Source organism: Ascidiimonas meishanensis, assembly GCF_037782385.1.
GTDB lineage: Bacteria > Bacteroidota > Bacteroidia > Flavobacteriales > Flavobacteriaceae > Ascidiimonas > Ascidiimonas meishanensis.
Genome location: NZ_JBBEXD010000018.1, coordinates 1 through 55,391, shown reverse-complemented (window position 1 = coordinate 55,391; position 55,391 = coordinate 1). Strand labels below are relative to the sequence as shown.

The window sequence follows — 55,391 nt, the reverse complement described above, 5'->3', positions numbered from 1 at the left end:
ATTGAATCCTTCAAGTAAAAAAACTTGCTCACTTTCACTAAGTAATGTTATTTGGTGAAGGGGTTGGGTACTGTCGTGGATTACCGAATCAACCAATGTCTTGAAATGAACAGCCATTCGTTCAATGGTCGATGCCTTGAACAAATCAGTACAGTATTCTATCCCGATAACCAAATTATCTCCAACCTCTGCAACATCAAAACTTAAATCAAATTTGGACGTGGTAATAGGTAATTTTATGAAATCTATATCCATGCCCTCCAGATTGATCTCTGTTACCTGATCGGTATTCTGAAAAGTCAACATCGTCTGAAATAAAGGAGCCTGACTACGATCACGAGAAGTTACCGCACGATCTACAATACGTTCAAAAGGAACATCTTGATAGGCATACGAATCTAAGGTTACTTTTTTAACCGAAGTGAGTAGGGCATCAAAAGAAGCGGTCTCATCTAAACGGGTACGGATGGCAATGGCATTAACAAAAAAGCCGATCAGTGAAGTGATCTCTGCTTGTTCGCGGTTGGCCGAGGCAATCCCTACACAGATATCATCCTGCCCGGTGTATTTGTATAGAAGTACATTGTAAAGACTTAAAAGGGTCATGAAAAGTGTACTCTCGTTCTTTTGAGAAAGCGACTTGAGCCCTTCTAATACTTCTCCGTCTAAACTGAAGTCATAACGCGCACCAGAGGTGCTCTGCAAAGCCGGACGTGCATAATCTGTAGGTAACTCCAAGGGCTCAATCCCTTCTAAATGCGAAGACCACCAACGGAGTTTCTCTTCTAGTACTTCTTCAGAAAGTTGGTTTCGCTGCCATAAACTGTAATCAGCATACTGTACAGGTAATGCGGGCAATTCAAAAGATTCTTCTCTGACATATGCATTATAATATAATTCCAGTTCATTTGCAAAAATTGGTACAGACCAACCGTCTGCAGCTATGTGATGCATGATCAACACCATAATATATTCCTGATTACCTGTAGCGATCAAGTTTATTCGCATAAGATAATCTGATTCTAAACCAAAGGGAATTGCAGATAACTCAAAAACATATTCTTTTAAGGCGTCTTCATCTTTAAAGATCCGGTTTTCATAACCTATTTCAAAGCGAGAGGCATCCATTACCTCTTGGTAAATATCACCGTTATTTTCATTGAACACCGTTCTTAAAGATTCATGTCTTTCAACCACTTTCTTAATTGCAGCTGTAAATGCGTGAATATTTAAACTTCCATGAATACGTAAGGCGTACGGGAAATGATAGTGTATGCTTCCTCCCAGATAGTCTATGAACCACAAACGTTCCTGAGCATAGGATAGTGGAATTAAATCAGGACGTTCTTTTTTGGTAATTATAGACACCTGAGATTTCTCTAGAATCTGTAAATGATCTGAAAGCAGGGCAATAGTTGGATTTTCAAAGATTGTCCTTACCGAAATCTCTACTCCAAATGTTCCTCTAATATCTGTAAGTAAACGAATTGCCTGTATTGAATTTCCGCCTAAATCGAAAAAATCATCGTAACGGCCTATTTTTTCAATTTGTAATAAAGTTCCAAAGAAATTTGCCAATTGCATTTCCATCTCTCCCGATGGAGCTATATAATCTTTAGATTCTTTTACTTCTATTTTATATGCATTTAATAACTTTTTATCTACTTTACCATTAGCAGTTAATGGTATTTCCTGTAATTGTGTAAATGCTGCGGGAACCATATATTTTGGTATTCTTCCCGCTAAATATGCCTTTAGTTCTTTTGAGAGGTTTTCTGAATCAGGCTGATCATTGCCAATGAATTCCGTTTTATTTTCAGCTTTTATTGCTCCTCCCAAACAACTATATACTAAATTCTCGTGATGAGATAGTTTTAATTGGTCAAATAATAATCTTTCATCAATCAAACCAACATTACATAAACCAATATTATATTTTGCAGCCTCATTAAAGAGCGATTGCATTACAAATCCTATCTGGATGATTTGAGTGGTATCAAAATCTTTAATTTTTTCTTTTTCAGGTCTATTTTTTTGAATTAGGAAAATACCGAATCCTGCTGAACGATATACAGCCTTATAATCAAGAGGATAAATAACAGGGTCTAACGATACTCTTTTAAATGCTTTATTAAAGCATTTAGACAGATTATCATACTCAAACCAATTTCCGTAGCCTTCTTCTAATGTATCTGGCTTGATATAAACCATTACATCTAAATTTTCTGGCATAAAATTCAATTCTGAAAATGTATCATTCAATAAATTCACCAAGCTTTCCTCTTTTACTTTATCATGGAGGAATTTTCGATATACCTGATTTTCAGCTAAGGAATTACTAAAAACAATCGTATCAAATTCTTTGTTTTTTGAAGTTTCAAAACTTAGAGAAAAATGTTGACATACTATATGGTCTTCAGAAAGTTCAAAACAATTTTTTAGTATCTCATCGCTTTTATTTGCCTCCAGCTCAAGAGATAAATTATTTGATACCTCAGTAAGCAATTGATACATATGTCCAGCTTCTCTGCAGCTAAATAAAGGCGCCAGCGTTCCATACATAGGTCTTATCGCTTTCAAGTCACTTATAAAGCTCATCTGAATTTCATCAGACAATACCTCTTTTTTTAATTGCTCTAAAGCATGTAGCTCGCGGTTGTAATAATAAGCACCTTCTTCAATACCTTCTATTTTATTTTTTGGTACTAGAATATAGCATTGAACAGGATAAAGACTCCCAGCAGAAGGATAGAAGTATTTTGGAAGTATCTCGCCTTTTACTTCATAGGCCTTGAGAGCACTTAATAAAGTGCCCAACGTTTCTTTTGTAAATCTGTCTGAATTTGATGTATTGGATATTTTACCAGAATCCTGATTAAAGGAAGAAGGAAGTATTACTGTATTTATTGGCTTGTCAATTTTTCGTAAGCCTTTGTTTTTAAGTTTAAACTCAATGCGTCTGGAGTTCTCTTTAAGTAAATCTTTTGTAATTAATGTCTTAATATCTAAATCATAGTAATTTTCTACGGTGAAAGCGTGTAGATACGAATTAGAGCCTTCATTTTGCAAAGCAACTACCGTACAATCTTTAATTTCTGGATGTTGTTGAAGATGTGTTTCAATCTCCCCTAATTCTATTCTGTAACCGTTGATCTTTACCTGATTATCAGCCCTGCCCATAAATTCTATAAAGCCTTCTGGCTTGAACCTGCCAAGATCACCAGTTCGGTATAAGCGCTCTCCTGTTTTGGGGTGAACTATAAAGCTTGCATTTGTTTTTTCCAGATCTTTAAAATACCCCATGGCTACTCCAATTCCTCCTATATAAATATCACCTATTACGTGATAGGGGCATGGTTCTAATGCTGTATTAAGCACATAACATGTTTGGTTTTTTAGTGGGTAACCGTAAGGAATACTCACCCAATCTAATGCTATCTTTTTTATGGGATAATAAATAGACCAAATAGAAACTTCAGTGGCTCCTCCAAGGCTTATGATATCAGCAGCCGGATTTAGCTTCTTTAACTTTTCAGGTAATGCAAGGGGAATCCAATCTCCACTCATCATGACAAGACGTAAAGAAGGAAGGTTTCCTATATTTTTATTTACTGCCTCTTCTGCCAAAAGAGAAACTAATGCAGGAACAGAATTCCATATTGTAATTTGTTCCTTATGGATCCAGCGTAACCATGCTTCCGGATCTCGTCTTTCTACCTCATTAGGAATTACCAGAGTGGCTCCTGCGGCAAGCGTTCCGAATATATCATATACAGACAAGTCAAAATTCAACGCTGAAATTCCAAATACCTTATCGGTGCTATTTACAGCAAACTTTTCATTGATATCCTGAATGGTATTAACGGCTCCGGTATGATCTATCATCACACCTTTTGGAAGTCCGGTAGATCCTGAAGTAAATATGGTATAAGCAAGTTTATCTAATTCATACGCTTTTTTATCGTAACAGATGGGTTCATTTATATCTACCTCCAATTCATCTACTACAAGTAGTTTGTGATTATCTATAAATTCTAATCTTTTTTTCGAGGCGGCATTCGTAAGGACAAGAGGAGCCGCTGTTGCCTCTAGTAAATATGCTATTCTTTCTTCGGGTAAATCAATATCAAGAGGAAGGTAAGCCACTTGAGCATGCAGAATTCCTAATACAGAAGCAACCTGCTCCCACCCTTTTTCTATTAAAACCGCAATTTGTGTTTCTGCTGGTACATTCAACAAAGTAATTTGCTTTGATATCTGTATTGCATAGGCACCGAGTTCTTTATAACTCATTCTGCGATTAGCAGCTATCAATGCTTCTTTATGAGGATATTTAGTTACACTTTGAAAGAATCCTCCGTGCAATGGAATTTTTTCAAAAGCCGCTTTGGTAGCATTGTAAGCTTCTAATATATGGGGTTGCTCTTGTGAGAGAAGAACGGGTAGTTCTTGATTCCATTTTAAAGGTTCGGTCGCAAGATTATTAAGCATGTCACAGAAACCTTCAAACATGGCTTCAATCATGCCGGGGTAGAATAACCCTTCTACAAAATCCCAATTAAAAATGAGATCGCCCTTCTCTTCAAAGATCTGATAATCTAACCATACTTGTGGTGTTTGAGAAATTCCATACACCCTTTCTCCCATCCATTCTAAGATACCATTAGTGTCAGAATCCTCATTTAAACCTAAAGAACTCGTAAAAACAATGGGCATTCTTGCAGCATTGGCACCTTCAATTTTACCAAGTTCTCTTTGTACTTCAATGCCATTGACCAATCTGTGTTCCATGTCGCTCCATAGCTGGGCTTGAATGGCGTTGCCTTGATCAACAAAGGTTTGAGATTTGGAGAAATCAACCGATAAAAGAATTAGCGTGGTAAAATCTCCCAATAGTTCGTTAACCTGTGCATGTAGCGGTAATCTGTTGAAGAGGGTGGTATTAATCGTGAATTTAGGTTTGGAACTCCATTTGCTAAGCACATAGGAATACAAAGTACATAAAACTATTGATGGTGTGATGCCATGTTCTTGCGCCTGTTTTTTAAGAGCCTCCCATTTCGCTTTGGGAAGCCTGTAATCTAACCTTCTGAATTGAGGAACTGAAATGGTAGAAGGATCGTTCATTAAGGGTAATGCTGGAGCAAGTGGAAAATCTTTCAATCGATTTTGCCAATACTTCATGGCATTCTCGTATTGGGAAGTTGTTTTAATCTGTTCTGCGGCCAGTACATAATCTCTAAATCCAACCTCTAATTCTGGAAGTTTTGTTTCTGGAGCTTCATATATCTTTTGCCATTCTTTGCTAAAGAGAACAATACTCCAAACATCTAAAATAAGAAGGTCAAGGCTTAAATGAATACAAAATTTATTGTCTGGAAGGCAAGTTACCGCTACTTCAAAAAGCGGCCATTCTTTGCCCGAATACACCTTATGAGACATTCTACCACGTATTTCATTGATGCTTTCAATGATCTGGTTATTGTCTGATTTGGTAAGATCTACCAACTGAATTTTGTAGGCAGGTACTTCTTCTATTATTTGTTGCTTCCCTTCTTCATTAATGACCATTCGCAGCATATCGTGGCGTTTAATAACTGCTCTCAAAGCCATTTCAAATCTTGCTGGATCCAATTCTTGCTGCATAAACTCCAAATACGTGTGGCAACCTATATTCCCAAGGTCGTACATATCGCTTCTACCTACCAGATACGCTTGCTGAATTTCATTTAATGGAAAGGGTTCATACTTATTTGAATGATCCATATTGATTTCAGGAAGCAAAACCTGTTTTTTAGGAGCAAATGTTTTTTCGTTTTTTGATAGATGTATTGCGAGCGACTGAATGGTAGGAAACTCCCAAAATAATTGATGAGAGAGTTCTGCATTTAAATAGTTTTCAAGTGTCTGCGTACATTGAATTATTTTTATAGAGTCTAAACCATATTTCCAGAAACTGGAATTATCTAACAGTTCTCCAGCAGGTATTTGTAGTACACCTGCAACCTCTTGTTTAATAAATGCTGCTATCTCTTTAGCTCTACCTTCTAATTGTAGATTTTTATCTTCAGAAACCTTTAAGCTATCTTGTAACCGCCCTACAATTCCTTTAAAGTTGTTGTTTTCATATCGTTTTTTACATAAAGTACGCTGTGTCTTTCCACTGGAAGTTTTTGGAATACTTGCTGGTTGTAGAAATAAAATATCGTACGCTTTTAATTCAAAAAGTTCATATACCTCTCTAGCAATTTTCTCATAAAGTGTTTTTGCATTATATGTTTTTAATGATGTTCTCTTTATTTCCTGAGCTATGATTAACTCTTCTTTACCTTCTTTATTAATACTAAAAACAGCTCCTGCATTCAAAACAAAATCATCTGATAGCTCTTGTACAACTGCCTCAATATCCTGTGGAAAATAATTTTCACCATTAAAAATCATCATTTCTTTGAGTCGGCCAGAGATATACAATTCTCCTTCGCTAAGAAATCCTATATCACCGGTTCTTAAATAACCCTCAGCAATATTTCCTGTTAAATCTGTACAGGAAGCATTAAAGGTTTTTTCGGTGAGCCTAGATTTGTTCCAGTACCCTTTAGCAACGCTTCCACCTTTAATCCATACCTCTCCTTCTTTTCTTTCTTCACATTCTTTTTTGGTATTGGGATCTACAATTATTACTTGCATATTTTCCAATACCTCTCCCCCGGTTACAAATACTTTCTCGCCCTTATTAAAAGGGTAAGATTCCTCTTTATTAAGTATAAAGGTGTGCTTGTTATTCTTATTGTTTTCACTAATCGCATTGTAGCATTCTTTATTTACGCTACTTACAATTAGAGTGGTTTCTGCCATTCCATAACAGGGCTTAATATAATTAGCTTTAAGACCTTTGGAGACGTATCTAGTAGCAAAATCTGCAAGTGTTTTTGCTTTAATAGGTTCTGCTCCACAGAAAAACACCTTACAACTACTCAAATCAATAACATCAAACTCCTCTTCACTTATATTGTTTATGCATAAGTCGTACGCAAAATTGGGAGCTCCGGTGATGGTTCCTTTATAAGTGGTGATTGCCTTTAACCAATTAACAGGTTTTTTTACAAAACTTACGGGAGCCATTGAAATCAGGGTGCCTCCTACATAGATAGTACTCAGAATATTTCCAATCAATCCCATATCATGAAACATAGGAAGCCATCCAACATGAACTGTATTTTCATTTAAGCCATGTAGATTTCTAATAAGTGTACAATTATGGGCGATATTGCCATGTGTAACCATCACACCTTTGGGCACTCCTGTAGATCCTGATGTGTATTGCAGAAAAGCAATATTATCTGCATATACTTCTGGAAACTGTGCTTGCGTATTTTCTTGTTTTAAAACGGCATCTGTAAGTAAAACCGGAACTTCTGCAAACTCTTCATTTGCATTCATCCATTTTGAAACTTTATTATATAAAGAAGGAATCGTAAGTATATACTTTGAATCGCTATCAATCAACACATTTTCTAACCTATCAAGACGCCTTCTACTGGATGGTGCATTTACAGGAACGGCAATAATACCTGCTTTTAAACAGGCGAGAAAACAGATAATAAATTCTATAGAGGAAGGGTATAAAAGAAGTGCTCTTTCTCCAACAGATAATTTTGTAGTTAAATAAAGAGCTAAGGCTTCTACTTTTGTATTAAGTTCTTGATAACTAATGTTTCCAATTTCTTCGGTATTGTCATTCAAAAACCTAATGGCTTTTTTGTCTTCATTACTGCGTAAACTTAGTTTTTCAAGTATACTTACTGCCTGCCAGTTGTTATCTGTGCTTATCATTTGAAGTATGTATTATAAGATTTAAACTATTACGGATATAGGAATGTTATATGGCGATAGTGCTTTTATAACTTTTACCGTTTGTTATATTTTTTAAGAAAATGTGCGGAAGTCCTTGATAAAAATTCCGGGTTTAGATAGAATTCATCCCAAGGACATAAGCCCTACTTATGATGTAAAAAAATAGTTGTAGGTATTAAGGAAAACGTATTTGATAGTTGGGAGAATGTTGTACTTGCCCTATTTGCAAAGGCAAGTACAAGATATATGTAGGTATTTTGAAAATTAACAGAGAATTCTATTATTATTCCTCTCTTAAGTAATCAATAGGATTAATATTAAAAACTTTTGACATTTGAAGTCCTATTGCTGTCATGGTGGCAAAAAATAAAACAAGAACAGGAATTAGAAAATACCATAGTTTTAAATCAATTCGGTATGAAAAACTTACCTGTAGTACCGAATCAAGAATAAAGTAACTAAGTGTAAGACCAACCACCAGGGCAACACAAATAATTTTAACCAAATCAAACGTGAGCGATTTAAATATTCTGACATTACCTGAGCTCAAGGCCTTTTTAATACCTATTTCCCGTTTTCTACGTTCTATATTGAAAGCGGTAAGCCCATATACGCCAAGGAAACATATAATTATTGCAATTATCGTTAGGTACAATGAAAGATCTGAAAGGCTCATTAAGAATTTAAACTTTTCTAACTGCATATCTTCAATATATCTATACTCAAAAGAATATTCCGGATTAAAAGAAGTAGATAAAGCCCTTATTTGAGCAAGGGCATTATTACTTGCCTTATTCGTTTTTACAATAATATTATTTACATCATTACTATAAATAAAAAGTAACGGTTCAATGCTTTTAAAAACAGGTATTAGATGTACATCTTTTACAACTCCTACAATATTCATCTTTTGTTTGTTGAACGTAATGGTTCTACCCACGGGTTCAGATAATCCCATTCTTTTAACCGCTTCTTCGTTTATAATGGCTTTGGTATATGGTTGGTCTGAAGTACGATTAAAATTACGGCCTTCACGAATTCCTATTTCAGTAGTTTTAAAAAAGTCTGCTCCAACCCTTCTAATATTAAAATAAACACTCTTTTCCATTGGTTTTCCTTCCCATTCTACCCCGTCATAAAGAGATTCGTTATAAAAACCATCGTAAATAGTAGATGCATTCACCACACCGGGTATGTTCTTCAACTCTGCTAAATAGGTATCTGTATTTTTTTGCAGTTCCCCTGAGGCTTCTATGGATAAGGTATTTTTAATATTATGTCCCAGATCTTTATTGAGTATAAAATCTATTTGTTTATTAAGTATTAAAACAAAAACAATAAGTACTATTGAAACAAAAAACTGAAACCAGACCAGCCCTTTTCTTACAAAAATATCTGTAAAAGAACCCTTTACACTTCCCCTAAGGGCATTTAGCAATTTAAATCTTGAAAGGTAAATAGCAGGATATCCGCCGGCTACTACAGTCACAAACAAAATCATGAAAACTATAAAAGCAATAAAGACAGGACTAAATTTTATTTCAAGCGGCAGCTCTACTAAATTACTAAAAGATGGCAATAAAATACTTACCAGAATTATGGAAAGCAAAACTGCTATTAAGGTAATAATAAATATCTCTGTTAAAAACTGAATGACTAATTGGGCTCTTGAAACTCCTACAGCTTTTTTTATTCCAATTTCTTTTATTCTACTTAATGCTTTCGCTGTAGCCATATTAGTATAATTAATACAAGCAATTATTAAAACACCAAAAGCCATTAATAAAATAATGCTAAAAACGGTTTCACTTGAACTTCCTCGATATTCACCGTTCTCAAAATTAGCTCCCAAAGACAAATCTGTGTATTTAACCGCAGATACTTTCTGTCTAATCTCGAGTCCGTTATTTTCACTGTTTATTCTTGTGATTTTGGTATTTATCTTACTAAGATCTGTATTTTGATTTACCAAAAAATAAGTTTTGAAAATGTTTTCAGTCCAATCATTTCGTATGGAAGGGTTTTGAGAAATGAATACTTTTAAGGGTATCACAAAATCAAAAATATCATACGTATTGGAAGGAAGTTCAAATACAGAAGAAACAGAAAAATCACCAATTCCTTTAATTTCTACAATCTTGCCTATTACATTATTCGTACTCCCAAATAAACGTTTGGCAAGATTAGCAGTAATCGCAATTGACTGTTCATCTTTTAAAGGGTTTTTTGCATCACCAGCTACGTTTTTATAAGTAAAAATATCAAAGAAATTCTCTCCTACATATTTTCCAAAGGTTTTTAGCTTTACTTCTTCAGAAGAAACAAAAAAAGAATAGTCTGAAGTAGCAGATACAATCTCTTTAATCTCGGGCAATTGACTTTCTACTGTTTGTGCAAGTGCATACGAAGAATAGAAATCATGCTGAAATTGCGCTCCGTTAAAATCATGTTTTACTAATTGATACAACGTTTCTTTATTCTCATGAAACTTATCGTAACTTTTTAAATAGTTTATATAGACATTTGCTAATATGAAACAAACCAGTCCGGCAGATAAACCAAGAATATTAATGATGATGCTTTTCTTATCCTTCAATGCTGTTCTGAAAAACAATAGAATATGTTGCTTTAACATGACTTTATTATTAAAAATGAGTTTGAACTTATTATTTTCTGCATTAATTAAGAATATCCAAAATCAATGCCAAATAATGAATTAATTTGATTATCAAATACTTACATTAAATATTTGTTTAGAGAAGATGTTGAAAACGTACGAAAACGTACTATATGATCTTATTTCGGACACTCTTTAATTTGCTTTAATGTATCAAGCCGAAATTAGTTTTGATTCGTTTAAATAGTATAAAGGTATTCTTGCAATGATTGATTGATTAATAGAATTAAGTCTTACTACAATTTTATTAATATTGTTGACATTAATGATTTCGCATTCCTTACCACATAAAGGTCCGCTGGTAATTTTTTGTATTTCCCCTGGTTTGGGTAAGTTTCTTTTAACCTCTACCTCTTTAAGACCGTCCAGACCCAAAAATACTTTAACTGCTTCAATTTCTTCTTGGCGAACAATTGAGTAGGTTTTACCAGTTTTCAAATACAAACAGGCACCTGTTACTGATAAAGCTAAATTAAAATCTTTTGACTCTCTAAGTTTTACAAAAATATATGAAGGGAATAAGGGTTTGCTAATCAATTTTTTTCGATCGCTCCAATTACTAATGGTTTGAATCATTGGTAAAAAAGATTCTATCTGTAATTCTTTAAGACGTTCGTGTACCTTTTTTTCCTGTTTTGACTTTACGTAAAGCACATACCAATTCTTCAATTTTAAACTCATAACGTATATTTAAATATTTTCAATTAAACAGGGCTTCGCCTTCCTGAGTCCCATTTAATATTTTCTAAAAATGGAATACAGGCTTGTAAAAGTTTCAAAATTTACAACCGCCTTTAAAACAAAAAGAATGAAGTCGGCCTAAATTTTAAAAAGAAAAAGTGATTTTACTAAAGATTTTAGACAGCTATGGCTGACACTAACTTTTCCTATTCTCGTTATAAAAATACTGGTAAATAGGAGGTTACGAAAATGGTCTTTCTCCAAATTCATAAATACCGTCTTTAAATTTATAAATTTCAACTAGTAAAGATTCATTTTCTTCTTAGTGAGCAGAATCTGGTCTTAAAATACTTTTTGTATCCACGGAAGAACTAAGAATTCAAGTAAAAATGTAATCCATTAAATGTAAAATATCCCAGAATCAAAAAAGCCTAATGGTCTAAAAGTAATTTCAATATACTTTTCTACGGGGAATGTTTCCCAATGTATCATGGAGATATAACTGATATCTTCTTATATTCAAAATATTAGTTTGCCCTTCAGCTGATTGATGTTCTATTTGTAATCTGTATTCAATATGAAGAATAGCTGTCCTCTAGTTCAGGGATTCATGTCATATTATCAACTTCTCATAAAGTCCTTCAAGAGAATTGCATGACCCAAAATTGTTCACTGAATTAACGTAATCTAAGGGAGATAGCCTATTAGAAGATAAGAAGCCCTCGAAATAAATATACCTACAGAAATAGGCAGAAATTGTCTCTTTAGTAGGCCTTAAAACTCTTTTTAAAGCAATAGATGCTTGATTAAATCATTTGAGTATACAACAAATAAAAACTCGTGTTAAACAGACAATTCTCTCAGAAACAAGCCATTTGAATTTAACGTACTTTTCTTGATTCATCAGAAATCAAAAAATATTTACAAATAAAAATAGCTTGGAAGAAATTATCTTGTTAACACGAGTTCAATTTACAGGTGTAAATTAATTATTTATCATCCTCCTCCTTGATCGGTTTTAGTCTTACCGCTCTCCAATCCACCCTTAACAACATAAGGATTTTGTAATTTAGAAATGGACCATTTTTTAAAACCCAATTTTTTACCACTAGTCTTTTTTACCTTTTTCATTTTCTTCTCTTTTTAAGATTTTGATTAAATGTGTCCGTCGACTGACACTACAAACTTAAAATGAAAAAATGTTAATTTCTGACATAAGCTGTTGATATTTATAAATTTAAAGGATGAAATTCATGAATCTAGACTACAGATTTTGTTGAATGAATTACCCCTGATTGTTCAACTGTTTTAAGAAGTACGAAGGGTAAATACCCGTGCTTTTGTAGAATGCATTTGAGAAGGACTGGGTAGTATTGAAGCCGAACTCCTCAGATATCGCTTTAATTTTATATGAACGTAAAACCTTGCTTTTTGTTAATTGATTAATGGCATAATCAATACGTAAATTATTGATATAATTTGCAAATGAAGTCTTCTTTTTCACATTGATAATTTTTGATAAATACGTACTGTTTGTGCCTATCTCCTTGGCCATCGCATTCAATGTGTATTGTTTTTCGATAAACTTTGCCGATTTTTCAAATTTTTCAATCTTCTGAAGAACTTCATTCACTATTTCCTCAGACAAACCTATGTCGTCTGAATTATATTTTGACACGTTATTTTTTGTTATATTCTCACTAACCTTTATAAAGTTTTCCTCCTTGCCCCCCTCATTAATCTGAACCATAAGCTCATCAAATCTTTTTCTATAAACATTAGATCTATACAGAAAATAACCAATGCCAATAATCAAAATTGTTACAGCTACTATTAAGAATAAAATAATTTTAACTTTGAGTGTTTTATCTTCCTCAAGTTTAGAAATTAGTTTCTCCTTTTCCTGAATTAATAAATGGGCATCATATTCTTTATTTATGGTGTTGGATAAGTATTTATAGTTGACATCTTTAATACTATCCATTTTGATTAGCTGATTTATATAATGGATTTGCCCTTCAATATCATTTTTGGATTTAGAATATGCTATTAAGAAATTATAGGTGCCTATTAACTCCGGAAGCATGTCTTGTGTTTGTTGTAAAGACTTATCTACTTTGGTAAAGTATGTAATGCTTTCATCTATTTTACCCTGCTTATGTAATGATTTGGCAATATAGTAATTGCAAAAAGCAATTCTGATCTTGTTAGAATCATTGAAAGCTTTTAATATTTTTTTACCTTTCTTTAAACTGTCAATAGCAGATTGATAATTATCCAGAAAAAAATAATTAACGCCTGCATGCGCTACTAGAATTCCATACATTTCTTTATCACCAGATCTCAAGGCAATATCAATACCCTTTTTGACAAAAATACTAGAAGAGTCTGGTTTATCATTAAAAGTATAAGAATCTGCTAAAGCATATAAGCCTCTTAAATATCGTGGTACGTCTGTTTTGTCTAATCCGCTTTCTTCAATATTAGAAATATTTTCTTTGAATATTTTAAGTGCTTCCTTTCGGTTACCAATATTATTATTCAATAAGCCAATGTTGAACTTAATCTTAAGGTATTGCACCTTGTTTTTTCTTTTTGATGCAAAATATAAAGATTGAAGATATTGATCCAGAGCCTCTTTATAGTTGGCCTGTTCATAGTATACATTACCTTTTATCAAAAAACCCTGAGCTGGAAATTTGAAATGATCTAGATCTATTGATGCGGAAATTAAACTGTCTGCATAAGCCAGTACTTCTTGATCACCATAATTAGCCAATAAATAATATCCATTAGCAATTGCCTGCGGAATACCACTTTTTTTCGCTTCTAATAAATATGTGTTTGATATCTTTTGTCTTAATTGCTTATCTCTGCTTTCGCGAACTGTTTTCTCAATTTCTTCAAAATAATCAGACAACAATGAACGCTCACCCTCTGTGTTCTGAGAAGAGATAATATTAACAAAATATAGGAAAACAATTATAGTAATAACTCTAATTCTCATAAACCTACTCTCGAATTAAATAACTTATTATTGTGTGATATGATAAAAATGTGAGTGAAAAAAACTTCATTTAAACGTGAATTTATTACACCATAAAAAATCTAATATACACTTTTTTATCCTTACTAGAGATCTATAAGATTATTGAATATACCTCACGTAATTACGTAAATATCAATAGGTTTACATCCTTAAAAAAACTTTGTGTGTATTCACTTTTTAATCTATAATCCTTTTCTGTAAGAATTTTTTTGATATCATTTAATTGATTCCAAGGTATACCAACCCTAAGTATATATTTGAGGGCTTTAGTGATCATAAAATGTGATGTGCTTATTCCATTTATGGAATATTTCTCTGACGAGGATTCCTACCTATGGCATTTACAATAGAGGAGAGAAAAACGGGGGTAATCTGCTAAAAAATAGTGCTAATTACAGTTATTAATAAGTTTCTTAAGCCACCTTTTTAAATAATCAGAGTTTGGGTTGCTCTATATGCATATTAAACAGGTAAGTTAACTTCATCAAATTCAACTTTTAAATATGTGCTATGATTAATAGTTAAAATGTTTTAAAGCTTATTACATTCTTATGAATAAGATAATTAGAATCATATAAATTTACTTTATAATACGCATTTTCAGGTATTTGTTCTTTTTCATATTTGATGTATGTAAATCCATTTAAGTCAATTTTCGCTTTACTTTGAATTGGTCTAAAGTATGAATTATTTTCACTGGCCTCTAGTCTTACTGATAAGGATTTATTTTTCAAATTTGTTCTGTAAACAAGGTAATAATTATTATTAAGCTTTTTAAATTTTGGAATGTCTGAAAAACCAGAAATATACCAAATTAACTTCACGAATTTTGACTTATTGAATTCTTCCAACGATAAAGGATTTTTCAATAATTGCCATTTGCTATTCATAGGGTAATACGTGTTTATAGCTATTTCAGGTTTAATATCAAAATAAAATTCTGATTGGGAAGTATCATAAGAGGTACCCCAAGTTGTATCAACCAGAATCCATTTTCCATTTATCCTAATAGCATTCCAGGCATGTCTAAAATTCTTATCAGATCGCATTTCTATAAAAGGATTCTGTTCGTTTCTAATATGACCTGTAATATATACCTCCTCAATATTTACCTCTCGCATAAACCAACTAAATAGATATGCGTATCCAGCACATACAGCTTTTTTATCTTCATAAACTCTATATGCGCTTTGCTTTTGTACATATTCATAATAAATATTTCTACGGCTTCCCATTCTTCCTAAAAATTCATAGTCATACTTAATGTTATTTCCAATCCAGTAGTAAAAAAATCGTGCGAGTTCGGCATCTGTTTTTAAGTTTTCCTGCGCAAAATCAGTCAGATCCCAAATATCTAAGTTTAAGGTTTTCGTTTTGTCAACCAATCGTTTAATAGAGGTATTCTGAGAAGAAACTGAAGCAATAAATATTAAAAAAAATAATATGGGTAATCGAATTTTCATAATTAGTGTTCTTTTTTTGATGTACCTATTTTATTGCGTTTGCTTTTCTATCAAATATACTTTTTTTGATACGAAACTAAAAGCGCATAGTCTGTATATCTCCGAAAAAAGTAACGTATCACTTTTGATATTTGTGAAGGATACTATCGCTTTGCTCAGCATACCATTGCAATTGCGAGTTGATTTTTGTTTAAATAACATGGTATGATGGTGTATCCTAAGTTTTTTGTTCAAAGAATTGTGTTAAATTATCTTTCTGTTTTTAAGGATTACAGAAGTTTGAAACACATTTTTATTAAAGTTAGTGGTGGCTTGTATAACGGCTACCAATCTTGTAGGAGGTTTTTTCCCATTCCAATACTTTTTTAATCGTTGGAATACTATATGATTCCATATTAATATAAGACTGAAACCCCAGAACTCATCTCAAACACTGAATTATAATTTTTATCTTGCGCTTATTCACTTTTTTTAATTCAAAACTCATTAATGAAAAATCTAGTAACAATTTTAATTATTCTACTATCTTTCTTTATAAATGCTCAAAACTCTGCGTATAATCTAAGTTCATATTTAGGTCAAGGAATTAAAGCACCTAATACTCATCATATGGGTGATGCTTGGTTAAGTTTCTTAGTAAAAGCAGATGATGATTTTGATCAGAACATCACACAAGCAACTTTTAGTGCTAACTCAACATTGGATTGGCACAAGCACGCTACAAATCAAATCATTATTGTTCTGGAGGGGGAGGGTTATTATCAAGAAAAAGGTAAAGAACCAATTATCATAAAAAAAGGTGATGTTGTCAATTGCATGAAAGATACGGAACACTGGCATACCTCATCTGCGGACAGTTCTGTTTCATATATAGCTATTTATGGCAGGGAACCAACTATTTGGACTGAGAAGCTAACCCAAGAATATTATAATACTGTAGCCCAAAAACTAAAGAGCAGATAAAACCTGAAGGTTTGTATATGTTTCTGGTTAAAATCTAATATACTCTTTAATAAACGCACTTTATTGTATTGAGTTCTCTTTCACATAAACCTTTTGGGTACTAAATCAAAAAGGCTTTTAAAATTTGTTTTCAAAAAAGGTATATTTGAGTGAAAGGTAAACGTAATAAACTCCTTTCTATTTATAGTTCGAGGTTGGTAAAGGTTACCAAGGAAAAATCTACGAATACGGAAGAAGGTCATGGTTTTTCTTCACAATAAATGAAATCTTCTATTAGAAATCATCTTATGTTTAAAAACTTAAAAGTAGTAGAGCTGGCTAGCGTTTTGGCTGGTCCTTTAACAGGAACTTTCTTTGCAGAGTTAGGTGCCAAAGTTATCAAAATAGAAAATAAACTTACTAATGGAGATGTTACTAGAACATGGAAACTCCCAACTGAATCTAAAAAAAGATCTATTTCTGCTTATTACAGTGCTGCAAATTTCTCGAAAGAAAGCCTGTTACTTGATTTTACAGATAACTTAGATTATGAGATTTTAATTAATCATATAAAGGATGCTGACATTGTTATAACTAACTATAAGCAAAGTACTAGCAGAAAACTTAAACTGGGTTATGATGATTTGAAAAAATACAATCCATCTCTCATTTATGCAGAACTTACAGGTTTTGTTGATGATGAATCAAGACCAGCATTTGATGTTGTATTACAGGCTGAAACCGGATTTATGTTTATGAATGGTGAACCAAACAGAAAACCTGTAAAAATGCCGGTTGCCTTAATAGATGTACTCGCCGCGCACCATTTAAAAGAAGCTATTCTTTATGCGATTATACATAAGTTAAATACAGGGAAAGGGAAACATATCAAAGTTTCCCTTTACGAGAGTGCTTTAGCGTCTTTAGCAAATCAGGCTACTAACTGGTTAATGGAAGGGCATATTCCCCAACCTATGGGAACTCAGCATCCCAATATTGCACCGTATGGAGATATGTATGAAACAAAAGATGGTAAATTACTTGTTTTGGCTATAGGTTCTGATAAGCAATTTGAAAAATTATGTATTCTTTTAGGATTAGAATTTGACGGGTTTGGTACGAATGCCCAACGGATATCTAAAAGAGAAGCCTTAAATAATAAAATAAATGAATGTATAATTCAAAAAACATCAAGTTATTGGGTTTCTAATCTTGAGTTAAGAAACATTCCGTATGGCTTTATAAAAAACATGCAAGAAGTTTTTGAAGATAGAAAAGCAGAAAAAATGTTGCTTCATGAAGTTATAGAAGGTATTGAAACCGTTAGGGTGAAAACAGCACTTGTTTAGCAGCTAATAAATATAAACGAACCTTCACAGAAAGAAATATCTCTTTACACCGGATTAGGAGAATCTCTATGTGCAGTTCAAATATAAGAGTACGCGCTAAACCATTTAATTGTTTTTAAAAAAAACAGCAGTACTATACTTTTGGTAAGGCAATAAAAATTGCTAAACAGAATTCATTATTCCCTAATGCCTTGGAAGTGGAATTATCAGATTTGCTTAAAGAAAGAAATTGGTTAGTTCATGCCAGTATTACAAATGACAAAAACAATTATATGACAGATTCTTTTTTTAAAGAATTTTTCGATGTCGTTAATTCCTTTATAAAACAGTTCTTCAATCTTTTATTAGCGATAGAACTAATTAAATCATCCATTGTTTCATGTTCCAAAAAGAAGTCAAGTTTTTCAGATTCTTGAGATTTTAAAATTTGAGGTTTTGCAACCACAACCTCCGAAAGAATATCTTTAAAATATGTAGTAAAGTTATCAATTGAATTCACGTATATCATTGAACTTAAGTGAATTTCATAAAATTTCACATTTAGAAAGCTGTTCAAGTTACTATTCAAGCTTTTTTTCGCAGATTCGGGGTTATACACATGATCGTAAATACTTGCAAAATATTCTTTTGCCACATCATCATTTTTTGAAATAAGCTTTTTTCCAACTTCTAAATAGCTTATAAGCATTTCTGATCTCTGAAGTTCTTGGCAAAAGACTGCAAAAGATTTTGTTGATTTGGTTACGATTTTCGCAGGATATGGTAAATTTTCTTTATTCATTCAATTATCGTCATTTACATTGCACTTAACGATTTATGTAGCTGTCCCTTTATTTCTTTTCCAGAAGTTTTCGAGCCTTGACCAGATCTGGATGCGTAATTCCTTCTTTTTCCAGTGCATCCAAATCCAGTAGAAAAGTAGTCCTGTAAACGCCGTCACCATATGCCTTATCTTTCAGGCTTTCATATATTTGTTTTGCAGCTTTCCAATTACCCTGATAGAGCAGAGCTAGTACCAGATTTGTATTAATCCATTCCTCGCCGGGATCTTTAGTTAAACCTTTACGGGCAGAATGCTCCGCCTCACTGAATTGCTTGATAAATAACTGATACCAGGCTAAAGAGCCTTATCGTTGAGCCATTAAATTAGTGAGCTTTTTATTATCCGGCATAGCCTTTTCCATTTCCGATAGCAGACCAATAATCTCTTGTTGTTGTTGTACTTTTTTGTAGGGATCTTTTTCTTTTTCGTTAGTTATTTCCAAATCACCCAGTCGTTCTATCTTCTGTTGCAGTTGAAAAGCCGCTTTGTCAAAGGCCATTGAAAAATTGGGTAAGCCTCTTAATATAAAGCCTATAATTCTGAACCTGAGGATGGGTTTCTGGGAAAATAGCCACACGTTGTTCAGCATCTCGCATCAGTTCCAACCCTGCGGCTTTCAGGGACATGTTGCCCGTGCTTTTGACCATTTGTTCATAAAAAAGACCGATATTGATAGCTGTCATGGCTACGTCCAAATTATATAATCGAGGGTTTTTCTCCGCTAATTTCATATAAAGCTGCAAGGATTCTTCATAGGCTTGCTGCGCTGCGCCCATCTCGTTGTTATCCGATAACAAGTTTCCCAAATTATTCAAGGTCATAGCCACATCCGGCAGATAAACATCGGGGTTTTTCTCCGCTAATTTCCTTCTTAGCTGCAAGGATTCTTCATAGGCTTGCTGCGCTGCCACCATCTCGTTGTTATCCGATAACAAGATTCCCAAACTGTTCAAACTTGTAGCCACATACGGCAGATACACATCGGGGTTTTTCTCCGCTAATTTCCTTCTTAGCTGCAAGGATTCTTCATAGGCTTGCTGCGCTGCCCCCATCTCGTTGTTATCCGATAACAAGTTTCCCAAATTGTTCAAGGTATTCGCCACTTCAGGCAGATACACATCGGGGTTTTTCTCCGCTAATTTCCTATAAAGCTGCAAGGATTCTTCATAGGCTTGCTGCGCTGCCCCCATCTCGTTGTTAGCCGATAACAAGTTTCCCAAATTGTTCAAACTTGTAGCCACATACGGCAGATACACATCGGGGTTTTTCTCCGCTAATTTCCTATAAAGCTGCAAGGATGCTTCATAGGCTTGCTGCGCTGCCCCCATCTCGTTGTTAGACTTTAACAAGATTCCCAAATTGTTCAAACTTGTAGCCACATACGGCAGATACACATCGGGGTTTTTCTCCGCTAATTTCCTTCTTAGCTGCAAGGATTCTTCATAGGCTTGCTGCGCTGCCCCCATCTCGTTGTTAGCCTTTAACAAAATTCCCAAATTATTTAAAATCATGCTTTTTTCAAAGGGTTGAATGGTAAGTCTAAGTGCTTTTTCGTAATAGATCCTTGCCTTTGCAAATTGGTTCTGCCTCTGCATGTAATGGGCTACCTCAAAAACCACTTCGAAATTGCTGGAATCGTTGGCTATGGCCAAATCATAGTATCGCTCGGCAGTGGCCCATTCATAGTCCAACTTATGCAGCCTGGCCTTGAATAAGCACATATTTACGTCCTGCCGAATTTCTTCTGCTCTTTTGGCGATATTTTTTTGCAGTGTATCCACCAATGCCTGTTCTTTAGCTTTGGCAGTTCTGTTCACGGCAAGGCGTTTTTCCAAATCCACACTGTCTAGAACGGCTTTGGCGAGTTCAATGTTCTTAGCTTCAAAAGCCGCAAAGGCACGTTGGTAGGCCGGGCTTTCGTCGTCGAGATTCACTGTTACCCATTTATCTGCCAATTCTTTCGCTTGTTTTTCTGCCAGTTGCCGCTGTTGGTCTAATAGTGCCATGGCTTCTTCCAGGGTTTTAATATCCTGATTGAACTGTATCCTGAGCTCGGCTAAGAGTCGTTCCCTTTCTTTACCATGTTTTTGCAGGGTGGCTACCTTGCGCTCGTAGGAGGCTATTACAGCATCTTTGGCGATATTATAGAGAGCCAATTGGTTATCGTACAACCTTCCCTGTTTGCACATTACAATCTTCAATGGCTTTAAGCGCCCAATGACGGAGGCTTCTTTCAATACTTCTTCGTTCACTATCTCATAGCCGCTTTTGGCAGCAAAAATACGGACGACATCGCCGCCGGGTCGGTCGGCAAAAACAAGGGTAAACTGTCCATTGTCGTCACTGCGTTGGGGGGCAGCACCAGCGGATTTAATTTCAGTATTAGGGAGATATTTGATAGCACCGGTACGGTATTGGCTGTTTTGCTCTACGACAAGGCCGGGAAGTTTGATATCCTGTTGGGCCTGTTTGATACCCTGTTGGGCCTGTAGGATGTGAAGGCCTAAAAAAAGTAGCGGAAGTATGGCGAATTTGTTCATTGTTTAGTTAATTTTCTTAGGGAGATATGGATTTCCTGTTGGGTATGCACAGGTATGCTGTCCAATTCGTGTATTTCGTACCCTTTTTTGAAGAAACTAACGCGTTGGAATTTGCGCTGTTTGCTTTCTGGTATTTCCAATTCAAACCAGCCAAACTGGTCAGTATAAGTAGCGGTGTTTTCTACGCTTACCCTCACAGAATCCAGCCATTGCTCGGTGTAAAAATCCATCACCTTGCCTTTGATGGTATTTATACCTTCCAGAGCAACCTCTAGAAAAATAACCGCGTTGGGTTCAAGCTGGTACAAGCTGTCTGGGGGAAAGGCACGATAAGGCTGGGGGTGTTCAATACGGATAAGCACTTTTTGTCCTTTAAATCCTATCGGTATTTCTTTAAAAGTGGCTTCACCTTTTTCGTTGATGCTGCACGGGATTTCGTTGGTACGCAAGCCAAGCATTACCTGGCCCTGATTTTTCAAAATGCGGTCGTCTTTACCTTTTTTGCCGTGTACGAACACCGTGATTGTAAAGCTTTCGGGTGATCCGTCACCGAAAATATCTTTTATACTGAAGCCTGTGATTTGAAAAATACTCGCTAAAATACCGACCACAATGCTTGAACCAACGACATATTTCCAAATATTGCGCCTGCGCTTTTCTGCTCCCAGGATATCCGGCAATTGCTTTGCTTCCCCGTTCAAAAAGCGAAGCAGCCGGTCATTGATGCGCTTTTTTTCGGTAATTTGCTGCTCAAAACTCAGTATACCTTTTACCGAGTCCATTTGGATCTGCTCAAAGGATGTTTTGATTTGAGCAATAAAAAGTTGGTCTTCCGGTGGTAAATCCAGCGAAAGAAGTTTGCTAATAGCTTCGGACGTCTTACCATTTGAAACCAGTTGTATTATCACTTCTTTTTCTGTCATTTATACCTGAGGATTTGTCATTAAAACACGTACTTAGTTTGATTTATTTATCTCTCAAATATACCTTTTTAGACAATAAATTAAAAAAGCTTCTAAAGTTGTTAAATAATAGATAGACACATAAGTAAAATTTCATTGGTTTATTGGAACTATAGCGTTAAAGCTTTTGTAAGTAAGGCAAATTAATATTATTAATTGATTGCTTTTACTTTTGCAGTCCTTTAAACTTTCACACCGATTCTATAATTTCTCATTTCAGTAAAGGCGATTGTAATTGTATAGATAGTGCCTTTTTTTCTCATTTTTAGATAAAAATTTACAGTGTTTGCAAATTGTTTGCAAATAAAAAGGCTTCAGGAGTATGAACTTTCTGAAGCCTTGTCTTTATTAGTGGTCCCACATGGGCTCCCCGCAGTCGCGGGATAAACTTCTCGCCCAATGACTATTTACAAAACAAAAAACCACTCAATCTCTTGAATGGCTTTTGGGCAAACTAGTGGTCCCACATGGGCTCCCCGCATCCGCGGGATAAACTTCTCGCCCAATGACTATTTACAAAACAAAAAACCACTCAATCTCTTGAATGGCTTTTGGGCAAACTAGTGGTCCCACATGGGCTCCCCGCATCCGCGGGATAAACTTCTCGCCCAATGACTATTTACAAAACAAAAAACCACTCAATCTCTTGAATGGCTTTTGGGCAAACTAGTGGTCCCACATGGGCTCCCCGCATCCGCGGGATAAACTTCTCGCCCAATGACTATTTACAAAACAAAAAACCACTCAATCTCTTGAATGGCTTTTGGGCAAACTAGTGGTCCCACATGGGCTCGAACCATGGACCCCCTGATTATGAGTCAGGTGCTCTAACCAGCTGAGCTATAGGACCTATAAATTTTGGAGTGCAATATTAGGGTTTTTTTTTAGCTTCCGCAAGCATTTTTTCTTAATCTTGAATTTCTTGACATAGCTCTATAAGCACACCATTAGTGGTTTTAGGGTGTAAAAATGCCACTAATTTATTGTCTGCTCCTTTTTTTGGTGTTTCATTTAAAATAGTAAACCCTTCTCCTTTTAATCTCGTGATTTCTGCTTGTATATCTGTAACATCAAAGGCAATATGATGAATTCCCTCTCCCTTTCTTTCTATAAACTTGGCAATAGGACTGTCTGGATTGGTTGCTTCTAACAATTCAATTTTGTTTTCACCCGTCTTAAAAAAAGAAGTAGTTACTCCTTCACTTTCTACAGATTCTGATTTGTAGGGCGCAATGCCTAAAAGTTTTTCAAAAAGTAAATTTGATTTCTTAATATCTTTTACCGCTATTCCCAAATGTTCAATCTTGTTCATCATAGCATTCTCAATTTTAAATGGTTTTCCTATTTCAAATGTAAACAATATGCTGTAATTATTAATATTGTATTTTTGCCCTATGGAAACAAACAGACAGCGTAAGATAGCAGGAGTAATTCAGAAAGATCTGGTAGAAATTCTTCAAAAGGCCGCCCTAGATGGAGGATTAACTGGTGTTTTAATTTCCGTTACCAAAGTAAATGTTACTTCAGACTTGTCTATTGCTAAAGTATACTTGAGTATTTTTCCACATAAAGAAAGTACGGCTTTATTGGAAGGGATACGGTCTAATCAACCACTCATCAAACATCAATTGGCACAAAGAACACGCCATCAATTAAGAAGGGTTCCTCAACTTGAGTTTTTTGTAGATGATTCTTTAGAGTATATTGATAAAATAGACCATTCGTTAAAAGGAGATCAAAATCCTATAGAAAATCCTAATTTATTGGACAAAAGGAAAAAATCGTAGCGATTGAACTTTCCTCTTTACATAGCAAAAAGATACCTTATTTCTAAAAGCAGCCAGAATGCTGTAAATATTATAAACCGCATTACGTTTGTGGTAACTATTATTGGTGCCGCTTCACTTTTTATTGTTCTTTCTGGTTTTTCTGGACTCAAAACATTTAGCCTTTCTTTTAGCAATTCTTTTGATCCGGATCTTAAAGTTATACCCGCCACAGGCAAATTTATTACGCTTACTGATGCGCAGGATGAAAAATTAAACCAAATCAAAGGAGTCAAATCTTATTCAAAGGAATTAGAAGAACGGGTTTTTCTTTCTTATAAACAAAAGAACCATGTTGCCTATTTAAAAGGTGTAGACCAAAACTTCAACAAGGTAACCGGATTAGACAGTCTTGTCTTTTATGGAAAATGGTTCAATCAATCAAATGAAGTAGTGGCGGGAATTCGTATTTCAAATCTTTTAGGTCTTACCCCAAATGATTATACCAACCCACTTTCAATCATCGTTCCCAAACCAGGCAAAGGTAGTTTTAAAGCACAATCAAATCCCTTTAATACGAAATCTGTAGTAATGAGTGGTGTGTTTTCAATTACGGAAGAATTAGATAAAAAATATATATTTTGTCCTTTAACTTTAGTTCAAGAACTACTTCAAAAAGAAGATAATACTATCTCGTCTATTACTTTTAAGCTTCAAAAAGGAGCAGACGAAACTCAGCTAGTTTCAGCCCTTCAAACTATTTTTGGGAAAAACAAGATCGAAGTAAAAAACAGAGCACAATTAAACGATGCGTTGTATAAAATGTTAAATACAGAAAATCTCGCTATTTATCTCATATTTACCTTAGTACTCATTATTGCTTTGTTTAATGTTGCCGGAGCTATCATTATGATGATTTTAGATAAAAAAGAGAATCTAAAGACGCTTTTTAACCTTGGAGCTACCATTACCGCACTTAAACGAATTTTCTTTATGCAAGGCGTTCTGTTAGTGACTATAGGAGGTATTAGCGGAATTCTTCTTGGTATTTTAATTGCATGGTTGCAACAGAGTTTCCATTTGGTGATGATTACTCCTTCTTTACCCTACCCAATGGAAATACGGTTTATAAATATCATTATTGTTGCGATTACCATTTTTGTATTAGGAATCATTGCAGCAAGAATTTCTTCTGCTAGCATCTCTAAAAAATTATTGGAAGCTTAAGCAAATTGATAACCTGCAAATTTTTCCAATACCTCATCAAAGGCAGCAAAAACATCGGATGCAGCATCACTAGTAACCATTTTCATTCGGTATTCCTTAAAATTAGGAATTCCTTTAAAATAATTGGTATAATGCCTTCTAGTCTCAAAAACCCCTAATTTTTCGCCTTTCCAGTCTATTGACATCTGTAGATGCCTTCTGGCAGCAATTACACGTTCTTCTAAGGTAGGTGGAGCTAAATGTGTACCTGTTTTAAAAAAATGCTTTACTTCTTTAAAAAACCATGGATATCCTATACTTGCTCTTCCAATCATTGCGCCATCCAGACCGTATACATCTCTCATTTCCATGGCCTTTTCGGGAGAGTTTACATCTCCATTACCAAAAACAGGAATATGCATTCTGGAATTATTCTTAACCTCTGCTATCGGTTTCCAATTGGCTTCTCCTTTATACATTTGTACACGGGTTCTGCCATGTATAGAAATTGCCTTAATACCTACATCTTGGAGACGTTCTGCAACTTCTACAATTTTAATGGAGTCACTATCCCAACCCAAACGTGTTTTTACCGTTACCGGAAGATGGGTTCTTTTTACCATAGCTTCCGTGAGCTTTACCATTAAAGGAATGTCTCTTAAAATTCCAGCTCCGGCATTCTTACTAACCACTTTTTTTACGGGGCATCCAAAATTGATGTCTATAATATCAGGCTTTGACCTGGTAACAATATCTATAGCTTCTAGCATAGAATCCATTTCGGCCCCAAAAATCTGAATTCCTACCGGACGTTCCTTTTCATAGATATCTAGTTTTTGAACACTTTTTGCAGCATCGCGAATGAGGCCTTCACTGCTAATAAATTCTGTATACATAACATCTGCCCCTTGTTCTTTACATAAAGCACGAAAAGGGGGGTCGCTTACATCTTCCATGGGTGCAAGCAAGAGCGGAAACTCTCCTACATCTATTGGTCCGATTTTAGCCAAAGCAATTTCTTTTTTAGGAATGCAAAGATAAGCGTTTTATCTTCAATGTTTTAAATGGATATTTGTCTTTATCAATTGAGGCGCTCGCGTTCTTCAATGGTTTTTGTTTCGGAAGCATTTTTTAAGCGAGTATTTCCAAATCTATATCTAAAAGCAATTGTAAATAAGCGATTCTCATCTCTTACAATGCGGGTACTGCTTTGATTGTCAAAAAATCTATTGGTTCTAATATATCCGTTATTGAAAATATCTTTTATCCCTATTGTTAATCTTGCCTTATTCTTAAGCATTGTTTTAGATACCGCAGCGTTAATAAAGCTATAATCTTCTTGCCTGGCATTACCCAAAATAATTTCTGAAACATACTCGCCCCCTAATTCTCCTGTAAGTCCATCTTTAGCAGAAATAGTAAAATAATTATCAAAAGTTAAATATAAAGTCCAAAGACTATTATCAACTAAATTATCTCCGTTTTCAACATTTCTAAACCTTTCAGCACCATAAAAATAAGAGGTTACTAAACTTAAATCCCAAAAATTGGTAATGGATTTATAGGTTAAAAAATCAAAACCGTAAGATACCTCACGGTCAATATTGGTATTAAGATATCTTATGATATTACTGTCGTTATTCTGGAAAGTGAGGTGTTTTAATGCATTTTTTTCAAAGCGGTAATAGATCTCAAAAGTATAGGTTTCGTTAAGCGTATAAGATAGTGTAATCAAATCTTTAAAAGCAGGGTTAAGAGCTGGGTCTCCTTGAACAAAAATATTGTTTCCAGTGAAATATTTGAATGGATTGATACTTGCGTAACGTGGTCTTTTTATCCGCCTGCCATAATTGATACTAAAGTCGTGCGTACTATTGGGAACATATTGAAGATAAAAGGTGGGGAAAATTTCTAAATACTCATTATCATTTACCCTTCCCAGCATATCTGAAATGCCTTTTGTTTCCGTAAATTCTGCTCTTAATCCTGCTTTAAAATTCCAATTAGACCAGCCTCTGGAATAACTCAAGTATGCTGCGACTATGCTTTCATCATATTCAAAACGATCATTCTCCGTAGGGTCATCGCCAGGTTGAGTAGGGTCAAAACCAGGTTGTTCTATTGTACTTAGTGCGTCAATTGAAGCGTACTTCACACCTGCTTCCACTTCATCATTCTTGGTTAAAGGAAAATTAAAATCCCCTTGCGCGTTAAATATATGAATACGTTGGTCTGAATCTGTAGAAAAATCATTGTCACCCGTTTTGGTACCATCTGGAAGAAAAAAGTCTGTATCCAGCTCCTGAAGCCTTTCGTAATCATAATAAGTATACCCACTATTGAATACAAATTGTGCACCCTTATCGTTTAGTTTTCTAACATAATCAAGATTAAAAATTAGATTAAGATTATCATCTGTTATATGATTAAATGTAGTAAAAGAAGATGTTGGTATTCCATTAGGATCACTAATCGCAGTGTTAGTAAGATACCTTAAATTAAATGTAGGCAATACAGAAGTGATCACTGAAGCACTAAAAGTATGCTTAGCATTTGGTATGTAATCAAAAAAAGCGCTTACTGTATGTCTTCTGGAATCTGTAATTCCCTCCAAGTTAGTATTCCAAATAGATGCTATTTCATCATTCTCAATAAAATCAACAATCTCATTTTGTAAACTCAACCTCTTCCGATCCGCAACCGTATAATTAATAGCCAGTTGGGTTTTTTCCGATTTAAAAAAATGACTGGTCCCCAAAGTATATTTTGGATACACCCCTACTGTATAATTTGTAAAAACACTGCCATTATAACCTCTGGCAATATTCTTATTCATATTAATATTGACTATAGCGCCGCCTTCGGCATCATATTTTGCAGATGGATTTGTTATTAGCTCAATAGAAGAAACAGAACCTGCTTCTGTTCCTGTAAGAAGATTGAGAATATCTTCTTTGGGTAAAGAAACCTTTCTATTATTAATAAGTACTTGTATATTAGACGATCCTTTTATACTTATTTCGTTATTGACAACAATAATTCCTGGTGTCCTTTTGAGAAGCTCCCAAATATTAGTATCGGTTAGTGAAGTTTGCGCTACCTCAAAAACCAGTCTATCTACTTTACGTTTTAATTGAGGATATTTCTTCTTAGCTGTAATCGTAATATCTTCTAGATTTTCAGTTAAGGGTTCAAGTACCACCAACTCTATTTTTGCATCAGACGCAATACTAATTTCTTTAAATACTTTTTTGTAACCGACAAATGAAAATTTAAGTATATAATTACCAGCGGAAAGATTAGCAATTTGATAACTTCCGTCCTCCAAAGTAGAGTTTCCCTTAATAACGGTAGAATCTGATTGTTGCAATACAAGTACATTTACAAAACCTAGTGCTTCCTGATTATTTTTACTTACCTTTCCTTCAATAGTAAACTCTTGTCCATAACTCTTTGTTAACGTGGACAACACGAATAATACAAATAATGTATACATGGGAAGTGGTTTTATAAACCGAAAACGCATATTATAATTTTTAATTTGTAGACTATTTTCTACAAAGATATTATTTAATTAGTATTTAATCGATAATTATTTGTTGTTCATCTTAAAATTCGTACAAAAATCGATATATCTTTAAAATCACACAAGTTTTTAAAAGTTAAAGTTTACCTGTAAAAATAAGGAGCTAAAATAAGCTATATTTGCAAACTGAATGATAAGGACTTAAGGCCCAATGAAGCACATACGTAATTTTTGCATTATAGCTCATATTGATCACGGTAAAAGTACCCTAGCCGATAGACTACTTGACTATACAGGCTCTGTAACCGAACGTGAAAAACAGAATCAATTATTAGATAATATGGATCTGGAAAGAGAGCGTGGTATTACCATTAAATCTCACGCTATTCAAATGGAGTATGAATATGAAGGAACTCAATATATTTTAAACTTAATTGACACGCCTGGTCATGTTGATTTTTCTTATGAAGTTTCTAGATCTATAGCTGCTTGTGAAGGTGCGCTTTTAATTGTTGATGCAGCACAAAGTATACAAGCGCAAACTATTTCTAACCTTTATCTTGCATTAGAAAATGATCTTGAAATTATTCCGGTACTTAATAAAATAGATCTTCCCAGTGCAAACCCAGAAGAGGTTACAGATGATATTGTAGAACTGTTAGGTTGTGATCCTTCTGATGTGATTCCTGCCAGTGCAAAGACAGGACAAGGTATTGGAGAAATTTTAACTGCAATTATTGAAAAAGTTCCAGCTCCAAAAGGAGATCCTGAAGCTCCTTTACAAGCCCTTATTTTTGATTCTGTTTACAATCCTTTTCGTGGAGTAGAAACCTATTTTAGGGTAATGAATGGTGAAATTAAAAAGGGACAAAAGATTAAGTTTTTTGCTACCAAAAAAACCTACTTTGCAGATGAGGTGGGAACATTAAAACTCACTCAGTATCCTAGAGAAGTGATTAAAACTGGTGATGTAGGCTATCTTATTACGGGTATAAAAGATGCCAGAGAAGTAAAAGTAGGAGATACGATTACCGATGCTGTAAATCCGACAGAAATTCCTATTGAAGGCTTCGAAAATGTTAAGCCTATGGTTTTTGCCGGTATCTATCCGGTAGATACTGAGGAGTATGAAGAATTGAGAAATGCTATGGAAAAGTTGCAGCTTAATGATGCCTCCCTAGTTTTTGCTCCTGAAAGCTCTGCTGCACTTGGTTTTGGTTTCCGCTGTGGTTTCTTAGGCATGTTACATCTAGAAATCGTTCAAGAAAGACTTGAGCGAGAGTTTGAAATGACTGTAATTACAACGGTTCCTAATGTAAGTTATCATGCATACACTAAAAAAGAACCAGATATTCAGGTTTTAGTAAATAATCCTTCTGATCTTCCAGATCCTTCTAAACTAGACCGAGTAGAAGAACCTTATATAAAAGCTTCTATTATAACCAAATCTGATTTTGTAGGGCCTGTTATGTCTCTTTGTATTGAGAAAAGAGGGGAAATAACCAACCAAACTTATCTTACTCCTGAAAGAGTAGAACTTAGTTTTGATATGCCTCTTGCAGAAATTGTATTTGATTTTTATGATCGTTTAAAAACAGTCTCAAAAGGCTATGCCTCCTTTGATTATTCTCCTATAGGTATGCGAGAATCTAAGCTGGTAAAAGTAGATGTTCTAATAAATGCCAACTCTGTAGATGCCCTTTCTGCACTTATTCATGCAGACAATGCATATAACATTGGTAAAAAAATGTGTGAAAAATTACGGCAATTAATCCCTAGACAACAGTTTGATATTCCTATACAAGCTGCGATTGGTGCAAAAATTATTTCTCGCGAAACTATTAAAGCGCTTCGGAAAGATGTAACTGCTAAATGTTATGGTGGTGATATCTCCAGAAAGAGAAAACTACTTGAAAAACAGAAAAAAGGTAAAAAAAGAATGAGACAAGTAGGAAATGTAGAGATCCCTCAACAAGCATTTATGGCAGTACTTAAATTAAATGATTAATCTAATTAAAACGTATAAATTAAAAAAGAAGCTGCTAAAAACAGCTTCTTTTTATTTTTTATCTAAGACATTTTCTCAAAGGAAAATTTTATAATAGCAAAATATACCCGTATTCTTAAGATTATAGATATTCTTTAGGTTTTCCTAGATACACCAATTTGTATCCATCTTCAATCTTTAATTCTTCCTTTTTAAAATTAGCTAGAATTTTAAGATCGCCGTCTAAGTCTTTTACAAAAACAGGAATGGTATCTTTTACTTGATTTAAAGCTTCTAATTCTTTTAAAAATTGTTGATGAGAAGAAAGTTCTATTTCATTTATTTTGGGATAATCCCGAGCCACTTCCATTAAATTAATATAATCGTCTTTTTTAGAAAATAGTATTTCTAAGGGTTGGTAATCTGGCTCTCGCATTTCCTCTGGTGTGATTAAACGGAAAGCACCGTTTTCTCCTAACTGATTTCTAAATCTGTCTATTGCATGTTTGTTTACTTCTTTGCTTCCAGTAAGCGCCATTAAATAGCCTATATCACTAAATTCTATATTATCTGAAAGGTTTTCAGCAAAAATATTTGCTTCCTGTGCTTCAAGACCCATTTCCCTAGCGCTTTCTACATTTTCTCGGTTACTATCAATTAATACTACATGCCTATCGTTCTTCTGAAGATATTGTGCAATGAGCCTTGAAAACTGAGAGGCGCCCACTATAAGGATTCCATTAGAATTTTTAAGAAAAACACCTAATAACTTAGCAAATAAGCGAGCTGTTGTTGCATTTAACAAAACGGTTCCTAATACAATGGTAAATACTAAAGGAGTTATGTATTCTGCTCCTGCTACTCCGTTTTGAACTAATTTGGTGCCAAATAAAGAGGCAATACCGGCTGCAACAATACCCCTGGGGCCAACCCAGCTTATAAAAAGTTTTTCATTGAGCTTTAGATTAGAACCTCCACTACTTAAAAAGACACCAATAGGTCTTACAATGAAAACAATAATAGCAAAAAGAATGGCGGTATTCCAATTAAATACTAGTTCCATATCTTTTATTTCAATATTGGCGGCTAAGAGAATAAATAGAATAGAAATAAGTAAAACACTCAAAGATTCTTTAAAATATAAAAGCTCTTTAATATTTGGGAGGTTTGTATTACCCATTACCATACCCATAACAACAACCGCAAGTAAACCAGATTCATGTGCAAAAATATCTGACTCCACAAATACCAATAATACAACAGATAATGAGACTACGTTAAGAAGGTAATGTGGTATCCATTGTTTTTTTATCGTAAATGCCAGTGCGTGCGCAAATGTAAAACCAAAAGTAGTACCAAAAAGTAGAATTTTTCCAAATTCTATAAGTGCTGTCTTTGTATAACCTGTTCCCTCGCCTACACTTATAAACTCAAATACCAATACTGCCACCAAAGCTCCAATAGGGTCTATGAGTATTCCTTCCCATTTCAATACTGCAGAAACATCTTTTCTCAAAGGAATATTTCTAAGAATGGGGCCAATAACCGTAGGGCCCGTAACAATAATCAATGCGGAAAAAAGAAAGGAAATTTCATAACTCAATCCAAAAAGAAAATGTGCAGTAAACCCCGCACCAAAGAAAGTGACTAATGAACCTATAGTAATCAACTTTGTAATTGCAGGACCCACTCTTTTAATCTCGTTTTGCTTTAACGTTAACCCTCCTTCAAAAAGAATAATACTAATAGCAAGCGAAACAAAATAAAATAAACTATCTCCAGGAAAAAGCCCCCGTTCACCATCCCACCTTGGTTGTATCCACTTTTGATGATCTTCGGTAAATAAGGTTGATATTGGTCCAACAAGCAAGCCAATAAGGATAAGAGGTAATATAGCAGGTATTTTAAACTTCCAAGCAACCCATTGCGCCAGTATTCCAAAGATAATAATGCTTGCCAGCTCTAACATATTCTATTTTTATCGTGAAAATACTATTTTTTTTCAATTGAAGTTTCAAATTTCAAGCTTCTTTGTTTTGTAAGAAAAAAAAACTATCTTTCTCGATTAAGCTATGTTGACCAATAAACTAAGTATACATAATATCCTAACCGGGATTGCCTTTTCACCTAACCTACGAGCAAACTTTTATGAGGCAGCTCGTCTTTCCGCATTTTTTGGCGCACGTCTTATATTGGTACATGTAGGTTCTAAGACTAAACAGAAAGAGGAAGTTATAAATCTCATTATTCAGGATTTTTGTGAAAAAAACACCTATAATCAGCCCATAGAAATTATTTGGGAAGAAGGATTAATAGTACCTGTGATTTTAAAAGCAATTGATAGATTTAAAGCAGATCTTTTAATTTTAGGAGCTTTAAAAAAAGAACAATTGCTTAAATATTATATGGGGTCTATTGCCAGAAAACTCACGCGAAAAGCTCCTTGCTCTGTTTTATTGCTTATAAAACCTTCCGTAGTGAGAAAACCTAGCGATCATATAGTTGTTAATGGTCTTAATGCTAACCAAACTCCTCAAACCATATTTGATTCTTTTGCAATTGCCCAAATTCTAGGTTCCGTAAAAATTACCATTATAGAAGAAGTTAGCAGGCAGGAAGTGAATGTAATGGTAAATGATGATAGAAGTCTTAGAAAAGCAACTCTTATAAAGGAAAGGATTACCAGACGAGAAGCGTTTAGAGTACAGGAAATTATTCATCAAATCCCTGAAAACCTAAAAAAGGGTATTCTTATCAAATTACAAAGTATTTTTGGTAAAAGGGGTTATTCTATTGGGCATTATGCAAATCTTGTAAGGGCCGATTTACTAATTATGAACGCTCCTTCAAAAACTCGATTTTTAGATCGGCTTTTTCCTCATGATATTGAATATATCTTGAGTGAACTTCCTACCGATGTTTTGGTCATCAAGGAAAGAGATTCATGATAAAATCTAAAAGCGCTTTCAAAACCTTTACTTCTTCACTCCCAAAAAATATTTTTTCCGGATTTGTGGTCTCTCTCATTGCGCTACCTCTTGGTCTTGGTCTTGCACTTGCCTCAGAAGCACCCCCAATTGCCGGAGTCATATCAGCCGTTATTGGTGGTACAGTGGTTGCTATTTTAGGGGGGTCACATGTAACTATCACAGGACCGGGAAATGGCTTAGTTGTTATCTTATTAAGTGCTATCACTCTTCTTGGTGGAGGTAATTTATACGAAGGCTATATCATTACACTTGCTGCTATTGTTTTTTCTGGAGCTCTTATGATGCTTTTAGGTTTTTTGAGGTTGGGTATTCTGAGTGATTTTTTTCCAGCATCTGCCATACAAGGTATGCTAGCCGCTATTGGTATCAGCATTTTTGCTAAGCAATTTCACGTTATGTTGGGGCAACCAGAAACTACAGGTTCTGTAGTACAATTGTTATTGAAGATTCCAAGCGCAGTTTCTGTATTACTATCAAGTCAAGGCAATACATCACTTCTGGCAGCTGCTTTGGTTGGTGTTATAAGCCTTGTAATTATGTTTGGGTATCCTAAAATACGTAATCAGTTATTTCAACTCGTTCCTGCCCCTATGTGGATTGTAATTTTAGTAATTGGTATGAGTTACTATTACGAATTTTTTAGTTCTCAACCTTATCCAATTTCTGAACATTTATTAATCAATATTCCATCAAACATTTCAAAAAGTTTTGCTTTTCCAGATTTTTCTAAGGTACTATCTCTTCAGTTTTGGGGTGTTGTTTTTGGAATTACACTAATTGCAAGTATTGAATCTTTATTAAGCATTAAAGCGGTTGACAAGCTAGATGCTCAAAAAAGACGTACCAATGTAAATAAAGATTTAAAAGCATTAGGGCTAGCTACTATAATAAGTGGTTTTGTTGGAGGGCTCAATGTAGTAACTGTAATAGCCCGTAGTTCTGTAAATGTAAATAATAGTGCATCTAACCGTTCATCCAATTTTTTCCATGCAGCTTTTTTACTCCTTTTTATCCTTTTGTTTTCCGAACAATTAAAACGTATTCCACTTCCGGCATTAGCAGCTATTCTAGTTTACACAGGATTAAGACTCGCAACACCAGATAGTATTCGCAAGATTTCTAAAATTGGTAATGAGCAACTACTTATCTTTTTTATAACTCTTTTATTCACGTTAGTAACTAATCTTATTACGGGTATTAGTATAGGAGTGCTTACTACCTTAATCACTCACATGGTTATTAATCGCAGTTTTACACTTTTCTTTCAAAACTTTAGAAAACCTAATGTTTTAATGTTTACAGAAGAAAAAGGTAATTATTATGTGAGTGTAAAGAACTTTTGTAGTTTTCTAAATTTTCATCGTTTGAAACACAATCTGGATGCTATTCCAGAAAGCGCTGATGTTATTCTGGATTTTACCATGTGCGATTTTGTAGACCATACGGTACTGGATAACCTCAACAATTACCAGCAATCTTTTCTTCGTAGAGGAGGTCATTTTGAGATTATTGGTTTGGATAGTCATGATACCGATTCTGTACACCCTTTTGCAATTAGAAAAATTATTCCGTCTAAAACGATAACTAGGATTGAAAAATACCTTACCAAAAGACAAGGCCTTATCAAAAGTATTGCTCAGGATTTTTCTTGGAGTTATGAAGCTGCTAAACAAAACGATGTTTTATTTCTATATCAATTTTTGTTTTTTGAAACACGAAAAATCAATCATTTATACAATGAACTTAAGAATGAACAACAAGATTGTAGGGTATTTGATATAGAATATAGTGAAGGTGCTTTTATTGCTAAAGAAGTGCTGCATTCAACATTTTTGTTTATTAATATTAATGCAGTTATTCCTGCCTTTACTTTAGATAGGGAAGGACTACTTGAAAAGGTCTATCAATGGGCGGGTTTTGATGATATTGATTTTCAAGATCATCCAGACTTTTCAAATCGTTTTTACCTCTACGGTGAAAATGAAGAGGCTATTAGAGCATTTTTTACAGATGAGTTGATCTTGTTTTTTGAAAGTAATCCATATTATCACATAGAATCTAACGGCACCGCTTTACTTATAAAAGGTAAAGAACGCTTATTTGGTATCCAAGAGATTAAAAAATTGATTGATTTTGGTAATAGATTCGCTCAATTACTTAAAAAACATCCTTTTTTGTTAAAAATAAAATAATAAAAAGCCTAGTTTCTTAAAATGTTTTGGGTTTTTGTTAATTTGCATTGCTGTGAAATAATGTGTATTCTTCGTAATTACTTATTCCCATAATCACATTATTATAAATTGAGTGTAAACAATGAAATTACATCCCATTGAAACGGGAAACTTTAAGTTAGATGGTGGAGCTATGTTTGGAGTGGTTCCCAAAACTATTTGGAGTAGAACAAATCCCGCTAATTCTAATAATTTAATAGATATGGCTGCCCGTTGCCTTCTTATTGAAGAAGGTAATCGTCTTATTCTAATAGATACCGGAATGGGTAATAAACAAAGTGAAAAATTCTTTGGTTATTATGACTTATGGGGAGATTATGATTTAGACAGCTCTCTAGAAAAAGCCGGATTTCACCGAGACGATATTACCGACGTTTTTATGACACATTTACATTTTGACCACTGTGGCGGATGTATAAATTGGAATAAAGATAAAACAGGCTTTGAGCCAGCTTTTAAAAACGCTCGCTTTTGGACTAATAAAAACCATTGGCAATGGGCTACAGAACCTAATGCAAGAGAAAAAGCTTCTTTTCTAAAAGAGAACATTATGCCTCTGGAAGAAAGCGGTCAATTACATTTCATTAAAACACCCTCTGGAAACTACAGTAGTAATTTAGAGATGGGTTTTGATATTCTATTTGTAGATGGACATACCGAAAAGCAGATGCTTCCAACATTAAAATATCAAGGTAAAACATTGGTTTTTATGGCAGATTTGTTGCCTACTACTGGTCATATTCCACTTGCTTATGTCATGGGTTATGATACAAGACCATTGATTACACTTAATGAAAAGGCTGTATTTCTAGAAAAAGCAGCCAATGAAAATTACTATTTATTTTTAGAACATGATGCAAATACAGAACTTTGCACAGTAAAACATACAGAAAAAGGCATTCGTCTTGACCAAACTTTTACTTTTAATGAAATTTTCAACTAAAAATTATTTATGAAATTTATAAAACCGTTTTTAAGTATAGCTGTGGTAGCGTCCACCCTGCTATCATGTGGCACTACTACAATACTTTCAACTCCTATTGAGAATATTGATACTAATCCTGTAAAAAGAGCCAAACTAGCAGAAAACGAGTTAAAGCGTTGGAATATGCTTGACCTAATACTTGATACTGTTCCTGGAATGAGTGTTAACAGAGCCTATACAGATGTGATTAAAGGTAGAAAAGGAAAAACGGTAATCGTAGGGGTTATTGATTCTGGTGTAGATATAGAACATGAGGATTTGGCAGGAATTATATGGAAAAATACCTCAGAGAAACCCAATAACGGGAAAGATGATGATAATAATGGATATGTAGATGACATTCATGGATGGAACTTTTTGGGTGATGCGGTTCATGAAAATCTAGAATATGTTAGAATCCTAAAAAAGGGAGATGATGGATCTGAAATTTACCAAAAAGCTAAAGCAGAGCGGCAACAACAATACCAAAAAAGTCTTCAGGAAAAACAACAAGTAGATATGCTACTGCAACAAATACCAGAAGCAAATAAAGTTATTAAAAAGCACTTGGGTAAAGATTCATTTACCATAGATGACGTTGACGCAATCATTAGCACAGATCAAGCTGTTAATCAAGCCAAAGGATTGTTGTTATTTTTAGACCGTAATGATTTAGATTATGACAAGATCAAAGACTATGCAGATACTTCCATCTATAGTATGCTAAACTATAATCTTAACCTTGAATTTGATGGTAGAAAAATAGTAGGCGATAATCCTAATGATTTTAACGATAAAAACTACGGGAATAATAATGTAATGGGTCCAGACAAAGAAAGTATTTCTCATGGAACGCACGTTGCTGGTACTATTGCCGCGATAAGAAATAATGGTAAAGGAATTGATGGAGTATCAAATAATACAAAAATTATGGTACTTAGAGCAGTTCCAGATGGTGATGAATACGATAAGGATATTGCACTTGCTATTAGATACGCGGCAGATAATGGAGCCAAAGTAATTAATACAAGTTTTGGTAAGGCATATTCCCCAAATGCAGAGTGGGTTATGGATGCTATTAAATATGCGGCTTCAAAAGATGTACTAATCGTAAATGCGGCAGGAAATGAGAGTAAAAATATTGATAAAAATAATGTTTATCCTAATGATTCTTATAATGGAAATTCAGAATACGCAGACAATATGATTGTAATAGGTGCTCTTAATTACAAATATAATGGGGAGCTAGTAGCAGGCTTTTCAAATTATGGTCAAAACACCGTTGATCTTTTTGCGCCAGGTGTAAAAATTTGGTCTACAGTCCCTAATAATGAATATGATTACTCAGACGGTACTTCAATGGCCGCACCAGGAGTAGCAGGAATCGCTGCACTCATTAGATCTTACTACCCAAAGCTATCTGCCAATCAAGTAAAAAAGATTCTTATGGCCTCAGGACTTTCTACCAAGCTTAAAGTAGCGGCAGGAAAGAACGGTATTTCAAAAACCTTGAATGAGATATCCGTTTCTGGTAAAATTGCTAATGCCTACAATGCTTTAATTTTGGCAGACAAAGTTTCTAAAGGAGCTGTGAATCTTTAAAATATAAATGAAAAAAATGAAAAAAACCATCATTACACTTCTTAGTATTGGATGCTTTATTAGTGCATGTGCCAAGAATCCTCCTGAAAATACAAAGTCTACTATTAACAACAATACAGTTTCTTCAAAAATGTATTGGCAACAACACGTAGATTATAAAATGGAGATAGCTGTGAATGTTGAAAACTATCAATATTCTGGTATACAAAAACTAGTGTATACAAATAACTCTCCAGATGTTTTAACCAAAGTATATTACCATTTATACTTTAATGCTTTCCAACCTGGAAGTGAAATGGATATTCGGCTTCAAAATATTGTAGATCCAGACAGTAGAATGGTTAATGCGATTACTGATGAAAATGGTAAAACTATCTATGAAAGCAGAATAGCAAAACTTTCACCAGATGAAATAGGATATTTAAAAGTCCTTTCTTTAAAACAAAATGGTAAAAAGTTAAATTATGAAACCGCTGGAACCGTTTTAGAAGTTTCATTAAATAAACCGCTACAACCTGGTTCAAGTACCACTTTTGATATGAAATTTGAAGGACAGGTGCCAGTACAGATTAGACGCTCCGGAAGAAATAATAAAGATGGTGTAGCTTTATCAATGACTCAATGGTATCCCAAAATGGCAGAATATGATTTTGAAGGTTGGCACGCAGATCCATATATTGCTCGTGAATTTCATGGTGTATGGGGAGATTATGATGTGAAAATTACTATTGACAAGGATTATATCTTAGGAGGATCTGGATACCTGCAAAATCCTGAAGAAATTGGTTTTGGTTATGAAAAACCAGAAACCAAACTCAAAAAGCAACGAGGAAAAACAAAGACTTGGCATTTTAAAGCACCAAATGTACATGATTTTACATGGGCTGCAGATCCAGACTATATTCATGATACGGTAGCAACCAAAAGTGGAACAACGCTTCATTTTCTCTATAAGAATGATCCTAATGTTATTGAAAACTGGAAAAAAATTCAACCGTTAACCGCTGATTTATTGGCATATTATAATGAGCATATAGGACCGTATCCATGGAAACAGTATTCCGTAATTCAAGGGGGAGATGGTGGTATGGAATATGCCATGTGCACGCTTATTACTGGTGGTAGTAGTTTTAATGGTCTGCTAGGCACTACTGCCCATGAAATGGCACACGCATGGTTTCAACATATCTTGGCTACTAATGAATCAAAACATTCATGGATGGATGAAGGCTTTACTTCTTATATCTCTGATCTGGCAGAAAACTACGTTCTAGGAAAATCTCCTGAAAACCCATTTAAAAGTGCTTATAACAATTACTTTAGGTTAGTTACTTCTGGTGTAGAGCAACCACAAACAACACACTCAGACCGTTATAATTATAACTTTGCTTATAGTATTGCTGCTTATAGTAAAGGAGAGGTTTTTCTAGCGCAATTAGGCTATATTATTGGGGAGGATAAATTAAAAGAAACTATAAAAAAATACTTTGAAGATTTTAAATTCAAACATCCTACACCTAACGATATTAAACGTACCGCAGAAAAAGTTTCGGGTATAGAACTAGATTGGTATCTAACAGACTGGACGCAAACTACAAATACCATTGATTATGCAATAGGTGATGTAATAGGTGATGAAACTAGCACGAAAGTAAGCTTACAACGTATAGGCCTTATGCCAATGCCATTAGATATCTTGGTTACATTTAAAGATGGTTCTAAAGAATTGTATTATATTCCTTTAAGAATGATGAGAGGCGAAAAGGCAAATCAGCAACCTGAACTTAAAAGAACTACATTAAAAGATTGGGCCTGGGCATATCCTAGTTATGAGTTCTCAATTAATCAACCTAAAGGTAAAATTGCAACTATTCAGATTGACCCATCTCAATTGTTGGCAGATATTCGTAAAGATAATAACAAGGTAGAGATTGAATAGTCTTTGAGTCCTTTCAAGGCACCTAGAAAATTCTTTATTAAAAACATTTGAAACAAAAAGAACCGTCTAGAATCTATTCCAGACGGTTTTCCTATTTTTACCACTTATTATAGCCTTAATGGATCAACGTTTTCCAAAAATAGAAAAACTAAAAAGTAGCAAGCTTATTGAAAAGATTTTTGTGGAAAGAAAAGGAGTCTCTAAATACCCTCTTAAGGTTTTTTTTACTGAATCTCCTTATGAAAACGTTCCATTAGCTCAAGCAGGATTTTCCGTTTCCAAACGTAATTTTAAAAAAGCAGTAGATAGAAATCGTATAAAACGTTTAATGCGAGAGGCATATAGACTTCAAAAAACGGTTCTTTTTAACAATCTATCAACACCTCATGCGTTTATGTTTTTGTATCTTGGTAAAGAAGAGCCCGATTATAAGCTTATAGAAACAACCATGGAACAATTATTGATTAAGTTCCTTGAAAAAACATGCCATTTATGAAAATTAAATTTTTAAGTACTCTTATCATATGTATACTATTTGCTTGCTCTGATGAATCTGTTGAAACAAAAGATACTCTTAGCTTTTCGCCAGCAGTATCAGAATTAAGTAACGTTGATTCTTATTCAGAGGAAGAAGTTAACACTTATTCACAAAAGGCTACTAAAAGTAATTATAAAGCTGATAAACAAAAAATAATATTACAAAGTTATCTCACGTTTGAAACCTCAGATATGGAGAAGACTTATCAGAATTTAGCGGCTTATATTAAAGATAATAATGGGTATCTGCAAAGTGACCAATCTAATAAGAATTACAATAGAATTAACAGAACCATTGTAGCCAGAATTCCATCAAAAAATTTTCAAAATGTAATTGATTCTGTAAGTAAGGATGTATCTTACTTTGATACTAAAAATATTACGGCAACAGATGTTACCGAAGAATTTATAGATGTCTCTGCACGATTAAAAGCAAAAAAAACACTGGAAGCTAGGTATTTGGAATTACTTACTAAGGCTAAAAACGTGAAAGAAATTCTGGAGATTGAAAAAGAGCTATCTATAATTCGTGAAGAAATTGAATCGCGTGAAGGACGCTTAAAATATCTTGAAAATAGCGTAGCTTATAGCACAATAACTGTTCAGTTTTATAAAGTAAGTACCAGTAAAGGAATAACTATTTCTTATGGTTCTAAGATGTGGAATGCCGTTAAAGATGGCTTTAATGGACTTTCCGTATTTTTCCTTAGAATATTACATTTTTGGCCTTTTATTGTCTTTTTGCTACTTTTTATATTTATTATGCAAAAAAAACTCTCTAGAAAAAAGAAAAAATAAGACACCCGTTTTAAAAAGAAAATCATGAAAAAGAAAATTGTTGTACTAATATCCGCAGTGCTAATACTCTTTGTAAGTGTTGGTTTTAAAAGTGACTTTTTTGAGATTGCAAAGCAAATAGAAATCTTTACTACTTTATTCAAAGAACTCAACATGAATTATGTGGATGAAACTAATCCAGCAGAATTAATGGATACAGCCATTAAAAATATGCTGGAAGATTTAGATCCTTATACCCGATATTTAAATGAACAGGACGTTGAAGAATACAAAATAAAAAATGCAGGAGAATATTCAGGTATTGGAGCCATTGTAAGAGGGTACAAAGACAAGCTTCTTGTGGTAGAACCCTATAAAGGATATCCAGCAGATTTGGCTGGTCTTAAAGCAGGAGACGAAATTATTAAAATAGGTGATATTGAGGTAGCAGATTTTAAAGATGATGCTAGCGAACTATTGAAGGGTGCCGTAAAAAGTAAAATAGACATTACCTTTAAAAGACAAGGAGAAACTAAACAAACCACTTTAGTAAGGGAAGAAATTGAAGTAGATGCTGTTCCCTTCTACAGTAAAATAGATAATAAAACAGGTTATATAGTGCTGTCTAAGTTTAATAGGAAAGCATCTGCACAAACTAAAGAAGCCTTAGTTGACTTAAAAACAGAAGGTGTTGAACGTATTATTCTAGATTTAAGAGGAAACCCTGGTGGATTGTTAACTGAAGCTATTGATGTGACCAATCTTTTTGTACCAAAAGGAGAACTTATTGTTACCACAAAATCAAAGGTTAAGAAATTTAATAAAGAATATAAAACTAGAAACAAGCCTGTAGATACACAAATTCCTCTTATTGTCTTGGTTGATGGAGGAAGTGCATCTGCCAGTGAAATTGTTTCTGGTGCTTTACAAGATTTAGATAGAGCGGTAATAATTGGCACCAGAAGCTTTGGTAAAGGTTTGGTGCAAAGACCTCTAAAACTTACCTATGGTACGCAACTAAAGGTAACTATTTCTAGATATTACACTCCTTCTGGAAGATGTATTCAAGCCTTAGATTATTGGAATAGAGATGAAAATGGAAAAGCAGTGAGAACAGATGCTTCACGTTATAATGCCTTTAAAACTAAAAATGGAAGAACTGTTTATGACGGTGGAGGTATTGCACCCGATCTTGAAATTACCTCTCTAAAGAATACCAAAATTACCACTGCATTACTTAATAATAATGTGATTTTTGATTATGCTACACGGTATTATTACAGAAAGTCTTTTGCTTCTATTGATGAATTTAATTTTACAAAAAAAGATTATGAAGACTTTAAAAAATTTGTAAAAACTGGCAACTTTGAGTATCAGACAAAAACCGAAAAAACCATTAAAAAATTAATGGAAAGTGAAGAAACCGTAGAACTTGGAGCTACTGTACTTATTGACTATCAAAAGTTACTTTCTGATATTGAGCGAAGTAAAGTTGCCGCTCTTGAAATTCATAAAACCAAATTGGAAAATGAATTGAAAGATGAGATTATAAAAAGATATTTTTACAGAGAAGGACTCTATAATTATTATTTAAAAAATGATGAGGCTATTGTTACAAGTAAAAAAATTCTAGCAGATAAAAATAACTACCTAAAACTCCTGAAATAATAAAATAACCCAGCTAATAACAAAAAATAAAATAACGCTTCTCTGAGATGATCTTAGAGAAGCGTATTTTTATAAAGAAATTTGTATTAAAAATGAATCAAATTGCACTCACTACTCCCGGACTATTATTTTCGGCTATTTCCTTATTACTATTAGCCTATACAAATCGTTTTTTAGCAATTGCTGCATTAATACGAAAGCTTTATGAAGATTATAAAATAAATCCGTCTAGTCTTCTAGAAGGTCAAATACTAAATCTTAGAATTAGACTTAACCTCATTAAAAATATGCAACTCTGGGGTGTGATAAGTCTTTTTTTATGCGTTTTATGCATGTTTCTTATATTCTTTGATAAACCTCTAATTGGACAATGGGTTTTTGGAGGCGGGCTTTTATTACTTCTTATTTCTTTAGGGCTGTCAATAAAAGAAATTCAAATTTCTGTAAATGCCTTGAATCTACAATTAAAAAGTATGGAAAAAGAAAAATCCTAATGATCTATGGAAATAATTCAAGCAACGCATCTTCAATTACCGGAAATTAGTGAAATGGCGCAGATTATATGGCCTTATAATTATAAAAACATGATTTCTGCTGCGCAAATAGACTATATGCTAGACCTGATGTATAGTAATGCATCTTTAAAAGAACAACTGCAAAAAAACCATGTTTTTCTTATTGCAAAAGAAAATAAAAAGCCTGTAGGATTTGCTTCTTATGAAGCTAATTTTGAAAATAAGCAAGAAACGAGACTTCATAAAATCTATGTGCTTCCAGAAACACAAGGAAAAGGAATAGGTAGAAAAATGCTGTATGAAGTAATCCGTATTTCTTCAAAAAATGGTGATAAAAAAATTTCTCTCACGGTAAATAGAACCAATCCTGCTGTGCAATTCTATAAAAATTTAGGTTTTAAAATTACCAATAGTGTAGATATGGAAATTGGTAATGGATTTTTAATGGAAGATTATATTATGAAAAAAAAATTGTAATCGCCCATAATTTATGGTAAAATTTTCTTATTCATTATGTACCATATTAATATGTGGGATGCCGTCTTCCAAATAAGTATCACCTTGAACTTTAAAGCTATGCTGACTATAAAAATCTATAAGGTATGTTTGTGCAGACAATCGTATTTTGCTTGTTTGGTAATGGTCTTTTATGGCAACAATAGAAGCTTTTAGTATAAGATGCCCATATCCAAATTTACGTTGGGATGCCGCTACTACTACCCTACCTATAGAAGCCTCCTCAAAATAATCTCCTGGCTTAAAAATTCTTGTATACGCTATAATTTGTTCATTCTTTACACCTATTACATGTAAAGCTTTTTGATCTTTTCCATCAAGATCTTGGTAAACACAATCCTGTTCAACTACAAATACTTCACTTCGTAATTCTAACAGTTTATAAAGTTCCAGTAAGGATAACTCATTAAAATTTAATATTTTAATTTCCATAATGTTAAATTCTAAAGACTGCTTTTAATAAAAATATATACCCATTTTTAGCTTTAATCTTGTACGATAATATCCTTAGCATCACATTTACCAAATTCAGGCTGAATATTAATATGATTAATACTAAAATCATTATATAAACGCTCTTCAATAGTATTAAGAATAGTATCAAATTCAGACAATTTTATATCTTCACTAAAATCTATATGTGCTTCTAAGTGAACTTCTTCTTCATTTAATTGCCATATATGTACATGGTGCATATTTTTTATTCCTTCTATTTTGCAAATCTCATTTACAATTTCCTTTACCTGTAAATCTTGTGGTGTAAACAACATTAATACTCTAAGAGAGTTTTTAAGTAAATCAAAACCAACCCATATAAGATAGATAGCAATAGCAAAAGTTAGAACACTATCTATCCAGAATATTTCATAAAACTTCATTAACAATCCACCTATTAACACTGCTATAGAAGCCATCATATCTGTTAATAAATGTAGGTATGCAGATTTCATGTTCATATTTTTGTCTGCATCCTTTTTGAGTAATAAAACACTAAATCCATTTGCTACAATACCTAATAAGGAAAGCCAAATAACTAATCCGGACGAAATCTCTTCTGGCTGTTGAAATCTCTTTATTGCTTCTATAATTAATAATATGGCAACAATAATTAATGTGGACGCATTTACAAAAGCAGCTATAATTTCAGCACGCTTGTAACCAAAAGTCTTAGCATGAGATGCTTTCTGTTTAGAAAGAATATTAGCGATATAACTAATAACCAAAGAAATTACATCACTAAAGTTATGCAATGCATCAGATAAAAGAGCAAGACTTCCAGAAACAATACCACCTACAACTTGAGCAGCTGTGATAATAATATTAAGGAAAATGGATATAAACAGATTTTTACCTGTCAAATTACCATGGTCATGTATGTGATTATGTGAATTTTCCATTAACTACTGCAGCCTGAACTAATTTTTTCAACACGGTTTTGATGTCTTCCCCCTTCAAAATTAGTTTTCAAAAACGTGTGTACCATATCTAAAGCTTGAGGTAAAGAAACAAATCTTGCAGGGATACTTAAAACATTGGCATTGTTATGTTGCCTTGATAACTCAGTTAACTCTTTATTCCAACACAATGCAGCTCTAATACCTTTATGTTTATTAGCTGTCATTGCAGCACCATTACCACTGCCACAAATAATAATTCCTAAATCTGAATCATTTTTCTCAACAGCCTCGGCAACTGGGTGGATAAAATCTGGATAATCTACGCTAGAAATATCATCTGTACCATAATTAGTGGTCTCTATACCTTCTGTTTTTAACATTCCAAGAATAGCAAACTTATATTCTGTACCTGCGTGATCATTTCCAATAGCTATTTTCATATTTTCGTTTTTAATTGTCTATTACAAAGGTAAAAAACTGCTTACGAAAGCTAAGAAGTACAGTATGTTAATTTAAATTTTTAATTTATTAGTAATCAGTTAGGTATACATTAACATTAAATGTTCATAACCTGTGATTAAAAAGGAAAGCTTTATTTGCAGATCTCCATTGAAATATGAATATGCTTTTTTATTAGTAATAACCATTACTTTCTATAAGTATTTGTATCAAACTTATCAAACAACTATAAGAAGGTATTAACAGAAAACTGATTTCTTTTTATAACCAAATGAATGTTCATTTTAGTTGTTGACAACTGTTAATCAAATCTTAAAATAGATTCATTTTAAGCGTCTTATCTAGCTCATAAATTGTTAACTAATCTTGATAATTAGATTATATTGAAAATAGAAAATAATAGGCTATTTATTTATACCACCTATCAACATACTATAATAAACAACAAAATATTTTTAAAATTTATAAAAAAGAAATCTATGTATTAATAATTGTTAATTACTTAGTATTTACAAGGGTTTGAGACTGCTTTTTAGACTTATAAGAAAAGGTAGAGAATTAAATAAATTATGCATTTCATCGAAAAAATTATACAGTTTGTCGATGTTTTTAAAATATTTTTATACTTTAGTCCTCGTTAAACCCCAAATTTAATTTCACATGAGACAACTTTACTTCGCATTCTTATTATGTAGTATACTAGTAAATGCACAGGACATTAAGATCAAAGACGCTAACTTTGAAAGAGCTTTAATAGAACGAGGATTTGATGTAGGAAATCCAGATGGCTTGATAAACAGAAATGCAGTAGGAACTGTTACATTTTTAGATGTATCTGGAGAATCAATTGAAGATTTATCTGGAATAGAAGCTTTTGAAAGTTTACAAACGTTAATTGCTGATAATAATGAGATCAGTCTATTAAATTTAAGTGAAAATGCTCAAATAAAAGAAGTGAGTATGTATAATAACAAACTTTCTTCTGTAAATTTTTCACAGAATAGCAAGCTTGAAAAACTAAATGCTTTTAAGAATAAACTAGGTTCTATAGATTTAAGTAATAATAGAAACTTAACTTATCTTGCAATTGCAGATAACAATCTTACTGAATTAAATCTGTTCAATAATAAGCAATTGGAAACTTTATATTGTCAAGATAACCAATTGTCAAGTTTGAATATCAGTAATACTCCAGAATTGAAGATTTTGAACTGTGAGTACAACAATATTGTTGATCTTTCTATTGAGAATGACACTAAACTTGAAATTTTGAATGCTTCTAATAACAATCTAAAAACATTAGAGGTACCAACAAATAGTGCATTACAACAAATAAACGTAATGTATAATTCAATTGCAGAACTTGATCTATCTCAAAACAAAGTACTCACAGCTATCTTAGTAGGATATAATAGCTTGAGTTCTTTAAATATAAGAAATGGAAATAATGACAATCTTCAAATCTTTAGAGCAGAAGGTAATGATGCATTAGAATGTATTACAGTAGACGATATGATTGCTGATACGAATGCTGAAAATGTTACAGGAAGATGGAATAAAGATTATAACACAGGTTTTTCTGCAAACTGTAAAGCAGCTGTAAATAACAGTATAGTTCAAAAATCATTTACTTTCTTTGTTGGAACAGATAGAACTCTAAATATTAACAGCGATCAAAAAGCATCACTCCAAATACTTAACCTACAAGGCGTGGCGGTGATTTCTAAAAATCTAGAAGAAGGTTTGAATGCTATAAACCTCAACAATGCTTTAAGCGATGTATATGTACTACAGATTAATAGCGAATATGGTACTTATACGAAAAAGTTTATCCTTAACTAAAAATTGGAATTTAAACAATTTTTAATGGAGACCCTTTTTCATCTAGATTTTTAATGATCTCAATGGTTGCTGTAACATCATCTCTATGAACTTTTAACCGTATGCCCCCTAAAGCATTAGAGTAAAAAGGTGTAATAGCAACCATTGTTTCATTTTCAAAATTGTAACGAATACCTTCCTCAGATAAAATAGTTTTAAGAACCATGTATTCATATGGATAAGTAAAAGTAGCTACCAAAATAAAATCTTTCATAGAAGTAATTATTCTCAGTAAAAATATTAAATAAAAATACATCGGTTTTCGGATTACTCCAAAATTAAAATAGCCTCTCCACAAGAAGGCTATTTTTTTATTTAAAAATGTATAATTAGAAAATTACAAAACGATGCTTCTAAGTACATTTTGTAAATAAAATAATCATCTATAGTAATACAATAATTAGCTTTTAAATTTAAAGAAGAAAGTTTTTTATTTTTTTGAATGATTTAAGATACTTTTTTAAGAAGTTGTTTCTAATTATGAAAATAAACTTCATGAATATATTAGATCAAAAAAGAAATTTGGTCTTAACTGCAGATTGTTTTGTAGTTTTGTGCGCATCTGCAGCTCGAACTTCCTCTGTCCTATTCATTGAATAATTAATATAACCTACAAAAGACAATACACCCGCTAGAAAAATGCAGACAAAAAGGATGATTATCTTGTAAACTCGCTTCATTTTATAGTATTGAGAGTATGTTCTTTTTAAATAGACGAACTAAAAACTAGAATGTTACAATTTTTTTAATAAAACTTTAACTTTTAAAGAGATAACGTAAAAACGGTATTAATTCGTATTTTACAAATGAAATAAATTATTATATGTCAAAAAGAAATAACAGAGCACAAAAACATGAAAATAACCGAATCACAAGAGGTATTTTTACAGTGCTCGAAAGAGATGCTTCAAAGGATTTTAACTATAAACAAATTGCCGCTAAATTAGGAATAGATAATGCTAGCGGAAGAAATATGTTGATAAAAAGACTTACACAATTAAAAGAAAAGAAAAGGATTTTAGAAATAGAAAGAGGTAGATATAAGGCTTTACAAAATAGAAACTATCTTACTGGAATTATTGATATTAATTCTAGGGGTAATGCGTATGTAATAACAGAAGAATTAGACGATGATGTTTTTATACCGAATAATAAATTTAACAAAGCTCTTCATAAAGATGAAGTAGAAATTTATGTATACCCTAGAAGAAAAGGCAAGAAACAGGAGGGTGAGGTTACCAAAATTATAAAAAGAGCAAAGTCTTCTTTTGTTGGAGTTATTCAAATTCAAAAAAATTTCGCATTTGTTTCAACCAGAGATCCTAGAATGTATACAGATATTTTTATTCCCAAAAATAAAATAGGAAAGGCAGAAGAAGGTGATAAAGTTTTGGTTGAAATTATAGAATGGCCTGATAGTTCTGATTCACCTATTGGATTGGTAACCGATGTTTTGGGAAAACCAGGTGAACACAATACAGAAATGCATGCGATCCTTGCAGAATATGGGTTGCCTTATAGTTTCCCTGATGAAGTGGAGCACTTTGCAAATAAATTAGATACTTCTATTACGGAAGAGGAAATTAAGAAAAGAAGGGATATGAGATCAGTAACTACTTTTACTATTGACCCTAAAGATGCGAAGGATTTTGATGATGCACTTTCTTTTCAAGTATTAGAAAATGGAAATTTTGAAATAGGTATTCATATCGCAGATGTATCTCATTATTTAGAACCAGGTTCTATTTTAGATGAAGAAGCATATGAAAGAGCTACTTCGGTTTATCTAGTAGATAGAGTAGTACCTATGCTTCCTGAAGTACTTTCAAACGGAGCGTGTTCACTAAGACCTAATGAAGAGAAGTATACATTTTCTGCCGTTTTTGAAATGAATTCGGATGCTAAAATATTTAATCAATGGTTCGGTAGAACAGTTACCTATTCAGATAGAAGATTCGCTTATGAAGAAGCTCAGGCAATTATAGAATCTGGTAGTTTTGAAGTACCTGGAGAAGTTTCTCTAACTGGAGAAACTTATGAAGTAGAAGAGAAAATAGGGAACGCAATCCTAACAATGGATAAAATGGCTAAAAAAATGCGCTCTAGGCGTATGAAAGCGGGTGCTATTTCTTTTGATAAAGTGGAAGTTAAATTTCATCTGGATCAAGAAAACGATCCAACAGGTGTTTATTTTAAAGAGGCTAAAGATGCAAATAAGTTAATTGAAGAATTTATGCTTCTGGCTAATAGAAAAGTGGCAGAATTTATTGGCAAGCGTGATCCAGAACCTGTTTTTGTATATAGAATACATGATGAACCCAACGAGGAAAAATTAATGCTCTTGCAAGGGGTGATTTCTAGATTTGGATATGGTATTAATATGAAAAATAAAAAGAGTATTAGTGATTCTATTAATTCTCTTTTAGATGAGGTGCAGGGAAAGAAAGAGCAAAATTTGGTAGATACACTCACCATTCGCTCTATGAGCAAGGCAGTATATACTACAGAAAATATTGGGCATTACGGACTTGCTTTTGATTACTACACCCATTTTACGTCCCCTATAAGAAGATATCCAGATGTAATGGTACATAGACTTCTTCAACATTATTTAGACGGAGGAAAGTCCGCTAACAAAGAAATTTTTGAAGATAAATGTAGGCATTCATCAAACATGGAAAATTTAGCTGCCAATGCAGAAAGAGATTCTATAAAATACATGCAAATCAGATTTATGGAAGAGCATAAAGAGCAAGATTTCTTAGGTGTAATATCTGGTGTAACAGAGTGGGGTATTTATGTAGAAATTATAGAAAACAAATGTGAAGGGATGATTCGTATCAAGGAGATTAAAGGAGATTATTTTACATTTGATGAGAAACAGTATGCATTAGTAGGTGAACGAACAAAGAAAACATATCAACTAGGTGATGAAGTGGTTGTAAAGGTAAAAAGCACAGACTTAGCTAAAAGACACTTAGATTTTGATCTTTTGGGAAAACGCGAAGAATTGTCAAAAGCAGAAATACTTACAAATTAAAGATTTGGAATAGTTTTTGTCCAGATAATACAATTGAATAAGTAAGTATTAATTAATACATTGAAAATGAAATATTTAGTAGGTATAATGTTTTTGGTTTCCTCAATCGCGATCGCACAAGATGGGTTATTGCAACAGGAATTAGAAAAGTTTGATGAAATAAAGGTGTTTGATGGTATTTCTGTGGAATTGATTAAAGCAAACGAAAATAAAATTGAAGTTACAGGTTCTGATGTAGACGAAATAGCCATCATTAATAAACGAGGTCGTTTAAAAATTAGAATGGAAATAGATCGAATCTTTAGCGGATATAAAACTTTTGTAAAAATTTATCATACAGAAGCCATTTATCTAATAGACGCTAATGAAAATGCCTTTATTGAAATTCAAGAACCTCTTAAGCAAATTAATGTTACTTTAAGAACTCAAGAAGGTGGTCAAATAAAAGCAGCATTGGATGTACAACGTTTAGAAGTGAAATCTGTAACCGGTGGAGTAATAGAAACCACTGGAAGTGCAAAAAATCAAGATATTCTGATTAATACAGGGGGTGTTTATGAAGGAGATGCACTAAAAACAGAACAAACAGAAGTAGATGTTAATGCTGGCGGAAAGGCTTATGTAAATGCAAGTAACTATGTAAAAGCATCTGTTAGAGCTGGTGGAAAAATAAGAATTTATGGGGATCCAAAAGTAATAGATAAAAAAACTTTTCTTGGAGGTAGAATTATAGAACAATAAACATTCTTCATAAATTTGTGAAAATTATTTTTATGACGCAAGACATACTGGCTGCTATACCTTGGGGAATACTTTTGGCATTCACTATTGGTCCTGTGTTTTTTGTACTTTTGGAGACTGCTGCTATCAAAGGGTTTAGAGCCGCTTTAATGTTTGATTTTGGAGTCATAGTAGGTGACATTTTTTTTATTCTAGTGGCGTATTTTAGTACCAATAAAATCTTGGAAAGATTAAAAGATGATCCTAGACTTTTTGTTTTCGGAGGAGTTATTTTGGTGAGTTACGGCATTATATCTTTTATTAAGAATAAAAAGGATTATCGAAAATCCCAGAATAGTGATACGGTCATAGACTTGTATAGAGCTAATTATTTGGCACTTTTTTTTAAAGGTTTTTTATTGAACTTTATCAATATTGGTGTTTTGGGATTTTGGCTGGGAATCATTATTGTTTTTGGTCCAAAATTGGAAATGCAACCATCAAGGATTTTTACTTTCTTTACTACCATTGTTGTAGTGTATTTTTTAGTAGACTGCATGAAAATCCTATTAGCAAAGCAACTGCGAAATAGACTTACTTCTTTTAGAATTTATAAAGTTAAGAGAGTAATTAGTATCATCTTAATGATTTTTGGAGTTGCCTTAATAGTGCAAGGCTTTTTCCCGGATGAGAAAGATAAGATTAGAAATGCCATAGAAGATATTCGGCATAAAAAGAATCCATAAAAAAAGCTTCCTGAAAAAGGAAGCTTTTTGTTGAGGCATCGAGCAGATTCGAACTGCTGTACAAGGTTTTGCAGACCTCTGCCTAGCCACTCGGCCACGATGCCATTTTGTATGGCGCAAATCTAACAAATAATTTTTAATTCATACAAGTTAAAGAGTGCATATTAAATGGATTAATCCTTTTGTCTGTCTAAAGACATCACAATGGTAACCATTTCCACATTTCCACCTATTGGAGGATTTATCTTAGAAACTTCTACAGTCGCCTTATTAGCTATAGGGATTTCAGTAAAAATCCGATTTAAGATACGTTTTGCCACATGTTCTAAAAGCTTAGAACGAATAGCCATTTCTTGTTTTACAATCCGATTGATATGTACATAATCTACTGTATCTTTTAAACGATCAGACTCAGCAGATTTCTGTAAATTGGCTTTTACACTTACGTCTACCCTGTAATCACTTCCAATTTTACCTTCTTCTACCAGACAGCCATGATACGCATATACCTGAATGTTGGTAACCTTAATAATTCCCATAAACTTTTAGTATTAGGAGCTGCAAAAGTAATGAATACTATATGCATTTTGCAGGAAAACTTTATAACCTGACTTCTATCTAATGATCTAGCACAATAGTTGTAAAATTGTAAAGCTTCCATATCTTGAATGCGCTGCCTGAGTAATATTTTTAAGTTGATTATTCATAGTTTCTAGTACAGATTTTTTTCTAAACATTATTTTATCTCTCATAGTCATAAATACATTTTTCAAGTTGTTTTTAATATTGGTAGTTAAATAGAATTCTTGATCAAATAATACAGTAATTGTTACTACCTCGCTTGTAGATATCTTAAATGTTCAATTCCTAGTCTTTCTACCCATTCTCATTCGCATTAGAACAACATAATTTTAGTTTTAGAAAATCTGGATAGAATATATTTATTTTAGGATAATCCGTTCGTTTATAGACATATAAACAGTATTTAATGATTTTAAATTAGGGGTAAATTTCATTTTTCCATACATAATGTCAACAGGTTCTTCTTCTTTTATTTTTGGAGCTCCTGATAATTAGAATTTTAATTAATAATCTTAAAAGAAAGTAATATTACGATGGGAAATATTGTAGAAGCAGAGAAAATTATTCAAAAGGCAATTGAACAAGGAAGAACATCATTACATCTAAATGAACTTTATTTGAACAATGATGACCTTATAAAATTAATGCCAAAGATTATTGAAGAGATGCCAGCTCTTAAAATTCTTAGTTTAGAAAACAATAAACTAACTACAATACCTAAGGAAATAGGGAATCTTAAGCATCTTGAACGTCTTGATTTAAGTAATAATCAACTTACTACGTTACCCAAGGAAATAGTTAATCTTAAGCATCTTGAACGTCTTGAAATAAGGGATAATCAATTCACTTCTGTACCTGAGGAAATATGGAATCTTGAGAATCTTAATGATCTTGTATTAAGTAATAATCAACTTACTACGTTACCCCAGGAAATAGGGAATCTTAAGCATCTTGAATATCTTACATTAAGTAGTAATCAACTTACTACGTTACCCCAGGAAATAGGGAATCTTGAAAAGCTTAAGAGACTTTTTTTAGATTTTAATCAACTTACATCAGTACCTGAGGAAATATTTAATCTTGAGAATCTTAGGGGACTTTATATAACGAACAATCCTTTATCAGAAGATACCATAGGTTTTTTAGATACTATAGCTTTTGGAGGAGGGCATAATATTTATGTTAGTTACGATATGGCTTCTGTTGGTGTGGCTTCTGATAATGTAGTAGAAGCAGAGAAAAGGATTCAAGAGGCAATTGAACAAGAAGAAACATCATTACATCTATCTGGACTTTCTTTGAACAATAATGACCTTATAAAATTAATACCAAAGATTATTGAAGGGCTACCAGCTCTTGAATATCTTGGTTTAAGTGATAACCAACTTACCACAATACCAAAGGAAATAGGGAATCTTAAGCATCTTGAACGTCTTGATTTTGGTGGTAACAAACTTACTACTTTACCAAAGGAAATAGAGAATCTTAAGCATCTTAAAAGTCTCCAATTAGGTAGTAATCAATTTACTTCTGTACCTGAGGAAATATTTAATCTTGAGAATCTTAAGGAACTTCTTTTAAATTTTAATCAACTTACTACGTTACCAAAGGAAATAGAGAATCTTAAGCATCTTAAGGAACTTCTTTTAAGTAATAACCAACTTACTACGTTACCTCAGGAAATAGGGAATCTTGAGAATCTTAGGGAACTTTATATAATTAACAATCCTTTATCAGAAGATACCATAGGTTTTTTAGATGCTATAGCAGCGGAGCGTAATATTCATGTTAGTTACAATATGGCTGCTTTTGATTTGGCTTCTGATTATAGATTGGTTTTGGCAAAACTCTATAGCGAGGAGCCAAATAGATTCGTGGCTTCTAAAATAAGAAAAGTAAAAAATTTAGATACTTCATGGTCTTTTGTGAATGGGAGTGCAAAGGTAATTGAAGCGCAAAAAGAATTACGTGAAATGGAGTCTCATAGTGTTGTGAGCCCTGT

The 55,391-nt window shown here is 33.3% G+C and carries 39 protein-coding genes, 2 tRNA genes and 1 pseudogene; 20 read left to right on the top strand and 22 right to left on the bottom strand.

Features of this window, described 5'->3' with window-relative positions; all coding sequences use genetic code 11:
* The 6 genes from WBG07_RS19005 to WBG07_RS18980 all read right to left on the bottom strand — a co-directional run.
* On the bottom strand, positions 1-7,833 hold a 7,833-nt coding region (locus tag WBG07_RS19005), incomplete at its 3' end, for an amino acid adenylation domain-containing protein (RefSeq protein ID WP_340203662.1).
* A gap of 304 nt (positions 7,834-8,137) precedes the next feature.
* Complete coding sequence (locus WBG07_RS19000; RefSeq protein WP_340203660.1) at positions 8,138-10,489, bottom strand: ABC transporter permease; 2,352 nt, start codon at positions 10,487-10,489, stop codon at positions 8,138-8,140.
* Positions 10,490-10,684: 195 nt separating this feature from the next.
* Positions 10,685-11,212 (bottom strand): UpxY family transcription antiterminator, encoded by a 528-nt coding sequence (locus tag WBG07_RS18995; RefSeq protein WP_340203658.1) that lies wholly within the window; start codon positions 11,210-11,212, stop codon positions 10,685-10,687.
* Positions 11,213-12,208: 996 nt separating this feature from the next.
* Positions 12,209-12,343 (bottom strand): hypothetical protein, encoded by a 135-nt coding sequence (locus WBG07_RS18990; protein WP_340203656.1) that lies wholly within the window; start codon positions 12,341-12,343, stop codon positions 12,209-12,211.
* Between the two features lie 154 nt (positions 12,344-12,497).
* Positions 12,498-14,219, bottom strand: a complete 1,722-nt coding sequence (locus tag WBG07_RS18985; protein ID WP_340203654.1) for a helix-turn-helix domain-containing protein — start codon at positions 14,217-14,219, stop codon at positions 12,498-12,500.
* A 563-nt stretch (positions 14,220-14,782) separates the two neighbouring features.
* Entirely contained in the window at positions 14,783-15,724 is a 942-nt protein-coding gene (locus WBG07_RS18980) for a transglutaminase domain-containing protein (protein ID WP_340203652.1), read from the bottom strand.
* A 489-nt stretch (positions 15,725-16,213) separates the two neighbouring features.
* On the opposite strand from WBG07_RS18980, the gene WBG07_RS18975 reads away from it, so the two are divergent.
* Both WBG07_RS18975 and WBG07_RS18970 read left to right on the top strand, forming a co-directional pair.
* A complete protein-coding gene (locus WBG07_RS18975; protein ID WP_340203651.1) occupies positions 16,214-16,687 on the top strand; it encodes a cupin domain-containing protein in 474 nt (157 codons plus the stop codon).
* Positions 16,688-16,974: 287 nt separating this feature from the next.
* Positions 16,975-18,015, top strand: coding sequence for a CaiB/BaiF CoA transferase family protein (locus WBG07_RS18970; RefSeq protein ID WP_340203650.1), 1,041 nt, complete (start codon positions 16,975-16,977; stop codon positions 18,013-18,015).
* Between the two features lie 268 nt (positions 18,016-18,283).
* On the opposite strand, the gene WBG07_RS18965 is transcribed toward WBG07_RS18970, so the two are convergent.
* The 6 genes from WBG07_RS18965 to mce all read right to left on the bottom strand — a co-directional run bounded on the left by WBG07_RS18965 (position 18,284) and on the right by mce (position 23,652).
* A complete protein-coding gene (locus WBG07_RS18965; protein WP_340203648.1) occupies positions 18,284-18,796 on the bottom strand; it encodes a hypothetical protein in 513 nt (170 codons plus the stop codon).
* Positions 18,797-19,142: 346 nt separating this feature from the next.
* Entirely contained in the window at positions 19,143-19,337 is a 195-nt protein-coding gene (locus WBG07_RS18960; protein WP_340203646.1) for a hypothetical protein, read from the bottom strand.
* Positions 19,327-21,378, bottom strand: coding sequence for a tetratricopeptide repeat protein (locus tag WBG07_RS18955; protein WP_340203645.1), 2,052 nt, complete (start codon positions 21,376-21,378; stop codon positions 19,327-19,329). The genes WBG07_RS18960 and WBG07_RS18955 overlap by 11 nt, the downstream gene beginning before the upstream one ends.
* On the bottom strand, positions 21,375-22,301 hold the full coding sequence (locus tag WBG07_RS18950) for a hypothetical protein (RefSeq protein ID WP_340203643.1): 927 nt from the start codon (positions 22,299-22,301) through the stop codon (positions 21,375-21,377). Before WBG07_RS18950 ends, WBG07_RS18955 begins: the two co-directional genes overlap by 4 nt.
* A gap of 815 nt (positions 22,302-23,116) precedes the next feature.
* Positions 23,117-23,190 (bottom strand) — tRNA-Ile (locus tag WBG07_RS18945).
* Positions 23,191-23,247: 57 nt separating this feature from the next.
* Positions 23,248-23,652: a methylmalonyl-CoA epimerase gene (mce, locus tag WBG07_RS18940; protein ID WP_340203666.1), complete on the bottom strand. Its 405-nt coding sequence runs from the start codon at positions 23,650-23,652 to the stop codon at positions 23,248-23,250.
* Between the two features lie 82 nt (positions 23,653-23,734).
* On the opposite strand from mce, the gene rbfA reads away from it, so the two are divergent.
* Both rbfA and WBG07_RS18930 read left to right on the top strand, forming a co-directional pair.
* Positions 23,735-24,127: a 30S ribosome-binding factor RbfA gene (gene rbfA, locus WBG07_RS18935; protein ID WP_340203642.1), complete on the top strand. Its 393-nt coding sequence runs from the start codon at positions 23,735-23,737 to the stop codon at positions 24,125-24,127.
* A 3-nt stretch (positions 24,128-24,130) separates the two neighbouring features.
* On the top strand, positions 24,131-25,333 hold the full coding sequence (locus tag WBG07_RS18930; RefSeq protein WP_340203641.1) for an ABC transporter permease: 1,203 nt from the start codon (positions 24,131-24,133) through the stop codon (positions 25,331-25,333).
* Here the strand turns inward: WBG07_RS18930 and dusB are convergent.
* Both dusB and WBG07_RS18920 read right to left on the bottom strand, forming a co-directional pair.
* Positions 25,330-26,322, bottom strand: coding sequence for a tRNA dihydrouridine synthase DusB (gene dusB, locus WBG07_RS18925; protein ID WP_340203640.1), 993 nt, complete (start codon positions 26,320-26,322; stop codon positions 25,330-25,332). The two genes, WBG07_RS18930 and dusB, sit on opposite strands and share 4 nt — an antisense overlap.
* A gap of 71 nt (positions 26,323-26,393) precedes the next feature.
* The gene (locus tag WBG07_RS18920) at positions 26,394-28,808 is read right to left on the bottom strand and encodes an outer membrane beta-barrel protein (RefSeq protein ID WP_340203639.1); all 2,415 of its coding nucleotides are present in this window, start codon (positions 28,806-28,808) and stop codon (positions 26,394-26,396) included.
* A gap of 241 nt (positions 28,809-29,049) precedes the next feature.
* Between WBG07_RS18920 and lepA the strand changes: the two genes are divergently transcribed.
* Positions 29,050-30,846, top strand: coding sequence for a translation elongation factor 4 (lepA, locus tag WBG07_RS18915; RefSeq protein ID WP_340203638.1), 1,797 nt, complete (start codon positions 29,050-29,052; stop codon positions 30,844-30,846).
* 121 nt (positions 30,847-30,967) lie between these two features.
* Here lepA and WBG07_RS18910 read toward each other — a convergent pair whose 3' ends face one another.
* The gene (locus tag WBG07_RS18910) at positions 30,968-32,794 is read right to left on the bottom strand and encodes a cation:proton antiporter (protein WP_340203636.1); all 1,827 of its coding nucleotides are present in this window, start codon (positions 32,792-32,794) and stop codon (positions 30,968-30,970) included.
* Between the two features lie 103 nt (positions 32,795-32,897).
* On the opposite strand from WBG07_RS18910, the gene WBG07_RS18905 reads away from it, so the two are divergent.
* The 10 genes from WBG07_RS18905 (at position 32,898) to WBG07_RS18860 (ending at position 44,525) form a co-directional block, all read left to right on the top strand.
* Positions 32,898-33,773, top strand: a complete 876-nt coding sequence (locus WBG07_RS18905) for a universal stress protein (protein WP_340203634.1) — start codon at positions 32,898-32,900, stop codon at positions 33,771-33,773.
* On the top strand, positions 33,770-36,007 hold the full coding sequence (locus tag WBG07_RS18900) for a SulP family inorganic anion transporter (RefSeq protein ID WP_340203632.1): 2,238 nt from the start codon (positions 33,770-33,772) through the stop codon (positions 36,005-36,007). The genes WBG07_RS18905 and WBG07_RS18900 overlap by 4 nt, the downstream gene beginning before the upstream one ends.
* Positions 36,008-36,128: 121 nt before the next feature.
* On the top strand, positions 36,129-36,989 hold the full coding sequence (locus tag WBG07_RS18895) for an MBL fold metallo-hydrolase (RefSeq protein WP_340203631.1): 861 nt from the start codon (positions 36,129-36,131) through the stop codon (positions 36,987-36,989).
* Positions 36,990-36,998: 9 nt separating this feature from the next.
* On the top strand, positions 36,999-38,612 hold the full coding sequence (locus WBG07_RS18890) for a S8 family peptidase (RefSeq protein ID WP_340203629.1): 1,614 nt from the start codon (positions 36,999-37,001) through the stop codon (positions 38,610-38,612).
* A gap of 16 nt (positions 38,613-38,628) precedes the next feature.
* The gene (locus WBG07_RS18885) at positions 38,629-40,551 is read left to right on the top strand and encodes a M1 family metallopeptidase (RefSeq protein WP_340203627.1); all 1,923 of its coding nucleotides are present in this window, start codon (positions 38,629-38,631) and stop codon (positions 40,549-40,551) included.
* Positions 40,552-40,669: 118 nt separating this feature from the next.
* Entirely contained in the window at positions 40,670-41,047 is a 378-nt protein-coding gene (gene rnpA, locus WBG07_RS18880) for a ribonuclease P protein component (RefSeq protein ID WP_340203625.1), read from the top strand.
* Positions 41,044-41,886, top strand: coding sequence for a DUF4349 domain-containing protein (locus tag WBG07_RS18875; protein ID WP_340203624.1), 843 nt, complete (start codon positions 41,044-41,046; stop codon positions 41,884-41,886). Before rnpA ends, WBG07_RS18875 begins: the two co-directional genes overlap by 4 nt.
* A gap of 24 nt (positions 41,887-41,910) precedes the next feature.
* Positions 41,911-43,533 (top strand): S41 family peptidase, encoded by a 1,623-nt coding sequence (locus tag WBG07_RS18870; protein WP_340203623.1) that lies wholly within the window; start codon positions 41,911-41,913, stop codon positions 43,531-43,533.
* A gap of 92 nt (positions 43,534-43,625) precedes the next feature.
* Positions 43,626-44,027, top strand: a complete 402-nt coding sequence (locus tag WBG07_RS18865) for a DUF2721 domain-containing protein (RefSeq protein ID WP_340203622.1) — start codon at positions 43,626-43,628, stop codon at positions 44,025-44,027.
* 6 nt (positions 44,028-44,033) lie between these two features.
* Positions 44,034-44,525 (top strand): GNAT family N-acetyltransferase, encoded by a 492-nt coding sequence (locus tag WBG07_RS18860; RefSeq protein WP_340203620.1) that lies wholly within the window; start codon positions 44,034-44,036, stop codon positions 44,523-44,525.
* 27 nt (positions 44,526-44,552) lie between these two features.
* Here the strand turns inward: WBG07_RS18860 and WBG07_RS18855 are convergent, their stop codons facing one another.
* The 3 genes from WBG07_RS18855 to rpiB are packed head-to-tail and all read right to left on the bottom strand — an operon-like array spanning position 44,553 to position 46,401.
* Positions 44,553-44,996 (bottom strand): GNAT family N-acetyltransferase, encoded by a 444-nt coding sequence (locus WBG07_RS18855; protein ID WP_340203618.1) that lies wholly within the window; start codon positions 44,994-44,996, stop codon positions 44,553-44,555.
* A gap of 53 nt (positions 44,997-45,049) precedes the next feature.
* On the bottom strand, positions 45,050-45,961 hold the full coding sequence (locus WBG07_RS18850; RefSeq protein WP_340203616.1) for a cation diffusion facilitator family transporter: 912 nt from the start codon (positions 45,959-45,961) through the stop codon (positions 45,050-45,052).
* Positions 45,961-46,401 carry a ribose 5-phosphate isomerase B gene (rpiB, locus tag WBG07_RS18845; RefSeq protein WP_340203614.1) on the bottom strand — a complete coding sequence of 147 codons (441 nt, stop codon included), beginning with the start codon at positions 46,399-46,401 and terminating at the stop codon, positions 45,961-45,963. Before rpiB ends, WBG07_RS18850 begins: the two co-directional genes overlap by 1 nt.
* A 679-nt stretch (positions 46,402-47,080) precedes the next feature.
* Between rpiB and WBG07_RS18840 the strand changes: the two genes are divergently transcribed.
* The gene (locus tag WBG07_RS18840; RefSeq protein ID WP_340203612.1) at positions 47,081-48,262 is read left to right on the top strand and encodes a T9SS type A sorting domain-containing protein; all 1,182 of its coding nucleotides are present in this window, start codon (positions 47,081-47,083) and stop codon (positions 48,260-48,262) included.
* Positions 48,263-48,272: 10 nt separating this feature from the next.
* Here WBG07_RS18840 and WBG07_RS18835 read toward each other — a convergent pair whose 3' ends face one another.
* Positions 48,273-48,515: a DUF2007 domain-containing protein gene (locus tag WBG07_RS18835; RefSeq protein WP_340203610.1), complete on the bottom strand. Its 243-nt coding sequence runs from the start codon at positions 48,513-48,515 to the stop codon at positions 48,273-48,275.
* 609 nt (positions 48,516-49,124) lie between these two features.
* On the opposite strand from WBG07_RS18835, the gene rnr reads away from it, so the two are divergent.
* The 3 genes from rnr (at position 49,125) to WBG07_RS18820 (ending at position 52,807) form a co-directional block, all read left to right on the top strand.
* Positions 49,125-51,341 carry a ribonuclease R gene (gene rnr, locus WBG07_RS18830; RefSeq protein WP_340203608.1) on the top strand — a complete coding sequence of 739 codons (2,217 nt, stop codon included), beginning with the start codon at positions 49,125-49,127 and terminating at the stop codon, positions 51,339-51,341.
* A 66-nt stretch (positions 51,342-51,407) separates the two neighbouring features.
* Positions 51,408-52,082, top strand: coding sequence for a head GIN domain-containing protein (locus WBG07_RS18825; RefSeq protein ID WP_340203606.1), 675 nt, complete (start codon positions 51,408-51,410; stop codon positions 52,080-52,082).
* A 32-nt stretch (positions 52,083-52,114) separates the two neighbouring features.
* Positions 52,115-52,807 (top strand): LysE family translocator, encoded by a 693-nt coding sequence (locus WBG07_RS18820; protein ID WP_340203604.1) that lies wholly within the window; start codon positions 52,115-52,117, stop codon positions 52,805-52,807.
* A gap of 33 nt (positions 52,808-52,840) precedes the next feature.
* Here the strand turns inward: WBG07_RS18820 and WBG07_RS18815 are convergent.
* The 3 genes and pseudogenes from WBG07_RS18815 to WBG07_RS18805 form a co-directional block, all read right to left on the bottom strand.
* Positions 52,841-52,911, bottom strand: a tRNA-Cys gene (locus tag WBG07_RS18815).
* Positions 52,912-52,980: 69 nt separating this feature from the next.
* The gene (gene folB, locus WBG07_RS18810) at positions 52,981-53,346 is read right to left on the bottom strand and encodes a dihydroneopterin aldolase (protein ID WP_340203602.1); all 366 of its coding nucleotides are present in this window, start codon (positions 53,344-53,346) and stop codon (positions 52,981-52,983) included.
* A 111-nt stretch (positions 53,347-53,457) separates the two neighbouring features.
* Positions 53,458-53,628, bottom strand: a pseudogene (locus WBG07_RS18805) (transposase); the annotation flags it as partial.
* Between the two features lie 294 nt (positions 53,629-53,922).
* Here WBG07_RS18805 and WBG07_RS18800 point away from each other — a divergent pair.
* Positions 53,923-55,391: leucine-rich repeat domain-containing protein (locus WBG07_RS18800; RefSeq protein WP_340203601.1), on the top strand; the 1,469-nt coding region annotated here is incomplete at its 3' end.

Excerpts from the sequence above, each read along its gene's own strand:
- WBG07_RS19000 (WP_340203660.1), bottom strand. The coding sequence starts at position 10,489 with ATGTTAAAGCAACATATTCTATTGTTTTTCAGAACAGCATTGAAGGAT.
- WBG07_RS18995 (WP_340203658.1), bottom strand. The coding sequence starts at position 11,212 with ATGAGTTTAAAATTGAAGAATTGGTATGTGCTTTACGTAAAGTCAAAA.
- WBG07_RS18990 (WP_340203656.1), bottom strand. The coding sequence starts at position 12,343 with ATGAAAAAGGTAAAAAAGACTAGTGGTAAAAAATTGGGTTTTAAAAAA.
- WBG07_RS18985 (WP_340203654.1), bottom strand. The coding sequence starts at position 14,219 with ATGAGAATTAGAGTTATTACTATAATTGTTTTCCTATATTTTGTTAAT.
- WBG07_RS18980 (WP_340203652.1), bottom strand. The coding sequence starts at position 15,724 with ATGAAAATTCGATTACCCATATTATTTTTTTTAATATTTATTGCTTCA.
- WBG07_RS18975 (WP_340203651.1), top strand. The coding sequence starts at position 16,214 with ATGAAAAATCTAGTAACAATTTTAATTATTCTACTATCTTTCTTTATA.
- WBG07_RS18970 (WP_340203650.1), top strand. The coding sequence starts at position 16,975 with ATGTTTAAAAACTTAAAAGTAGTAGAGCTGGCTAGCGTTTTGGCTGGT.
- WBG07_RS18965 (WP_340203648.1), bottom strand. The coding sequence starts at position 18,796 with ATGAATAAAGAAAATTTACCATATCCTGCGAAAATCGTAACCAAATCA.
- WBG07_RS18960 (WP_340203646.1), bottom strand. The coding sequence starts at position 19,337 with ATGGCCTTTGACAAAGCGGCTTTTCAACTGCAACAGAAGATAGAACGA.
- WBG07_RS18955 (WP_340203645.1), bottom strand. The coding sequence starts at position 21,378 with ATGAACAAATTCGCCATACTTCCGCTACTTTTTTTAGGCCTTCACATC.
- WBG07_RS18950 (WP_340203643.1), bottom strand. The coding sequence starts at position 22,301 with ATGACAGAAAAAGAAGTGATAATACAACTGGTTTCAAATGGTAAGACG.
- mce (WP_340203666.1), bottom strand. The coding sequence starts at position 23,652 with ATGAACAAGATTGAACATTTGGGAATAGCGGTAAAAGATATTAAGAAA.
- rbfA (WP_340203642.1), top strand. The coding sequence starts at position 23,735 with ATGGAAACAAACAGACAGCGTAAGATAGCAGGAGTAATTCAGAAAGAT.
- WBG07_RS18920 (WP_340203639.1), bottom strand. The coding sequence starts at position 28,808 with ATGTATACATTATTTGTATTATTCGTGTTGTCCACGTTAACAAAGAGT.
- lepA (WP_340203638.1), top strand. The coding sequence starts at position 29,050 with ATGAAGCACATACGTAATTTTTGCATTATAGCTCATATTGATCACGGT.
- WBG07_RS18910 (WP_340203636.1), bottom strand. The coding sequence starts at position 32,794 with ATGTTAGAGCTGGCAAGCATTATTATCTTTGGAATACTGGCGCAATGG.
- WBG07_RS18905 (WP_340203634.1), top strand. The coding sequence starts at position 32,898 with ATGTTGACCAATAAACTAAGTATACATAATATCCTAACCGGGATTGCC.
- WBG07_RS18900 (WP_340203632.1), top strand. The coding sequence starts at position 33,770 with ATGATAAAATCTAAAAGCGCTTTCAAAACCTTTACTTCTTCACTCCCA.
- WBG07_RS18895 (WP_340203631.1), top strand. The coding sequence starts at position 36,129 with ATGAAATTACATCCCATTGAAACGGGAAACTTTAAGTTAGATGGTGGA.
- WBG07_RS18890 (WP_340203629.1), top strand. The coding sequence starts at position 36,999 with ATGAAATTTATAAAACCGTTTTTAAGTATAGCTGTGGTAGCGTCCACC.
- WBG07_RS18885 (WP_340203627.1), top strand. The coding sequence starts at position 38,629 with ATGAAAAAAACCATCATTACACTTCTTAGTATTGGATGCTTTATTAGT.
- rnpA (WP_340203625.1), top strand. The coding sequence starts at position 40,670 with ATGGATCAACGTTTTCCAAAAATAGAAAAACTAAAAAGTAGCAAGCTT.
- WBG07_RS18875 (WP_340203624.1), top strand. The coding sequence starts at position 41,044 with ATGAAAATTAAATTTTTAAGTACTCTTATCATATGTATACTATTTGCT.
- WBG07_RS18870 (WP_340203623.1), top strand. The coding sequence starts at position 41,911 with ATGAAAAAGAAAATTGTTGTACTAATATCCGCAGTGCTAATACTCTTT.
- WBG07_RS18865 (WP_340203622.1), top strand. The coding sequence starts at position 43,626 with ATGAATCAAATTGCACTCACTACTCCCGGACTATTATTTTCGGCTATT.
- WBG07_RS18860 (WP_340203620.1), top strand. The coding sequence starts at position 44,034 with ATGGAAATAATTCAAGCAACGCATCTTCAATTACCGGAAATTAGTGAA.
- WBG07_RS18855 (WP_340203618.1), bottom strand. The coding sequence starts at position 44,996 with ATGGAAATTAAAATATTAAATTTTAATGAGTTATCCTTACTGGAACTT.
- WBG07_RS18850 (WP_340203616.1), bottom strand. The coding sequence starts at position 45,961 with ATGGAAAATTCACATAATCACATACATGACCATGGTAATTTGACAGGT.
- rpiB (WP_340203614.1), bottom strand. The coding sequence starts at position 46,401 with ATGAAAATAGCTATTGGAAATGATCACGCAGGTACAGAATATAAGTTT.
- WBG07_RS18840 (WP_340203612.1), top strand. The coding sequence starts at position 47,081 with ATGAGACAACTTTACTTCGCATTCTTATTATGTAGTATACTAGTAAAT.
- WBG07_RS18835 (WP_340203610.1), bottom strand. The coding sequence starts at position 48,515 with ATGAAAGATTTTATTTTGGTAGCTACTTTTACTTATCCATATGAATAC.
- rnr (WP_340203608.1), top strand. The coding sequence starts at position 49,125 with ATGTCAAAAAGAAATAACAGAGCACAAAAACATGAAAATAACCGAATC.
- WBG07_RS18825 (WP_340203606.1), top strand. The coding sequence starts at position 51,408 with ATGAAATATTTAGTAGGTATAATGTTTTTGGTTTCCTCAATCGCGATC.
- WBG07_RS18820 (WP_340203604.1), top strand. The coding sequence starts at position 52,115 with ATGACGCAAGACATACTGGCTGCTATACCTTGGGGAATACTTTTGGCA.
- folB (WP_340203602.1), bottom strand. The coding sequence starts at position 53,346 with ATGGGAATTATTAAGGTTACCAACATTCAGGTATATGCGTATCATGGC.